50 protein-coding genes and 1 tRNA gene (1 of these 51 only partly in view) are annotated in these 57,671 nt (G+C 68.3%); 31 read left to right on the forward strand and 20 right to left on the reverse strand.

Annotated features, from left to right (window positions below; genetic code table 11):
* From FHX72_RS07715 to FHX72_RS07765, 11 genes are all read left to right on the forward strand, one after another.
* Nucleotides 1-555, forward strand: the final stretch of a protein-coding gene (locus FHX72_RS07715; protein ID WP_183624206.1) for an acetolactate synthase large subunit. It extends 1,248 nt beyond the left edge of the window; 555 of the gene's 1,803 nt are visible here — the last part of the coding sequence; its start codon lies off the left edge, out of view; its stop codon occupies nt 553-555.
* Between the two features lie 3 nt (nt 556-558).
* Nucleotides 559-1,065, forward strand: a complete 507-nt coding sequence (gene ilvN, locus FHX72_RS07720) for an acetolactate synthase small subunit (protein ID WP_068480690.1) — start codon at nt 559-561, stop codon at nt 1,063-1,065.
* Nucleotides 1,066-1,171: 106 nt separating this feature from the next.
* Entirely contained in the window at nt 1,172-2,197 is a 1,026-nt protein-coding gene (gene ilvC, locus FHX72_RS07725) for a ketol-acid reductoisomerase (RefSeq protein WP_068480687.1), read from the forward strand.
* A 183-nt stretch (nt 2,198-2,380) separates the two neighbouring features.
* Entirely contained in the window at nt 2,381-3,973 is a 1,593-nt protein-coding gene (gene serA, locus FHX72_RS07730; RefSeq protein ID WP_183624208.1) for a phosphoglycerate dehydrogenase, read from the forward strand.
* A gap of 484 nt (nt 3,974-4,457) precedes the next feature.
* Nucleotides 4,458-4,586 carry a lasso RiPP family leader peptide-containing protein gene (locus FHX72_RS07735; protein ID WP_156479740.1) on the forward strand — a complete coding sequence of 43 codons (129 nt, stop codon included), beginning with the start codon at nt 4,458-4,460 and terminating at the stop codon, nt 4,584-4,586.
* 143 nt (nt 4,587-4,729) lie between these two features.
* A complete protein-coding gene (locus FHX72_RS07740) occupies nt 4,730-6,163 on the forward strand; it encodes an asparagine synthase-related protein (RefSeq protein ID WP_244964135.1) in 1,434 nt (477 codons plus the stop codon).
* A gap of 278 nt (nt 6,164-6,441) precedes the next feature.
* A complete protein-coding gene (locus FHX72_RS07745) occupies nt 6,442-6,861 on the forward strand; it encodes a lasso peptide biosynthesis B2 protein (protein ID WP_068494233.1) in 420 nt (139 codons plus the stop codon).
* Complete coding sequence (locus FHX72_RS07750) at nt 6,858-7,652, forward strand: ABC transporter permease (protein ID WP_068480673.1); 795 nt, start codon at nt 6,858-6,860, stop codon at nt 7,650-7,652. The genes FHX72_RS07745 and FHX72_RS07750 overlap by 4 nt, the downstream gene beginning before the upstream one ends.
* Nucleotides 7,649-8,374: an ABC transporter ATP-binding protein gene (locus tag FHX72_RS07755; protein ID WP_068494235.1), complete on the forward strand. Its 726-nt coding sequence runs from the start codon at nt 7,649-7,651 to the stop codon at nt 8,372-8,374. Before FHX72_RS07750 ends, FHX72_RS07755 begins: the two co-directional genes overlap by 4 nt.
* Nucleotides 8,371-9,141: a hypothetical protein gene (locus tag FHX72_RS07760; RefSeq protein ID WP_183624210.1), complete on the forward strand. Its 771-nt coding sequence runs from the start codon at nt 8,371-8,373 to the stop codon at nt 9,139-9,141. Before FHX72_RS07755 ends, FHX72_RS07760 begins: the two co-directional genes overlap by 4 nt.
* A complete protein-coding gene (locus tag FHX72_RS07765; RefSeq protein WP_068480664.1) occupies nt 9,138-10,904 on the forward strand; it encodes an ABC transporter ATP-binding protein in 1,767 nt (588 codons plus the stop codon). The genes FHX72_RS07760 and FHX72_RS07765 overlap by 4 nt, the downstream gene beginning before the upstream one ends.
* A gap of 13 nt (nt 10,905-10,917) precedes the next feature.
* On the opposite strand, the gene FHX72_RS07770 is transcribed toward FHX72_RS07765, so the two are convergent.
* Nucleotides 10,918-11,451: a hypothetical protein gene (locus FHX72_RS07770; RefSeq protein WP_068480661.1), complete on the reverse strand. Its 534-nt coding sequence runs from the start codon at nt 11,449-11,451 to the stop codon at nt 10,918-10,920.
* Between the two features lie 73 nt (nt 11,452-11,524).
* On the opposite strand from FHX72_RS07770, the gene FHX72_RS07775 reads away from it, so the two are divergent.
* Genes FHX72_RS07775 through FHX72_RS07785 form a run of 3 tightly spaced genes read left to right on the forward strand, consistent with a single transcriptional unit; the run spans nt 11,525 to nt 14,152 of the window.
* Entirely contained in the window at nt 11,525-12,607 is a 1,083-nt protein-coding gene (locus FHX72_RS07775; protein ID WP_068480658.1) for a 3-isopropylmalate dehydrogenase, read from the forward strand.
* Nucleotides 12,604-13,749: a branched-chain amino acid aminotransferase gene (locus tag FHX72_RS07780; protein WP_183624211.1), complete on the forward strand. Its 1,146-nt coding sequence runs from the start codon at nt 12,604-12,606 to the stop codon at nt 13,747-13,749. Before FHX72_RS07775 ends, FHX72_RS07780 begins: the two co-directional genes overlap by 4 nt.
* Nucleotides 13,750-13,762: 13 nt before the next feature.
* Nucleotides 13,763-14,152 carry a hypothetical protein gene (locus tag FHX72_RS07785; protein ID WP_183624212.1) on the forward strand — a complete coding sequence of 130 codons (390 nt, stop codon included), beginning with the start codon at nt 13,763-13,765 and terminating at the stop codon, nt 14,150-14,152.
* A gap of 17 nt (nt 14,153-14,169) precedes the next feature.
* On the opposite strand, the gene FHX72_RS07790 is transcribed toward FHX72_RS07785, so the two are convergent.
* Both FHX72_RS07790 and FHX72_RS07795 read right to left on the reverse strand, forming a co-directional pair.
* Complete coding sequence (locus FHX72_RS07790) at nt 14,170-14,682, reverse strand: hypothetical protein (protein ID WP_068480649.1); 513 nt, start codon at nt 14,680-14,682, stop codon at nt 14,170-14,172.
* Between the two features lie 48 nt (nt 14,683-14,730).
* A complete protein-coding gene (locus FHX72_RS07795; RefSeq protein WP_068480645.1) occupies nt 14,731-16,185 on the reverse strand; it encodes a PucR family transcriptional regulator in 1,455 nt (484 codons plus the stop codon).
* A 138-nt stretch (nt 16,186-16,323) separates the two neighbouring features.
* On the opposite strand from FHX72_RS07795, the gene gabT reads away from it, so the two are divergent.
* Complete coding sequence (gene gabT / locus FHX72_RS07800) at nt 16,324-17,673, forward strand: 4-aminobutyrate--2-oxoglutarate transaminase (RefSeq protein ID WP_338110077.1); 1,350 nt, start codon at nt 16,324-16,326, stop codon at nt 17,671-17,673.
* Between the two features lie 171 nt (nt 17,674-17,844).
* Here gabT and FHX72_RS07805 read toward each other — a convergent pair whose 3' ends face one another.
* The 9 genes from FHX72_RS07805 to FHX72_RS07845 form a co-directional block, all read right to left on the reverse strand.
* Nucleotides 17,845-18,657, reverse strand: coding sequence for a sulfite exporter TauE/SafE family protein (locus tag FHX72_RS07805; RefSeq protein ID WP_068480642.1), 813 nt, complete (start codon nt 18,655-18,657; stop codon nt 17,845-17,847).
* Complete coding sequence (locus tag FHX72_RS07810; protein WP_338110078.1) at nt 18,654-20,033, reverse strand: Zn-dependent hydrolase; 1,380 nt, start codon at nt 20,031-20,033, stop codon at nt 18,654-18,656. Before FHX72_RS07810 ends, FHX72_RS07805 begins: the two co-directional genes overlap by 4 nt.
* Nucleotides 20,030-21,310: a pyridoxal-phosphate-dependent aminotransferase family protein gene (locus FHX72_RS07815; protein WP_068494247.1), complete on the reverse strand. Its 1,281-nt coding sequence runs from the start codon at nt 21,308-21,310 to the stop codon at nt 20,030-20,032. The genes FHX72_RS07810 and FHX72_RS07815 overlap by 4 nt, the downstream gene beginning before the upstream one ends.
* Before the next feature lie 20 nt (nt 21,311-21,330).
* The gene (locus tag FHX72_RS07820) at nt 21,331-22,968 is read right to left on the reverse strand and encodes an AtzH-like domain-containing protein (protein ID WP_183624214.1); all 1,638 of its coding nucleotides are present in this window, start codon (nt 22,966-22,968) and stop codon (nt 21,331-21,333) included.
* Nucleotides 22,965-24,194: an acetamidase/formamidase family protein gene (locus FHX72_RS07825; protein WP_183624216.1), complete on the reverse strand. Its 1,230-nt coding sequence runs from the start codon at nt 24,192-24,194 to the stop codon at nt 22,965-22,967. The genes FHX72_RS07820 and FHX72_RS07825 overlap by 4 nt, the downstream gene beginning before the upstream one ends.
* The gene (gene allB, locus FHX72_RS07830; RefSeq protein WP_183624218.1) at nt 24,191-25,561 is read right to left on the reverse strand and encodes an allantoinase AllB; all 1,371 of its coding nucleotides are present in this window, start codon (nt 25,559-25,561) and stop codon (nt 24,191-24,193) included. The genes FHX72_RS07825 and allB overlap by 4 nt, the downstream gene beginning before the upstream one ends.
* Nucleotides 25,558-26,313 carry an aspartate/glutamate racemase family protein gene (locus tag FHX72_RS07835; RefSeq protein ID WP_183624220.1) on the reverse strand — a complete coding sequence of 252 codons (756 nt, stop codon included), beginning with the start codon at nt 26,311-26,313 and terminating at the stop codon, nt 25,558-25,560. Before FHX72_RS07835 ends, allB begins: the two co-directional genes overlap by 4 nt.
* 4 nt (nt 26,314-26,317) lie before the next feature.
* Nucleotides 26,318-27,898 carry an NCS1 family nucleobase:cation symporter-1 gene (locus FHX72_RS07840; protein ID WP_183624222.1) on the reverse strand — a complete coding sequence of 527 codons (1,581 nt, stop codon included), beginning with the start codon at nt 27,896-27,898 and terminating at the stop codon, nt 26,318-26,320.
* Between the two features lie 122 nt (nt 27,899-28,020).
* On the reverse strand, nt 28,021-28,683 hold the full coding sequence (locus FHX72_RS07845; RefSeq protein WP_338110079.1) for a TetR/AcrR family transcriptional regulator: 663 nt from the start codon (nt 28,681-28,683) through the stop codon (nt 28,021-28,023).
* 180 nt (nt 28,684-28,863) lie between these two features.
* On the opposite strand from FHX72_RS07845, the gene FHX72_RS07850 reads away from it, so the two are divergent.
* From FHX72_RS07850 to FHX72_RS07890, 9 genes are all read left to right on the forward strand, one after another.
* The gene (locus FHX72_RS07850; protein WP_183624224.1) at nt 28,864-30,234 is read left to right on the forward strand and encodes a flavin monoamine oxidase family protein; all 1,371 of its coding nucleotides are present in this window, start codon (nt 28,864-28,866) and stop codon (nt 30,232-30,234) included.
* A gap of 52 nt (nt 30,235-30,286) precedes the next feature.
* Nucleotides 30,287-31,195, forward strand: a complete 909-nt coding sequence (locus tag FHX72_RS07855; protein ID WP_183624225.1) for a universal stress protein — start codon at nt 30,287-30,289, stop codon at nt 31,193-31,195.
* Nucleotides 31,192-32,772, forward strand: coding sequence for an APC family permease (locus FHX72_RS07860; RefSeq protein ID WP_183624227.1), 1,581 nt, complete (start codon nt 31,192-31,194; stop codon nt 32,770-32,772). The genes FHX72_RS07855 and FHX72_RS07860 overlap by 4 nt, the downstream gene beginning before the upstream one ends.
* A 182-nt stretch (nt 32,773-32,954) precedes the next feature.
* Nucleotides 32,955-34,556, forward strand: coding sequence for an APC family permease (locus FHX72_RS07865; protein WP_068480620.1), 1,602 nt, complete (start codon nt 32,955-32,957; stop codon nt 34,554-34,556).
* 195 nt (nt 34,557-34,751) lie between these two features.
* Nucleotides 34,752-35,522, forward strand: coding sequence for a fumarylacetoacetate hydrolase family protein (locus FHX72_RS07870; protein WP_183624229.1), 771 nt, complete (start codon nt 34,752-34,754; stop codon nt 35,520-35,522).
* A gap of 254 nt (nt 35,523-35,776) precedes the next feature.
* On the forward strand, nt 35,777-36,910 hold the full coding sequence (locus FHX72_RS07875; RefSeq protein ID WP_068480614.1) for a GNAT family N-acetyltransferase: 1,134 nt from the start codon (nt 35,777-35,779) through the stop codon (nt 36,908-36,910).
* A 41-nt stretch (nt 36,911-36,951) separates the two neighbouring features.
* Nucleotides 36,952-38,475, forward strand: a complete 1,524-nt coding sequence (gene gltX / locus FHX72_RS07880; RefSeq protein ID WP_104284870.1) for a glutamate--tRNA ligase — start codon at nt 36,952-36,954, stop codon at nt 38,473-38,475.
* A 218-nt stretch (nt 38,476-38,693) separates the two neighbouring features.
* The gene (locus FHX72_RS07885) at nt 38,694-39,779 is read left to right on the forward strand and encodes an NAD(P)/FAD-dependent oxidoreductase (protein ID WP_183624231.1); all 1,086 of its coding nucleotides are present in this window, start codon (nt 38,694-38,696) and stop codon (nt 39,777-39,779) included.
* 83 nt (nt 39,780-39,862) lie between these two features.
* Nucleotides 39,863-39,934 (forward strand) — tRNA-Gln (locus tag FHX72_RS07890).
* Between the two features lie 286 nt (nt 39,935-40,220).
* On the opposite strand, the gene FHX72_RS07895 is transcribed toward FHX72_RS07890, so the two are convergent.
* Nucleotides 40,221-41,378 carry an FAD-dependent oxidoreductase gene (locus FHX72_RS07895; protein WP_183624233.1) on the reverse strand — a complete coding sequence of 386 codons (1,158 nt, stop codon included), beginning with the start codon at nt 41,376-41,378 and terminating at the stop codon, nt 40,221-40,223.
* Nucleotides 41,379-41,556: 178 nt separating this feature from the next.
* Nucleotides 41,557-42,759 (reverse strand): hypothetical protein, encoded by a 1,203-nt coding sequence (locus FHX72_RS07900; RefSeq protein WP_183624235.1) that lies wholly within the window; start codon nt 42,757-42,759, stop codon nt 41,557-41,559.
* Nucleotides 42,760-42,938: 179 nt separating this feature from the next.
* Between FHX72_RS07900 and FHX72_RS07905 the strand changes: the two genes are divergently transcribed.
* Complete coding sequence (locus FHX72_RS07905) at nt 42,939-44,150, forward strand: ATP-grasp domain-containing protein (protein WP_183624237.1); 1,212 nt, start codon at nt 42,939-42,941, stop codon at nt 44,148-44,150.
* A 99-nt stretch (nt 44,151-44,249) separates the two neighbouring features.
* Here FHX72_RS07905 and FHX72_RS19645 read toward each other — a convergent pair whose 3' ends face one another.
* Complete coding sequence (locus FHX72_RS19645; RefSeq protein ID WP_183624239.1) at nt 44,250-45,173, reverse strand: phosphatase PAP2 family protein; 924 nt, start codon at nt 45,171-45,173, stop codon at nt 44,250-44,252.
* A gap of 55 nt (nt 45,174-45,228) precedes the next feature.
* Complete coding sequence (locus tag FHX72_RS07915) at nt 45,229-45,684, reverse strand: YbhB/YbcL family Raf kinase inhibitor-like protein (protein ID WP_183624241.1); 456 nt, start codon at nt 45,682-45,684, stop codon at nt 45,229-45,231.
* 245 nt (nt 45,685-45,929) lie between these two features.
* On the opposite strand from FHX72_RS07915, the gene FHX72_RS07920 reads away from it, so the two are divergent.
* Both FHX72_RS07920 and FHX72_RS07925 read left to right on the forward strand, forming a co-directional pair.
* Entirely contained in the window at nt 45,930-47,852 is a 1,923-nt protein-coding gene (locus FHX72_RS07920) for a BCCT family transporter (protein WP_338110081.1), read from the forward strand.
* Between the two features lie 108 nt (nt 47,853-47,960).
* Complete coding sequence (locus FHX72_RS07925; RefSeq protein WP_068480591.1) at nt 47,961-48,332, forward strand: RidA family protein; 372 nt, start codon at nt 47,961-47,963, stop codon at nt 48,330-48,332.
* Between the two features lie 227 nt (nt 48,333-48,559).
* Here the strand turns inward: FHX72_RS07925 and FHX72_RS07930 are convergent, their stop codons facing one another.
* Both FHX72_RS07930 and FHX72_RS07935 read right to left on the reverse strand, forming a co-directional pair.
* Nucleotides 48,560-49,750 carry an alpha/beta fold hydrolase gene (locus FHX72_RS07930; RefSeq protein WP_338110082.1) on the reverse strand — a complete coding sequence of 397 codons (1,191 nt, stop codon included), beginning with the start codon at nt 49,748-49,750 and terminating at the stop codon, nt 48,560-48,562.
* 55 nt (nt 49,751-49,805) lie between these two features.
* The gene (locus FHX72_RS07935; RefSeq protein WP_068493678.1) at nt 49,806-50,078 is read right to left on the reverse strand and encodes a hypothetical protein; all 273 of its coding nucleotides are present in this window, start codon (nt 50,076-50,078) and stop codon (nt 49,806-49,808) included.
* A gap of 211 nt (nt 50,079-50,289) precedes the next feature.
* Here FHX72_RS07935 and FHX72_RS07940 point away from each other — a divergent pair, with 211 nt between their 5' ends.
* On the forward strand, nt 50,290-51,174 hold the full coding sequence (locus FHX72_RS07940; protein WP_183624245.1) for an Ltp family lipoprotein: 885 nt from the start codon (nt 50,290-50,292) through the stop codon (nt 51,172-51,174).
* Nucleotides 51,175-51,247: 73 nt separating this feature from the next.
* Here the strand turns inward: FHX72_RS07940 and FHX72_RS07945 are convergent, their stop codons facing one another.
* Nucleotides 51,248-52,027 carry an SDR family oxidoreductase gene (locus FHX72_RS07945; RefSeq protein WP_068493676.1) on the reverse strand — a complete coding sequence of 260 codons (780 nt, stop codon included), beginning with the start codon at nt 52,025-52,027 and terminating at the stop codon, nt 51,248-51,250.
* Nucleotides 52,028-52,618: 591 nt separating this feature from the next.
* On the opposite strand from FHX72_RS07945, the gene FHX72_RS07950 reads away from it, so the two are divergent.
* The 3 genes from FHX72_RS07950 (at nt 52,619) to FHX72_RS07960 (ending at nt 55,481) form a co-directional block, all read left to right on the forward strand.
* Complete coding sequence (locus FHX72_RS07950) at nt 52,619-53,035, forward strand: DUF7882 family protein (RefSeq protein ID WP_183624247.1); 417 nt, start codon at nt 52,619-52,621, stop codon at nt 53,033-53,035.
* Entirely contained in the window at nt 53,032-53,376 is a 345-nt protein-coding gene (locus tag FHX72_RS07955; RefSeq protein WP_183624249.1) for an HlyD family secretion protein, read from the forward strand. Before FHX72_RS07950 ends, FHX72_RS07955 begins: the two co-directional genes overlap by 4 nt.
* Before the next feature lie 779 nt (nt 53,377-54,155).
* Complete coding sequence (locus tag FHX72_RS07960) at nt 54,156-55,481, forward strand: AAA family ATPase (protein ID WP_183624251.1); 1,326 nt, start codon at nt 54,156-54,158, stop codon at nt 55,479-55,481.
* A gap of 269 nt (nt 55,482-55,750) precedes the next feature.
* Here FHX72_RS07960 and FHX72_RS07965 read toward each other — a convergent pair whose 3' ends face one another.
* Entirely contained in the window at nt 55,751-57,247 is a 1,497-nt protein-coding gene (locus tag FHX72_RS07965; RefSeq protein ID WP_183624253.1) for a DUF222 domain-containing protein, read from the reverse strand.
* Between the last annotated feature and the right edge of the window lie 424 nt (nt 57,248-57,671).

The raw sequence follows: 57,671 nt of genomic DNA on the forward strand, positions 1-57,671 counted from the left end.
ATGTGGGCAGCCCAATTCGTCAAATACGAGCGGCCGAACGCCTGGCTCAACTCCGGTGGTGCAGGCACCATGGGCTACGCCATCCCGGCCGCCATGGGCGCCAAGGTCGCCGAGCCGCACCGCACGGTGTGGGCGATCGACGGCGACGGGTGCTTCCAGATGACCAATCAGGAGCTCGCGACCTGCGCGATCAACAACATCCCCATCAAGGTCGCCATCATCAACAACTCGTCGCTCGGCATGGTGCGACAGTGGCAGACGCTCTTCTACGACGGCCGCCACTCGAACACCGACTTGAACACGGGACACGAGACGGTTCGCATCCCTGACTTCGTGAAGCTCGCCGACGCCTACGGCGCGCTCGGCATCCGCGTCACGAAGGAAGAGGAGATCGACGCCGCCATCAAGCTCGCCCTCGAGACCAACGACCGCAGCGTCGTCATCGACTTCGTCGTGAGCGCAGACGCCATGGTGTGGCCGATGGTGCCGCAGGGTGTCTCGAACAGCTTCGTCCAGTACGCCAAGGAACACAGCCCGACCTTCGAGGGGGAGTAGAACATGTCGAAGCACGTACTTTCGCTCCTCGTCGAGGACAAGCCAGGTCTGCTGACACGCGTCGCCGGGCTCTTCGCCCGCCGAGGCTTCAACATCGACTCCCTCGCCGTCGGCGCGAGCGAGGTCGACGGGCTCTCCCGCATCACGGTCGTCGTGGACGTCGAGGAGTTCCCGCTCGAGCAGGTGACGAAGCAGCTCAACAAGCTCGTCAACGTCATCAAGATCGTCGAGCTCGAGTTCGACGCCTCCGTCCAGCGCGAACACCTGCTCGTGAAGGTCAAGGTCGACTCCGCGACTCGCTCGCAGGTCATCGAGGCTGTCAACCTCTTCCGCGCCCGCGTCGTCGACGTGGCCACGGACGCGCTTGTCATCGAAACCACAGGCGACACGGGCAAGGTGCAGGCGTTCCTGCGTGTCCTCGAGCCGTACGGCATCCGCGAGATCGTCCAGTCCGGCCTCGTCGCCGTCGGTCGCGGATCCAAGTCCATGACCGAGCGGGTCGCGCGCTGACCTCGCGTCGCGCACATCCACCCCGCTCAGGCTGACCAGCAGCTGCCTGTGCTGATCAGCACTCAAGAACCCACAAGCCAAACGCCAACAATCAAGGAGCACACACGTGGCTGAAATCCTCTACGACAACGACGCCGACCTGAGCATCATCCAGGGCAAGAAGGTAGCCGTCGTCGGCTACGGCTCGCAGGGCCACGCCCACGCACAGAACCTCCGCGACTCCGGTGTCGAGGTCAAGATCGGCCTCAAGGACGGCTCGAAGTCGGCCCCCAAGGCGCAGGAAGACGGCTTCGAGGTCCTGGGCGTTGCAGACGCAGCCGAGTGGGCCGACGTCATCATGATCCTCGCGCCGGACCAGCACCAGCGCTCGATCTACACGGACAGCGTCAAAGACAAGCTGACGGCAGGCAAGACGCTCGCCTTCGCGCACGGCTTCAACATCCGCTTCGGCTACATCGACGCTCCCGAGGGCGTCGACGTCATCCTCGTCGCCCCGAAGGCCCCCGGCCACACGGTGCGCCGCGAGTTCGTCGCAGGCCGTGGCATCCCGGACATCATCGCCGTCGAGAACGACGCATCCGGTACCGCATGGGCCACGGCGCTCTCCTACGCGGCCGCTATCGGCGGAACCCGCGCTGGCGTCATCAAGACGACTTTCACGGAAGAGACCGAGACCGACCTCTTCGGCGAGCAGGCAGTGCTCTGCGGTGGCACGTCGCAGCTCATCCAGTACGGCTTCGAGACGCTCACCGAGGCTGGCTACCAGCCCGAGATCGCCTACTTCGAGGTGCTCCACGAGCTCAAGCTCATCGTCGACCTCATCTGGGAGGGCGGCATCGCCAAGCAGCGTTGGTCGGTCTCCGACACGGCTGAGTTCGGCGACTACGTCTCCGGCCCGCGCGTCATCGACCCGCGCGTCAAGGAGAACATGCAGGCCGTTCTCGCCGACATCCAGTCGGGCGCGTTCGCGAAGCGCTTCATCGACGACCAGGACAACGGCGGCGTCGAGTTCGCTGAGTTCCGCAAGAAGGGCGAGTCGCACCCCATCGAGAAGACCGGCCAGGAGCTGCGCAAGCTCTTCGCCTGGAAGCAGACCGACAGCGACTACGTCGACGGACAGGTCGCGCGCTAAGCGTCACCATCCTTCAGCAGTTCTGAACTGCGTTGGGCCGGCCTCGAGCATCAGCTCGGGGCCGGCCCTTCTTCGTGCGCGTCGCTCGCTTGTTACGGCGACGTGGGGCGGATGCGCGTTCAGCGATAAGATCGGTTCGGCCTGCGCCCGCAGACTCCCTGTCTCCACTGGAGGATTCTTCACGTGTCAAAGCCCGTCGTTCTGCTTGCCGAGCAGCTTTCCCCCGCAACCGTGGATGCGCTCGGTCCCGACTTCGAAGTCCGCCAGGTCGACGGCACCGATCGTCCCGCGCTCCTCGAGGCGCTCGCCGAGGCCAACGCGATCCTCGTGCGCAGCGCGACCCAGGTCGACGCCGAGGCGATCGCCGCGGCCCCGAACCTGAAGATCATCGCCCGCGCCGGCGTCGGCCTCGACAACGTCGACACGCCCGCCGCCACGAAGGCAGGCGTCATGGTCGTCAACGCGCCGACCTCGAACATCACCTCGGCGGCCGAACTCGCCGTCGGCCACATCATCTCGCTCGCCCGCCACATCCCGAACGCCAACGCGTCGATGAAGGCCGGCGACTGGAAGCGCTCGAAGTACACGGGCGTCGAGCTGTTCGAGAAGACCGTCGGCATCGTCGGCCTCGGCCGCATCGGAACGCTCGTCGTCGACCGCCTCAAGGGCTTCGGCGTGAACCTCGTCGCCTACGACCCCTACGTGACGCCCGCCCGCGCCTCGCAGCTGGGCGTGCAGCTCCTCAGCCTGGAAGAGCTGATGGCGCAGTCCGACTTCATCACCATCCACATCCCGCGCACGCCGGAGACCACCGGTCTCATCGGCGAAGCCGAGTTCGCGCTCGCCAGGCCCGAGCTTCGCATCGTGAACTGCTCGCGCGGCGGCATCATCGACGAGAACGCGCTCCGCGACGCCCTCGAGTCCGGCAAGATCGCCGGCGCGGCCCTCGACGTGTTCGTCACCGAGCCGCCATCGAATCGCGACCTCCTCGACCAGCCGAACCTGCAGCTCACGCCGCACCTCGGCGCGTCCACCGACGAGGCGCAGGAGAAGGCCGGCGTCTCGGTCGCCCGCTCCGTGCGCCTCGCGCTCGCCGGCGAGCTCGTGCCGGACGCGGTCAACGTTGCAGGCGGCATCATCGACGAGTACGTGCGCCCCGGCATCCCGCTCATGGAGAAGCTCGGCCAGTTCCTGCAGGGCCTCATCGGCGCCTCTCCCGTCGCCCTCGACATCGAGGTGCACGGCGAGCTCGCCCGCTACGAGGTGAAGGCGCTGCGTCTCGCCGCGCTCAAGGGCTTCTTCACGAACATCGTCACCGAGCAGGTCTCCTACGTGAACGCGCCGCTCCTCGCGGAGGAGCGCGGCCTCGACGTGCGCATGAACGTCGACGAGGACAGCGACGAGTACCGCAACGTGCTCACGCTGCGAGCGACGCTCAGTGACGGCAAGACGGTCTCCGTCTCCGGAACGCTCACGGGCGTGAAGCAGATCGAGAAGCTCGTCGGCATCAACGGCTACAGCATCGAGGTGCCGCTCGCCGCGCACCACCTCGTCATGGTCTACAGCGACCGCCCCGGTGTCGTCGCCCTCTACGGAGCCGCACTCGGCGAGGCAGGCGTCAACATCGCCGGCATGCAGATCGCCCGCGACGAAGAGGGCGGCCAGGCCCTCTCCGTGCTCACGATCGACGAGCCAGCGAGCGACGAGCTGCTCGCGCGCCTCCGCGACGCGATCGGCGCCTCCGAGCTGCACGAGATCGACATCGTCGAGAGCTAGACGCCCAGCGTCACCCACACGAACGCTGCCTGCGTTCCCAACCGCGCGAGAGATCGCCGCGGTTGGAACGCAGGCAGCGTTGTTCTTTGGGCGCAGGGTGTGGGTGATCGGGTGTGTGCGGCTTCGGGGTGGGGAGCACCGTCGGCGCTGAGTTGGGATGGAACACGCATTGTCGCGTGGGATCAGGCTGAGCGTCCAAGGCTCGACCTTTCGAATGATGTTCCGTGAACCGCGATCGTGCAACGCTACCCACATGCACAGAACAGTCTGGCAGGAGAACAGGGGCGGTGAACTTCCCTAACCCCATTCTCGTTCCTTTCAAAACATGTGCAAAAGCGGTCCGAGAATGCTCACGCCACGGCGCAATACTGGAATTTGGAGACTTGTATGACGCATCATGGTAAAAGCTTGACGTAAAGTGCCTCCTTTTCCGGTTTAGAACGGCGGCCAATGAAGGCCGTGACTCACTATCAAGGGGGAAAAGATGTCCAATTACATTGCGCCGAAAATCGAGCAGGTCGGATCGTACCGGAAGCTCACGAACGGGGTCTGGTTCGGTCGCTGGCGCGACATCTTCGGCGGGCGCGCTTTCATCAAGGTGACGGTCGGCTGAGTCTCGACGTTCGAGCGAGGGGGCGGTGCGCTCATCGCGTGCATCGCTCCCTCGTGCCTCGAAGGGGAAAGGGGGTGAGGGGCATCTCAACGCTCAGTGCAGTCCGGTCGGCATTCTCGACGTCCACGCTCTGCTATTGGACGATGGAAGACGGGGTCGTTCGCACCAGTGCATCCCAGCTCGACCTGCGTGGCTCCGCTCCACTCGACCCCGATCGACTGTCGCTGGAGACCTGCCCCAACCTGCCGAGCGTCTTCCGCCTCCGCCCGTTCTGGGCGAACGTCCGGGTGGTCGCGCCAGGTCACGACCTGGTTGAGGCTGAGGGATGCGTGGGCGATCGACGCTGGTGGCAGGCGGGCGAGCACCAAGATGCGACCTTCGAGGAGGCGGCGGGCCGATTGCGGCACGCGCTCCGCACCGCGGTCGAGCGGCGCCTCGGCCCAGGCGGGCTCCTTGGGGCAGATCTCTCAGGGGGGATGGACTCCACGTCGCTCGCCTACCTGGCTGAGGCGGTCGGGGGCCAGGTTGCTCACTTCCACGCAGGCACTGCGGATGCACAGAACCAGGACTCGCACTTCGCGCGGCGGGCCGCGGCGGAGCTGCGCGGCGAGTTCATGGAGCTGCCGTCCTTCACATCGACGCTCGACGCGTTCGCCACGACAACGCGCAACGGGGAACGCTCCGGGCGCAGCGTCTCCGGGCCGCCGGCCTGGCGAGCCAATATGCCGCATCTGCAGATGCTGTTCGAGCAGGAGCGTGCACGAGATATTCGCACGCACATCAATGGGCTGGGCGGTGACGAGCTGTTCGCCCTGCAGCCGGCGGTCATGTCGTCGTTGGTGCAGTCCGGCGCCGTTGCTGTGGGGCTGCGATCCGCCGCTCGTCTGGCACGTGCGCAGCGGTGGCCGGTGCTGCGGACTCTTGCGGCTGTCTGCTCCACGCGCACCCTCGGGGCCGAATTGGTGGCGCGTGTCCATGCAGACGCGGGTCCGCACGCTGACGCGTTCGGTTGGGCCCCAGGGTTCGGGGTCTCGCGTTTCGCCTCTGCGCAGACACGGGCGAGGGTCGAGGCGCAGATCCGCGGTCAGGCAAGTGTCGGGATCGAGCCGCACTTCCCCGACAAGGCCCGGCACCAGATGGCCGAGTCGGTCATGTTCCAGGGCGAAGTCGTGCGCCAGGTCAACGAGGCGTTCGCAGACGAGGGGGTCCGCTGGGAAGCGCCCTTTCTGGATGACGAGATCCTGCGCCTCATGTTCGGTCTCTCCTCGTCGATATCAGTGGGTCAGCGGCATTCGAAGCCCCTGCTGGCGGCGAGCATGAAGGGGCTCGCGCCGGACTGGATATTCAGTCGTGAAGACAAGGGTGAGTACAGTGCGGATCTCTTCACTGCCTTCGCTTCCAGAATCGATGGCTTGAAATCGATGTTCCGCGAGAGTTTCCTTATCGATCTGGATGTCCTGAATCCGGACGCGATTCTCAATGCATTGGAGATGCCCATGTTGAAGACGCAAGACCTCTTCGAAATCGAGCAGCTCGCGACCCTTGAGCTCTGGGTGCGGGAGGTGGAAGGCGCATGAGCGGCCGAATGAGCGACGCCGATATCTATACCTTGTCGCCGACCTGCTCGTTTGAGCAGGAGGGGGAAGGGGTTGTGCTCTTCGATGCCGGTGGCGGAACGTACTGGCGCGGCAACGCGACCGCCCGGCGGGTGCTCGAGCTCACCGTCCACGGATGCACGCGGGGGGGAAGCGGTCGAACGGCTGGAGCGCGAATACGGCCACTCGCCAGGAATGCGAGACGACGTGCGAGACCTCCTGGCCGTCCTGGTCAGAGCGCGCATCGCGAAGCGCAACGCATGAGCCTTCCGCTGAGCGCCCAGCCTTCCATCACGACGAGAGGCCGTCGCGCCCTGACCGTGCGCTGCACGGTCTCGGTCGCGTTCCTGATCACCTACGCCAGGCCGCGGCGGATCAGGCGTCTGCTCGTCGAGCTGAGCCGGGGAGCCCGCCCGTCGACGCGTGAGCAGGCTGAAGCGGTGCGCGCGGAGGTGTGCGGCGTGAGTGAGCGCTGCGCTGGAGAGGGCTGTCTGCAGCGCTCCATCGCGACGGTCCTCCTCTGCCGCCTCGACGGCCACGCGCCGAATTGGTGCTCGGGCTACCGGACAGGTCCGTTCGTCGCGCATGCCTGGGTGGAGGCGGATGGCATGCCCGTGTCGGAACCCCCTGAGGTAGCCAGCTACAAGAGAGTCCTCACGACCGAACAGGGCCGGCCGTGACCGCGTTCCTCCGATCGCTCCGAGCGGAAGCGATCAAGTTCACCTCACTGCGTTCGTCGCGGATCGCGATCCTCGCAACCGTCGCGGTCGTGACCAGTGCCGCGTACGGCGTCACCGCGCTGACGCACCAGGCGATGATCTCCGGGGATGTCAGCGCTGCTGGCGGGCTCGAGCCTGAGTCGGCCTTCCTGATGGTGGTGCACTACGGACAGATCGGGGCGATCTTCCTGGGCGCGAGCGTCTTCGCGCAGGAGCGCGACAACGGTGCCGTGGCCTCCTCGCTGCTCGCCGTCCCCGACCGGCGCACCTTCTTCTTCGCGAAGGCGCTCTCCGCGCTCGCGTTCGGCTTCGCGGCCGCCATTCCCGCCGTTCTCGGGAGCTACGCAGCCCGCTGCGCTGTCCTCGACTGTCGCGCGGTCGGCAGCCTGACGAGCCTTCCCGGTGGAGACCTCCGCCTGCTCGCGGGGTACATCGTCTACTGGTCGCTCATCAGCCTGCTCTCGTTCCTGATCTCGTCGGCGTTCCGCAGCGGCATCGTCGGGCTCTGCGCCATGCTGGCGCTCACGCTCGCCATCTCGCCGTACCTGCTCGAGTTCACTTCGGCCGCCAGGTTCCTGCCCGACCAGGCTGGCGCTCAACTGCTGCTCCAGGACGCTCCGCTTACTGGGGACCTGGGGCCGATGCTCGGGCTGCTCGTGCTGCTGAGCTGGATCGGCGTCTTCGCCGTCGCTGGATTTCTCTCGGTCCGCTCCTGGGCCGTCAACCACGCAGAAAAGGGGGTGGGTTCATGATCGAAGTCGAGAACCTGACGAAGATCTACGGGAAGCGGACCGCGATAGAGTCCGTGACCTTCGAAGCCAGAGCAGGCAGGGTGACGGGACTGCTCGGTCCGAACGGGGCGGGGAAATCGACGACGATGCGCATCCTGCTCGGCCTCGACCGAGCGACGTCCGGGCGCGCCTCGGTGCTCGGCTCCGAGTACCGGACCCTGCGGCGTCCCCTGACCCGCGTCGGCGCGCAGTTCGACGGGTCGGGCGCCCATCGCGGACGCACGGCGAGAGCGCACCTCCGCTGGATGGCGGCGAGCAACGGGATCTCGCCCACGCGCATCCCGGAAACGCTGCAGCTCGTCGGGCTGTCGGACGTCGCTGACCGCCGCGTCGGGACCTTCTCTCTCGGCATGGGGCAGCGTCTGGGCATCGCGGCCGCGCTCCTCGGCGACCCGGAGGTCGTGATCCTGGACGAGCCGATGAACGGGCTCGACCCGGAGGGCATTCGCTGGATTCGGGATCTTGCGCGCTCGCTGGCGGGTTCCGGACGCACGGTGCTCATCTCGTCGCACCTCATGGGGGAGATGCAGTCCATGGCTGATGACCTCGTCGTGATGGCGCGCGGAACGGTCATCAGGGCAGGGGCAGCGACGAGCCTGGTCTCGGGGTACGACAGCCTCGAGCACGCGTACTTCGCCTGGACGCGGGGCCGCGCCGATCATGTTGCGGGTGATGCCGCGTGAAGATGGCGCTGGCGTCGGAGTCCTGGAAGCTCTTCACCCTCAGAGCGGTCCTCATCACGCTGGCCGTGAGCCTCGTCGTGCCGGTCCTGATGGCCGCCGTCACCGCCCCCTCTGTCGGCGAGGGACTGCGCGTCGACGACCCGATGCTCGCAGCGGGGACGACCCCTGAGGTCGTAGGCCTCGAATGGATCGCGCTCGGCCAGATCGGCGTCATCATCGTGGGGGTGCTCGCGGGAAGCGGTGAGTTCTCCGGCGGCCAGATCCAGACCTCGCTCGTCGCCGTGCCGAATCGGCTCAGGTTCGTCCTCGCGAAGATCTCGGTCCTCACCGTCACCGTGACGTTGCTCGGAGCGGTGACGATCCCGCTGCTCAGCATCTGCAGCCAGCTCGGTCTCGGATCGCTCAGCGTGCTCAGCGACGGCGTACCCGCCTCCCTCCTGGTGCGCTGGCTGGGCGGAGTCGTCTACTGGACGGGAATCGCGTTGATCGGGTTCAGCTTCGCTGTCCTGGTCCGTCAGGCCCTGGTGCCGTTGCTCGTGCTCATCGCGGTCTCGCAGATCTCGCTTGTCCTGGTCTTCCTGACGCCGTGGGCGAAGTTCCTGCCCACGATCGCCGGCGCGCAGCTGTTCGATGCGGCTGCCGTGACCGCGGCGAACCCGGCGGCATCGCTCGACCCCGGGAGCGCGTACGCGGTGTTCCTCCTCACGGTCGTGGCGCTGGTCTGCTCCGCAGCCGTCGCGTTCTGTCGACGGGATGTGCGCGCATGAGTCTCACGCGGGAGAAGCGGTCGGCGGCACTCGCCGGCTTGTTCCGCCACGTCTTCGTGCAGAAGTCGACGCTCGTCGTCATCGTGGTCCTCAGCATCTGCGGCTCGGGGGCGGCGCTCGCGCAACCGTGGCTCGTGGGCCAGATCATCGACCGTGTCGGCGCGAGGGAGTCGCTCGGGATGCTTCCGTGGCTGATCGTCGCCCTCCTCATCGTGGGCGGGCTGATCTCGGGCTTCCTGCAGTACCTCATCCAGAGGACGGCCGAGGTCGCCATCCGATCAGCTCGGGAGGGCCTCGTCGACCACATCCTGCGTCTTCCCATCGCGACCCTCGATCGTCACCGTGTCGGTGATCTGGTCTCCCGCGTGAACGCAGACACCTCGGTCATCCGCAGCATGCTTACGCAGGGGTTCGTGGAGTCGATCGCCGGCGTCGTGACCTTGATCGGCGCGCTCGCGGCGATGTGGCTGATAGACCCGCTGCTGCTCGTGGTCTCACTCGGCGTCGCACTCGTCGCCGTCTTCCTCGTCGTGATGATGACGTCGCGGATCGAGGAGGCCAGCTTGGGAGTGCAGCAGGCGGTCGGTCGCCTGTCCTCCTCGCTGGATCGGGCCATCCGTGCCGTGCGGACCGTGCGGGCGGCGAACATGACGGGCTCGGAGTCGCAGCGCGTGAAGGAGGACGTGGAAGCCAGCTGGGCCGCCGGCCTTCGGGTCGCACGGATCACCGCGACGCTCGCGCCAGTCTCGTCCGCCGCCATGCAGGCCACGTTCCTGGTGGTCCTCGGACTCGGCGGCTACCAGGTCGCGGCGGGTGCGCTGACCGTGTCCGACCTGGTCTCCTTCATCTTGTTCCTGTTCCTGATGATCATGCCGCTCGGGCAGATCTTCGGAACGATCAGCGCTGTCGGTGAGGCCGTGGGCGGGATGGTGCGCATCAGCGAGGTCATGGAGCTGCCGTTGGAGGCGGATGCCGGAGTTGCCACCGTTACCGCTCCTGCGACCGGTGGGAGCAATGTCCTGGAGTTCGAGGACGTCGCCTTCTCCTATCACGACGCTCCCGAGCGGGAATCCGAGGACCCCGCGACGCTCGCGGCGGTCAGCTTTGAGGTGCCGCGAGGTGAGCGCGTCGCCCTCGTCGGGCCGTCGGGGGCAGGGAAGAGCACGCTCCTGCAGCTCATCGCTCGCTTCTACGATGTGGACGGCGGGACGATCCGCTTCAACGGAGTCGATACCGCGGGCATCTCCCGGGAGGCCGTGCGGTCGCGGATCGCCTATGTCGAGCAGGAGGCGCCCGTTCCCGCGGGGACCCTGAGGGACGCGGTGACACTTGGCTCGGAGGCGCACACCGACACCGATATCCGCGAGCTGCTGGGCGAGCTGGACCTCGTGGGAGTGCTCGAGCGCTCTCCGCTCGGTCTCGACGCCGATCTGGGGGAAGGCGGCGTGCTGCTCTCAGGCGGTGAGCGTCAGCGCCTGGCGATCGCACGCGCGCTGCTCCTGAAGCCCGACCTGCTGCTGCTCGACGAGTCGACATCGCACCTCGACGGGGTGAACGAAGAGCGCGTGCAGGCGGCGATCGCTCGCAGGGCGGGACGGTACGCGATGCTGGTTGTGGCCCATCGGCTCGCCACGGTGCGATCTGCGGATCGGATCCTCGTGCTGGACGCGGGACGAATCGTCGATTCGGGACGCCACGACGAGCTCATGCAGACGTCGGAGCTCTACCGGGACCTGGCGCGCAACCAGCTTCTCCCGCTCTGAGCCGCTGGTGTCGTCAGTGCCCGAGGCTCGCCTTGAGCAGGGAGATGGCGACGCCGATGAGGGCGAGGCCGACGCCGGCGGCGAAGGTGCGGAACGAGGGCCGCTCGCCGCGGATGCGCTGCACCGTGAAGCCCATCGCAGCGAGTCGCACGATGATGACGATCTCCGCGACGAGCTGCGCCGTCTCGCCGTCGATGACGCCGAGTGCGGCCACTCCGAGGATCGCGGCCGGGATGGACGCAGCCGACGCGATCGGCACCGCATCCCGCAGCTCGTGCAGGAACTCGATGTGCGCCGTGCGCTCGCGGCGGTCACCGACCTCGGCCCTCGTGGAGTGGCCGACCGCGTCGGCGATGAGGTGCGCGAGGAGCGTCGTGCCCCCGGTCGCGAGGACCACGATCGCACCTTCGCTGGGATTCTCGCCCGCGTGCACGAGCCCGAGGAGCGTCGCGAGGATGATGATGTTGCCGTACACGTAGGCCGTGAGGCGGCTGGCGGCGCGCGCACGCGGCAGATCGTCCTTGCGGCGCAGGATCGCGGTGGTCATGACGACAGACGCTAGTCCGGCAGCGGCCTAAACTGGGGGAGCCGCGACCGCCGTCGGCAGGAAAGGACGCCTCGTGCCGGAACGTGCAGCGCCAGAGAAGCTCGACATCGCCGTCATCGCGGGCGACGGGATCGGCCCGGAGGTCACCGCGCAGGCACAGCGTGCGCTGCAAGCTGCGCTGCCAGAGGGCGTCGAGCTGACGCTCACCGAGTACCCGTTCGGCGCGGCCCGCTACCTGGAGACCGGCGAGATCATCTCGGATGCGGAGCTGCACGCGCTCGCGCAGCACGACGGCATCCTCCTCGGCGCCGTGGGTGGCGACCCGGCCGACGAGCGGCTGGCCGGGGGCATCATCGAGCGCGGCCTGCTGCTGAAGCTGCGCTTCGCGTTCGACCACTACATCAACCTGCGCCCTGGCGCGATCTCGCCCGGGGTGAAGACCCCGCTGAGCGACCCCGGCGAGGTCGACTTCGTCGTCGTGCGCGAGGGCACGGAGGGGCCGTACGTCGGCAACGGCGGCGTCGTCCGCGTCGGCACCCCGCAGGAGATCGCAACCGAGGTCTCCGTGAACACGGCCTACGGTGTCGAGCGCACCGTGCGCTACGCGTTCGAGAAGGCGAAGTCCCGCCCGCGCAAGCACCTCACGCTCGTGCACAAGAAGAACGTGCTCGTCAACGCGGGCGTGCTCTGGCAGCGCGTCGTCGACCGCGTCTCCGCCGACTACCCTGACGTCGCCGTCGAGTACCTGCACGTCGACGCTGCTACGATCTTCTTCGTCACGAACCCGTCGCGGTTCGACGTGATCGTCACCGATAACCTGTTCGGTGACATCGTGACCGACCTTGCCGCAGCCATCACCGGCGGCATCGGGCTGGCGGCCTCGGGCAATATCAATCCCGACGGCGAGTTTCCCAGCATGTTCGAGCCCGTCCACGGCTCGGCACCAGACATCGCGGGCCTCGGCAAAGCCGACCCGACGGCGGCGATCCTCTCCGTCGTTCTGCTGCTCGAGCACTTCGGACTCATCGACGCAGCCGCAGCCCTCGAGGCAGCCTGCCGCGCCGACCTCGCCTCGCGAGGCGGGGCATCCAGGAGCACGTCCGAGATCGGCGACGCCATCATCTCCCGACTGACCGCGCAAGGAACCAACGCATGAGCGACACCAGCAGCACCCACCCAGGCACGACGACCCAGCCCGAACGAACCGAGGGCGCGTCCCTCGAGTTCTCGATCGAGCGCAACCCGGCCCCCGCATCCGCCGAGGTGCGGGATGCGGTGCTCGCTGACCCCGGGTTCGGCAAGCACTTCACCGACCACATGGTGATCATCGACTGGACCGTCGCCGACGGCTGGCACGACGCCCGCGTCGTGCCGTACGGGCCGCTGCAGGTCGACCCCTCCTCGGCGGTGTTCCACTACGGCCAGGAGATCTTCGAGGGCCTCAAGGCGTACCGCCACGGCGGGCGAGAGGTGTTCGGGTTCCGGCCAGAGCGCAACGCGCAGCGCCTGCAGAACTCGGCGAAGCGCCTCGCGTTGCCTGAGCTGCCCGAGGAGCTCTTCCTCGAGTCGGTGCGCCAGCTCGTGCAGATCGACGAGCAGTGGGTTCCGGCGGCGGGCGAGGGCAAGACCCTGTACCTGCGCCCGTTCATGATCGCGTTCGAGAACTTCCTCGGCGTGCGGGCGGCGCAGACGGTGCGCTACATGGTCATCGCCTGCCCTGCTGGCTCGTACTTCTCCGACCCGACGCGCCCCGTCGACATCTGGCTCTCGCAGGAGTACTCGCGCGCCGGCGCCGGTGGCACGGGTGCGGCGAAGTGCGGCGGCAACTACGCGTCGTCGCTGCTCCCGCAGGAGGAGGCGTACGCGAACGGCTGCGAGCAGGTGCTGTTCCTCGACTCCTCCGAGAACAGGTACCTCGAGGAGCTCGGGGGCATGAACATCGTGCTCATCAAGTCCGACGGCACGATCCTGACCCCCCTGAGCGACTCCATCCTCCCCGGCATCACGCGCGACAGCGTGCTCGAGCTGTGCGAGCGGGCGGGTCGCAGGATCGAGCACCGGCGCATCACGATCGACGAGTGGCGCGAGGGCGTCGCCGATGGGTCGATCGTCGAGGCGTTCGCGTGCGGCACCGCGGCAGTCATCTCGCCCATCGGCAAGGTCAAGTCGCCCGACTTCACGATCGAGAACCCGGCGGTCACGGCGGACTCGGTGAGCATGCGCATCCGTGCCGAGCTGACCGGCATCCAGAACGGCGAGCTGCCCGACCTCATGGGCTGGACGCAGCGCCTGGCGTAGCTGCATCGTTCACATGGTCTACGGGTGGGCTGCCCGCAAGGGCGCCGAGTATCAGGAGCGGGCCATGGCTGCGCCGTCGAGGCGCGGCTTCGTGCTCCTGGCGGTCCTCGAGGTCGTCCTGGCGACCGCGTTCGCGGTGTTCCTCGCGCTCGCCGAGTTCTGGCTGGGACCTGTGGTGCTCGTGGTCGCCGCCCTCGCCGGGTGGGCGACCACGAGGTACCTCGTGCGCGTCCCGGGATGGCTGCGGCGGACTGCTGTGATCTCGGCGGTGCTCGGGATGCTCGCGCTCGGCGTGTTCGCAAGCCCTGTCGCCGCGATGGGGCTGGTCGCGCTCTTCGCCTACGCCGGAGGCTGGTTCCTGACGTTCGCCGTTGTCCCGTCGCGCGCGGTCCGCTGGCGATAGGTGACGCAGCGCCGCCGCTAGCTCTTGTAGTGCAGCGCCATGTAGGAGCCGCGGAGCAGCTGCACCTCCAGCACCAGCTGGCGGAACGTCCACGCGCGGGGCGGACGGCACGTGATGAGCGACATGGGGCCGTCACGCAGGTCGAGCAGCTCGACGCCCTCGATCTTCAGCGCGGTCTCGGGGCGGGCACGGGCGAGCAGGGCTCGCACGCCGTCCTCGTCCATGCCGGGGTCTCGGGGCGCGTCGAATTCGAACGTGAGCTCGTGGATGTCGACGAACAGCGAGTCGGTGTCGTCGAGCTCGTCACGTCGGCCGTCCTCGCGCTGCTCCTCGCGGTACACGTAGCCGAGCACGTCGTCGCCGGCGGGCATCGCCACGATGAGGCCAGCGGGTGGCTGCAGCTGCGGGCGCAGGGAGCGGCACACGTGCGCGAAGGCGAGGTCCTCCACGTCCAGGACGTCGACGGTGACGTCGACGGCGTTGCCTCGTTCGATCTCGACGCCGTTCGGGAGGGTCACGGAGGTGCGCATGCGCCAAGTCTGGCAGAGCTGACGGCCCGCAGGGTCCGCTCGCGCAGCTCAGTTGCGCATCCCACCGCTCGGGCTGAGGCGCCTGGCCGCGCCCGCGAGCCACAGCTGCACGCCCTCGGCCATGACGCGGGGGTCGAGTCCGGTGATGCTCGCGATCTGGTCGAGCCGGTAGCGCACCGTGTTGCGGTGCGTGCCGAGCTCCTCCGCGACCTGCGCGATCTGGCCGGAGTGTGAGAAGTACGCATCGAGGGTCGCGAGCAGCGTGGAGCCGTGCTCGGTGTCGTGCGTCTCGAGCGGACCGAGCACCTCCGCGGCCAGCTCGAGCACGGGCACGTCGCGGCTCGCGAGCAGCAGCGACGAGATGGAGAGGCGGGCCGAGGTGGCGACGTCGACGTCCTGCGGGGCGCCCTGCAGCGCATCCCGGGCCTCGAAGTAGCTCCAGCGCAGCGCGAGCGACGTCGGGTACAGGTCGCCGATGCCGACCCGGGCCGCGATGCCCGCCGACCGGGCCAGGCCGATGAGTGCCTCGGCCGCCGCGGGCATGCGGGTCCGCTCGGGCACGATCACCACGAGGCGGCCGTCGAACACCGCGGAGACCGACGACTGCAGCTCGGCGGGCAGGGGGAGCGCGGTGAGCTCCGCGGTGCGCCGCTCGTCGGTCTCGGCGACGAGGACGCGCGCGGCCTGCCCCGTCGCGACGCCGAGCGCGGTCAGTCGTCGCTCGGCGTCCTCGACCGAGAACTTCCCCTGCACCAGGTCGTGCAGCACGAGACCAGATGCGTCGCGGGCCGCACGCACGCGGCGCGCGTCCTGCATGAGCTGCAGGCTCAGCAGGGAGCGCGCGTAGTTCACGAGCCCCTCGTTGATGCGCGGGCTCGTGATGTGGAGCGTCGCACCGGCAGACTGGCCAGTGGAGATGGGGAGCGCATCCCAGCCGCTCACGGCCTCATCCTGCACGTCGAGGCTGCCAGCCAGGAGCTCACCGAGGCGCGTGACGGCGACGTGCGATCTCGTGAGCCTCCCGAGGCGCGCGGCGAGCCCGGTGACGCCGCCATCGGAGAGCAGCGCGGTGACGAGCTGCTGCTGCTGCCGATGCTCACCCTCGAGGCGCGAGTGCTGCGCGTCGGTGCTCGCCTGCGTGACGATCTTGGTGAGGGCTGCGAACGGCGTCTCGTAGGCCACCTCGAACAGGGGGAGGCCGGCCTGCTCGGCTGCGGCGACGAGGGCTTCCGGCACGCTCTCGTGCGTGAAGCCGGTGCCGACGCCGAGCGCCACGGTGTCGGCGGCGACGAGCGAGTCCACGAACGAGCGGTACGCGCGCGTGCCGCGCAGGCGCATCCCCGTCGTCAGCACCAGCTGGCCGCCCGTGAGGAAGGGCTGCGGGTTGAGCAGCTCGGTCGTCGCGACCCACTCGATGCCCGTCCGCCTTGTCGTGGGGGCTCCGGTGAGCAGGGTCAGGCCGAGGGAGCGGTCCGCGAGAAGCGTGTCGACGGTGGCAAGCATGCCCCGATTGTAGGCACGCCTAGACGGATGCACAGCCGCCGTAGGACAGGTCGTGCGCGTGCCCATTCGTCGCGCTGGGGAGAACCGCGTAGCCTTCAAGCCATACCAAGAGGTCGAACCCCGAGGAAGGGAAGCATCGTGACGGAGTTCCGCATTGCCCAGGAGCGCAAGCTCGAAGGCGCCATTCCAGGCCCCAAGTCCCAGGCCCTGACGGCCCGTCGTGAGGCGAGCGTCTCCGCATCGCTCGTTCCCGCAGTCCCCGTGTACGCGGCTGATGTCGATGGCGCCATCATCCGCGACGTCGACGGCAACCAGTTCGTCGACTTCGGCGCGGGCATCGCCGTCACCAACGTCGGCGCATCCCACCCCCGCGTCGTCGCCGCCGTGCAGGAAGCCGCGTCGCACTTCACGCACACCGCCTTCGGCATCACCCCGTACGAGGGCTACGTCGCCGTCGCCGAGAAGCTCATCGAGATCACGCCAGGCGACCACGCCAAGAAGGCCGTCCTCCTGAACTCGGGTGCGGAAGCCGTCGAGAACGCTGTCAAGATCGCCCGCCACTCGACCGGCCGCAACGCCGTCATCGCGTTCGACCACTCCTTCCACGGCCGCACGAACCTCACGATGGCCCTCACTGCGAAGAACATCCCGTACAAGGACGGCTTCGGGCCCTTCGCGCCAGAGGTCTACCGCGCGCCCATGAGCTACCCGTACCGTGACGGCCTGACTGGCGCAGAGGCGGCGGCTCGCACGATCGACGTCATCGAGAAGCAGGTCGGCGGCAAGAACGTCGCGGCCATCATCATCGAGCCCATCCAGGGCGAGGGTGGCTTCATCGTCCCCGCCGAGGGCTTCCTCCCCGCACTCGTCGAGTGGGCGAAGGCCAACGGCGTCGTCTTCATCGCCGACGAGGTGCAGGCCGGCATGTGCCGCACGGGCGCCTGGTTCGCCTCCGAGCACGAGGAGATCGTGCCCGACCTCGTCACGATCGCCAAGGGCGTCGCAGGCGGCATGCCGCTCTCGGCCGTCGTCGGCCGAGCCGAGATCATGGACAGCGTGCACGTCGGCGGACTCGGCGGCACCTACACGGGCAACCCGGTCGCCACGGCCGCCGCGCTCGCCACGATCAGCATCATGGAGGACGAGCAGCTCGCCGCCCGCGCCCTCGAGATCGAGACCATCGTGAAGACGCGCTTCGAGGCGCTCAGCGCCGAGCTCGGCGAGAACACGATCATCGGCGAGGTCCGTGGACGCGGTGCCATGCTGGCGTTCGAGTTCGTCGAGGCCGGCACGGCGACGACCACGAAGAAGCCGCACCCGGCAGCCGTGAATGCGATCGTCGCCGACGCGCTCAGCCAGGGCGTCGTGCTCCTCTCGTGCGGCACCTACGGCAACGTCGTGCGCCTCCTCCCGCCGCTCACCATCACGGACGAGCTGCTGAACGACGGCCTCGACGTGCTCGAAGCCGCCATCCGCGCGCAGGCGTAAGCCGCTCGCGCCCGCCACGGGCGCGCACCAGACCGCCGGGCGAGAGCCTCGGCACCAGAATCTCGACGCCCCGGCACATTCCGCGCCGCCGGGGCGTCGAGGTGTCTCTGCGCTCGCCTGGCGGCTGTCGCTGTCGCCGTCGGAGCAGCGGCTGTCGCAGCGCGTGGCGGGTCAGGCGGCGGGGGCCCGCTTGGCCGCGCGCTGCGCCTTGATGGTCTTGTAGGCGTTCTGCCCAGCGATGAAGAGCAGGTAGCCGCCGAAGAGGATGCTGCCGACCCACGGGTCGATGAGCACGGCGCACCACACGCCGAGGAGGCTCGTGAGGGCGGCCGTGAGCCCGATCGCGGCGGCCGCCTTGAGGTCGACGTTGCCGCGGCGGGAGTTGCCGATGGTGCCCGTGATGGTGGTCGGGATCATGACGAGCAGGCTCGTCCCCTTCGCTTCGAGGTCGCTCGATCCGAAGAGCAGCATGAGGGCCGGCACGAGGATGACGCCGCCGCCGACGCCGATGAGTCCGGAGATGATGCCGGTGACGAGCCCGAGGGCGACGAGCATGAGCGCGGTGAGTGCGGTGATGTCGACCTCGGCGTCACGGCTCGGGACGGCGAGGAAGAGCGAGATGGCGACGCCGAGCAGGAAGACGATGAACATCCACCGCAGCACGATGAGCGGCAGCTTGTTGAGTAGCCACGAGCCGATCCAGGCTCCGGCGATGGCGCCCGCGATGAGGATGAGCCCCGCGATCCAGTTCACAGACCCCGTCACGACGTAGCCGATGACGCCGACAATGGCTGGCGGGATGATCGCGGCGAGCGAGGTGCCTGCGGCGAGGCGCTGGTTGAAGGCGAGGAACCCGGTCAGCGCCGGCACGATGATGGTGCCGCCGCCGACGCCGAGGAAGCCGGAGAGGAAGCCTGCCGCGAGGCCGATCGCGATGAGCACGAACCAGTCGCGGCGGGTCCTGGTGGGGGCTGGCGTGGTCATGAAGCTCCTTGGGTGCTGCGGTGTTCGGCGCCGAGGTGGGCGACGGCTTCTGCGAGGGCGCGGATGCCGAGAGCGACGTCGCCGAGCGATACTGCCTCGGCGGGGTGGTGGCTGACGCCGTCGGGGTTCCGCATGAACAGCATCCCAACGTCGGTGATGGCCCCGATGGCCATGCCGTCGTGCCCGGCTGGGCTGAACAGGGTCGTGGGGTCTTCCGGCCTGCCCGAGCCGAGAATACTCCGGTCTGCGGCCCTTCCGGGCACGAGGCTCGAGCGGATGCCCTCGCTCACGACGTCCTGCAGCAGCGGCGCGCAGAACAGGGCGGGCGCGTTGTGCACCTCGCGGGTGTGCCAGCGCAGGCGGCGGCGCCCCATGATCTCGTCGAGCTCGCGGGAGATCTGGTCCCAGACCCTGTCGCGTTCACCGTCGAACTCTCCCCGCAGGTCGAGGCTGAAGCGCGCCTCGCCCGGCACGACGTTCATGGCGCCGGGGAATGCCTCGAATTGGCCGACCGTGCCGATGATGTGGTGCTGCGCCGAGCAGATGCGCTCGACGGCGAGAGTGGCCTCGCTCGCGCCGAGGAGCGCGTCGCGCCGCATGTCGTACGGGGTGCCGCCGGCGTGGCGGGCCTCGCCCTCGACAACAAGCTGGAAGCGGCGAGCGGATGCGATCGACGAGACGACGGCAAGCGATTCGCCGCGTGCGTGCAGCACTGGGCCCTGTTCGATGTGGGCTTCAAGGTAGCCGACGAGCTGGTCGGGGCGGCGGGCGGCACCGGCGATGCGGCCGGGGTCGAGGCCGAACTCGAGGGCGGCCTCGCGGAGGGTCGTGCCGTCGGCGTCTTCGAGCTCCCACCACGCCTCGTCCCACGTGCCTGCGACGGCGGAGGAGCCGAGGAGCGCCTTGCCGAAGCGTGCGCCTTCCTCGTCGGAGAACGCGGCGACTTCGAGGCTGAACTCGAACGGAGACTGCGCGGGCGCTTCCGCGTCACCTCGACGACCCGCCGAGTCGCCACGGCGCTGCAGCAGTCGCACGACCTCGATGGCCATGAGCACGCCCACGATGCCGTCGTAGCGGCCGGCGTTGACGACGGTGTCGAGGTGCGAGCCGAGCATGAGCACGGGCGCGTCCGGGTCTGCGGCGGAGAGGAGCCCGAGCTGGTTGCCCGCCGCATCCTGGCGAGTCTGCAGGCCGACCTCGCGCATCCACTCGGCGGCGAGCCTGTTGACGCGCGCGTGTTCGGGGGAGAGGTGCACGCGGGTGATGGCGCCAGGTGTTGACGTGATGCGCGCGAGCTCGTCGCAGCGCGCCATGACGCGGCGGGCTGCGAGCTCGAAGGTGGCGGGGTCGATCGTGCCCAGTCGGGTGGCGGTCACGCGGCAGCTCCCGCGGTATCAGCGGCTCCGGTGGCCCCTGGGGCATCACTCGCGCCGGCAGCTCGGAAGATATCGGCGGCGGCCTCGACCCCGCCGCCGATCGGCACGGACGCGCCGTGCCTGCGGAGCACGGCCTCGAGCGCGACGAGGGTCGTGAGGACGGCGTCCTTCCTCGCGTTGTAGCCCATCGTGCCGATGCGCCAGACCTTGCCGTGCAGGGGCCCGAAGGACGTGCCGATCTCGATGCCGAAGTCGTCGAGCATGTCCTGCCTGGCGGGGTCGCCCGCGACGCCCTCTGGGATGACGACGGCGACGACGTTGTTCATCTTGTGAGCGACGTCGCCGAAGACCTCGAGGCCGAGGGCCTGCACGCCGGCGAGCATCGCTGCACCTGCGAGCTTGTGGCGGTTGATGACGTTGTCGCGCCCCTCACGCAGCAGCACGGCCGCGCACTCTCTCGCCGCGTAGAGCATGGAGGTGGCCTCGGTGTGGTGATTGAGTCGGCGCGGGCCCCAGTAGTCGAGGATCATGCCGAGGTCGAAGTAGTTGGAGCGGATGAAGTCGCTCGCTGACTCGTCACCCGCCTCGCGGATGCCCGCCTCGACGCGCGTGCGGGAGCGGATGATCTCGACCGCGCGGTCCGAGAGGGTGATGGGGGCCGAGCCGCTCGGGCCACCGAGGCACTTCTGCAGGCCGGCCGTGGCGGCGTCGAGGCCCCACTCGTCGGCGAGGAACTCGTTGCCGGCGATGGATGCGGTGGCGTCGGCGTAGAAGAGCACCCCGTGCTTGGCGCAGACCGCGCCGATCTCGTCGAGCGGCTGGTTCATGGTGGTCGACGTGTCGCCCTGGACCAACGCGAGGAGGGTCGGCTTGACGCGCACGATGGCCTCCTCGATCTGCGAGACGGGTACGACTTGCCCCCACGGCACCTCGATGGTGTGCACCTCGGCGAGGGCGCGCTCTGCGATCTCGGCGAGGAGGTGCCCGAAGCGGCCGAAGACGGGCACGAGCACGCGGTCGCCTGGCCGGATGAGCGACACGAGCGCGGCTTCGATGCCGGAGCGTGAGGTGCCGTCGATGAGCATCGTCGCGTCGTTGTCGGTCGCCCACACCTGCCGGTATAGCTCCTGCGTCTCGTTCATGGCCTGCGTCATGAACGGGTCGTACTGGCCGACAAGCGTGCTCGACATGGCGCGCAGCACGCTCGGGTACGCCGAGATGGGGCCCGGCCCCATGAGGAGGCGCGCTGGTGGTTCGATCGGGGGAATCGCAGTCATCTGGATCAATCTCTCGTGGCTCACTCGCCTGTGGAGGCGGGCTGGGTGGATGCGGTAGCGGCGGCAGAGGCGGCAGAGGCGGCAGAGATCTCGCGGCCGAGCCGGACGAGGGCCAGGTCGGAGCCGGCCCGCGAGACAAAGCAGACGCCGACCGGGGCGTCCTGAGCGCCGGTTGCTGTCGGCACACGAAGCAGCGGCGCCGAAAGGGCGGGCAGCCCGGCGACCGCCGCCGGCGTGGTCATGCGCAGCGTGGCCGTGCGGATCGCGTCGATAGCGGTGGCGTCGGCGGTGCGGCTGGGTGCGGCCCCCGGCGCTGTCGGGAAGAGCAGCACGGCGTCGCCCACGAGACGCTCGAGGCGAGCTCTGAGCGGTGCGAGCGCGTCACGCGCCGCCTGCTCCTCCGCCTCAGTGATGCGCGATGCCGCCGCGAAGCGTTCGGCGACGGCGGGACCTGTGGCGCCCGGGTGCGCTTCCAGCCAGCGCCGGTTGTTGCGCCACGCCTCCGCGCCCTGCACGACCCGGAACGGCTCCTGGTAGCCCGCGAGCTCGCCGATCGAGACGCGCTCGATGGGTGCATCCACGACGCCTGCCGCGAGCAGCCCGAGCAGGAACGCCTCGAAGGCGTCGACGGTTTCCGGTGCGGCCGCGGCGAGGATCTCGGTCGGTACGACGAGGCGCGTGGGCAGCTTGGCGCCGCGCTGTCCCGCCGCGCTCGCGGTTGAGTCGGAGCTCTCGTACGACAGGCACCAATCGGCGACGGCCTGCAGCGTCTCGCCGTCTCGCGTGAGCCAGCCGACGGTGTCGAACGACTGCGCGAGCGGCAGCAGACCCTGCCGGGGGACGAGGTCGTGGGTCGTGCGCAGCCCCCAGAGCCCCTGGTAGGAGGCGGGGATGCGGACGGAGCCCGCGGTGTCGGTCGCGAGGCCGATGTCGGCCTGCCCGATCGCGACGGCGGACGCTGGCCCGCTCGACGAGCCGCCAGGCAGCGCGCCGGGCAGGGAAGCGTTCGGCGGTGTGCCGAAGTGGGCGTTGTCGCCGGCGATCGAGTACGCGAACTCGTCGGTGCGGGCGATGCCGCGCAGGGAGGCGCCGCCGCGCAGCAGATCCCGCACGGCGGGCGCCGTGCGCGTCTCGGCCTTCGCCGAGTCGAGGTAGGCCGGGTTGCCTGCGCCGATGCGGTAGCCGCGGATCGCGAAGAGGTCCTTCACGGCAACCGTCAGCCCCAGAAGCGGCCCCTCCCAGGCGCCCTGGAAGAGTGGGTCTCCGACGGTGCGCCAGATCGAGCGGTCGAAGGCGCGCGGCCTCGGCGTGACGTGCGCGGCGGTGATGCGCCAGCCATCCGCCAGGAGCTGCCACAGCTGCGTCTGGAGGCCCCGCCCGCCCGTCGCGAAGAGCGAGGTGGACACGAGCAGCGCGACCCCGTCCGCCAAGGGGCGGTACTCGATGTGCTCGATGGTGCGCTTCGCGACCCCGCCGCGCTGCGAACGGAAGTCGCTGATCTGGTCGTGTCCGACCAGGAGTCCGGCGTCGTCGCCGCGCATCGTCTCGGAGCCTGGCGCGAACCAGGCGTCGAGCTCGTCGAGGTCGTTCGCCTGCACGGCTCGCTCGTACGCCTCGAAGGCCGCGAGGAGCTCGGCTGGTGGTGTCGGTGCAGTCACGCGGCTGCTCCTGCCTGCGAGTCGTCGCCAGCGGGGACGTCGGCGAAGTCCGCTTCCCGGATGCGCGCGTGCACGCCGCAGACGACGTCGACGACCTGCGAGATGTCGAAGTCGGTTGCCGCCGAGAGGTACGCGTAGGCGAGGTGCTCTTCCATTCCCCACCGTGCGTGCAGCAGGTCGAGGGATGCTCGCACGCAGTGGCGCATGGCGACGTTCAGGTCTGGGTCGAGGCCGGTCGGCACGAGGTATTCGGGGGTGCGCACCAGTGGGCCGGTGATGACGCCGAACTCGCGGCGCGCATCCGCGGCCGGGACGACGTCGAACGTGAGCGTCGCGCGCAGGGAGGCCTCGAGCGCGGTCAGCGCGACCTCGCCGTCGCCCTGCGCGAAGTGCGGGTCGCCGACGTAGGCGAGCGCGCCGGCGACCTGGACAGGCAGGTAGAGCACGCTGCCCTCGGTCAGCAGCTTGATGTCGATGTTGCCGCCGTGGGGGCCCGGCGGCACCGAGTGCAGGCGGCCGCCCTCCGCCGGAGCGACGCCCATGGTGCCGAGGAACGGGGCGAGTGGGAAGGCCACGCTGCGGGTGCCGCCCTCGGTGAGCGGCATCGTGCCGACGAGGGTGCCGTCGCGCTCCTCGACGGGCGTGAAGACGCTCACGGTGGTGCCGCTCCTCGGCAGGGCGCCAGGCAGCGCGCCCTTGCCGTGGCGGTTCGAGACGACTCCGTATGGCACGCGAGGCTCGAGCTTGACGACCGTGACGCGCAGTAGGTCGCCCGGCTGCGCGCCGTGGACGGCGATGGGGCCCGTCACGACGTGCGGGCCGTCGTGCGCGGCGTCGCGAGCCGAGTCTCGGGCGATCTCGATGGCGTCGAGCAGCACGGCGTCTGGATGCACGCCGTGCTTCCCGAAGAAGGCGACAGGGTCCTGACCCTGGTCGGGGAGCAGGCCCTCGTGGCTCAAGGTGTCGATGACGACGGTGGCGCCTTGCTCGATCGTGAGCACGGGTGCGTCGTCCCGGCTGGGGAGCCGACCCCAGAGCGAGGTCGCCCGCCCGGAAGGCAGGTAGCTTGTGCGTTCTGGCAGGGAGGCGCCAGGCTGCAGGATCGGCGTCGGGGCGAAGGTCGGGGCGGCCGCGCCCACGCCGAAGACGTTCGCGTTCGCGTTTGCAACCGCGTTCGCACCTCCGTGCGCGATGCCTGCCGCGGCAGTTGTTCCGGTTGATGTCATGCGGCCCGCTCCTCCTTGAGTTCCAGCCCGGCTCTGTGTTCCAGCCCGGCCGCCGTCGGTGCGGCCGGCGCGAGCACCTCGCGCCCGCGTCGTGCGGAGAGCCCCTCGGCGCGAGTGTAGATCTGCTCACCGTGCAGGTACGTCGTGACGACGGCCCCGTGCATCCGCTGCCCATGCCACGGGCTGATCTTGGTGCGGTACTCGAGGTTGCCCTCTTCAAGGGTGTGCTCGAGCTCTGGCTCGAAGACCGCAAGATGCGCGGGCACGCCAATCGCGATGCGGCCGCGGTCAGCGAACCGGACGAGGCCGGCTGGCCCGGTCGTGAAGAGCGGGAGGATCGACTCGAGCGGGATGCCACGCCGCCGTGCCTCCGTCCAGACCGCGGAGAGCCCGGTCTGCAGGCCGGCGATTCCGCCCCATGCCGTGCCGAGGTCGGGCCCGGCCTTGAGCTCGAGCGTCGCGGGGGAGTGGTCGCTCACGATCGCGTCGATCGTGCCGTCGAGGACCCCCTCCCAGAGGGCGTCCTGGTTGGCGGTCCCGCGGATGGGTGGGCAGCACTTGAAGCGCCCGTCGCCGTCGGGCACCTCCTCGGCACGGAGGCTCAGGTAATGCGGGCACGTCTCGATCGTGATGCGCACGCCCTCCGCCTTTGCGTCGCGGATGACGTCGAGCGCCTCGGCGGCGGAGACGTGCACGATGTGCGCGCGGGTCCCCGTGTTCCTCGCGGCGTCGACGACCGCGCGGATCGCCTCGACCTCGGCGATGGGGGGCCTCGTGGCGACGAAGTCGGAGAAGACGGGGCCGGATGCCTCCCCGAGGTGATCCTCAAGCTCGGCGTGCGCGATGAGGAGGCCATCAACGTCTGCAAGCTCCGCGAGGGCCGCCTCGAGCTCGCCGAACGAGAGGTGTCCGAACTCGTCGATGCCGCTCGGCGCGAGGAAGCACTTCACACCGACGGCCCCGGCCGCCAGGAGGGGCCGCAGCGAGCTGAGGTTCTCGGGGACTGCGCCGCCCCAGTAGGCGAGGTCGACGGCGAGCTGGCCTGCGGCCGCGGCGCGCTTCGTCTCGAGCGCGTCGACGGTCGCCGTGACGGGGATCGAGTTGAGGGGCATGTCGACGACGGTCGTGACCCCGCCGGCGGCAGCGGCGGCGGTGCCGGTCGCGAAGCCCTCCCAGTGCGTGCGCCCCGGCTCGTTGAGATGCACGTGGGTGTCGACGAGGCCCGGCAGGAGCACCTGGGTCGAGGGAAGGACAACGTCAGCGCGGGGATCGAACGGCTCAAGTCGCGTGATGACGCCGTCTTCGGCGCACACCGTCGCGGGGGAGAAGGCGCCGTCGAGGAAGACCCGTTCGGCGGCGATCCTCACGCGATCACTACCGAGCGGTCCTGCACCTGAACCGCTGGCAGAGGCCGGGTCCTGCCCGGCCTCGCGTATTCGTCGCGCTTGCTCGTGCCGACGCCCATGCGCGACATCGCGGCGACGAGCCCGACCGAGGCGGCGACGCCGTCGACGACCGGCACCCCGACTCGCGCGGAGAGCCGGGCGCACAGGTCGGCCATGCCGGCGCATCCGAGCACGACCGCGTCCGCGCCGTCCTCGCGGACCACTCGCTCGCACCACGCGGCGATGTCCTCGAAGGCCGCGGACCCCGTCTCCTCGAGGGCCAGCACGGGAATGCCCGTGCCGTACGCCGCGACGCAGGCCCGCTCGAAGCCGTACCGCAGCACGAGGTCGTCGGCGCGTCCCAGGGTGCGGGAGAGGGTGGTCACGATGCCGAACGTGCGGCCCGTGAGCGCAGCGACGTGCATGGCCGCCTCGGCGATGCCGATGACGGGCACATCGACGAGCTCGTGGGCGGCGTCGAGCCCAGGATCTCCGAAGCAGGCGATGACGTAGCCGTCGCTGCCGCCGGCCGCGAGGTCACGCTCGATGAGCTCGACGACGACGGATGCAGCTCGCACCTCGTCGAAGTGGCTCTCGATGGCCTCGGGTCCCTCGCCGGGAGCTGGGCACACGGCCACGATCTCGACGCCGGGGCCCGCCACCTCCCTGGCGGCGGCGGCGACCTTGTCAGTCATCGCCACGGAGGTGTTCGGGTTGATGAGGGTGATGCGCACGGGGTCAGTCCTCCTCGATCGATCCGTCGGAGATGCCGGCCGTCTCGCCCTCGAACGTAGGCATGAGCGGGCGGCGTCGCTCGAAGAGGACAAACAGTGCGAAGCCCAGGCCGCAGCCGATGAACCAGCTGAAATCGGCGAGGTAGCTCAGGTCAAGGATGCCCGCCTCGGCGAGCGGACGTGTCAGCACCGCGATCCCGACGGTCGGCACCCCCGCGAGCACCATCGCCCAGACCGCGTTCGGGTTGAAGCCCCGCTTGTACCAATATGCGCCCGTCTCGCTCATCGTGAACATCTCGTCGACCTTGATGCGCTGCTTGCCGATCACGAAGTACCCGGCGATGAGGATGCCGAAGAGCGGGCCGATGAGCGCGCCGAGCACGCCCAGCGTGTTCTGGATAGCGGCGTCGTTGTTGTACCAGTTCCACGGGGTGAGGAGCACGGAGCCGACGGCGGCGATCATGCCGCCCATGCGCCAGCTGATCTTGTTCGGCGCGACGTTCGAGAAGTCGAAGGCAGGGGCGATGAAGTTCGCGACGATGTTGATGCCCACGGTCGCCGTGACAAACGTGAGGCCGCCGAGCAGGATCGCGAAGTGCGTGTCGATGCGCTCGACCGTGTGGATCGGGTCGGTGATGAGCTCGCCGAAGACGGGAACCGTCGCGCTCGCGGTGAGCACGGTCAGGATCGAGAAGAACAGGAAGTTGAGGGGCAGGCCCAGGAAGTTGCCCTTCTTGACGGCCTTGTAGCTCTTCGCGTACCGAGAGAAGTCGCCGAAGTTCAGCATCGGGCCGGAGAAGTACGAGACGACGATCGCGATGGCGGTGAACATGACCGGGATGGACGCCCAGAAGTCGAGCGGCTCACCTGCGGAGAGATTGAAGTCGATGTTCTCCCATCCCGCCTGGCTGACGAGGTAGATGGCGAGCACAATCATGACGACGTAGACGGCGGGGCCTGCCCAGTCGATGAAGCGGCGGATGGACTCCATCCCGCCCCAGAACAGCGCGGCCTGGGCGAACCAGAGGATGGCGTAGGAGATCCAGCCGAGCGCCGAGAGCCCGAGGAACGAGTAGTCGGTGCGGAGCACCTCGCTTGCCGGGATGAATTTGAGGAAGACGATGTTGAGCGACTCCGCGGCGAGGAACGTCTGCACGCCGTACCAGGCGATCGCGATGAGGCCGCGGATGATCGCGGGGATGTTCGCGCCCTTGACGCCGAAGATGGCGCGGTTCACGACGGGGTACGGCACGCCCGTCTTCTGGCTGGACTTGGCGACGAGGTTCGTGAAGAACTGCACGATGAGGATGCCCACGATGAGCGCGACCAGCACCTGCCAGCTCGCGATGCCGAGCGCGAAGAGGCTGCCGGCCGTGACGTAGCCGCCGACGCTGTGCACGTCCGACATCCAGAAGGCGAAGATGTTGTAGGAGCCCCAGCGCTGCTTGCGCAGGGGTGCGAGGTCCTCGTTGGCGAGCCGCGGGTCGTAGCTCGGCTTCATGTTGACGTCGCCCGCGGGGTGCGCCGCGGTGTCGGCGGCGCGCTCGCTGCTGGATGCGCCAGTCTGTGCCAGTTGATCGGTCATGCGTTGAAGTTATGACTTCACGCTTGTCCGCAGGTTTCTGCAATGTAACGCTCGTGTAAATCCACGAACGGCCCGACTGTTCAGTGAGCGCTTCACTCAGCGCGTGGAGGCGAGACGCGGGATCAGGCTCCCGATGCCGCGCCGAGTCCGCGGATGAGCGCCTCGAGGCCTCGCTCGAATGCTTGCTCACGCAGGACCTCGGGGGAGTGCGCCGCGACCGATGCCGCGAGCGTCGGTGCCGCATCCGCGTGCTCCCCGAGGTCGAAGATGTCGAGTGGGGCGTTGAGGTCGTACGCAGAGCCGTAGATGAACGACTCGATGGCGACGATCGCCGGCATGATGCTCGCGTCGGGCCAGCCCGCCTGGCGGAGCCCTGACGCGACGCTCTCGTACATCGCGAGCGTGTCGGTCGCGCCGGCGACCGGCATCTTGGCGATGGCCTCGACAAGCGAATCGTGCTCTTTCATGACAAGGCGGTAGCTGCGTGCCCACGCCGCCAGGGCCGCATCCCACGGCTCGGTCTCGAAGGCGGAGGCGTCGACGGCGGCCATGAGGCGGTCCTCGATCCAGCGGAGGATCTGCCGCTTCGAGTGCGCGTGGTTGTAGAGCGCGGCGGGGGTCACGTCGAGTGCCTTGGCGAGCTTCGCCATGGTCAGGGCGTCATAGCCGTCGTGGCTCGCGACCCGCATGGCGGCGTCGGTGATGCGCTTCTGCGTCAGGATGCGCGTGCGGGGTCGCCCAGCACGCCGTTGTCCGTCAGACTGCTCATGATCGCTGATGCTCACACGTCCTCCCGTCTCCCGACCATATCGCCTCGCAAATGCGGCTTGTTCGCGGACCCGGTCTGGACTAACGTAAATGAATCCTGTTTATTTGGGCGGCCCGGCCACAACCTGGCCACCGTCCCGACTCACTTCGACGGCGAAGCCAGGGCGCTTGGTGCTGTCACAACGGAAAGAGCGAAAATGCAGACCATCGAACGCGACGTCGTCATCATCGGAGCCGGGCCATCCGGCCTCACCGCAGCGCGGCGCCTCACGCAGGCAGGCAAGACCGTCGCAGTCCTCGAGGCGCGCGACCGAGTCGGCGGCCGTACCTGGAGCAACGTCATCGACGGCCAGTTCTTTGAGATCGGCGGCCAGTGGGTCTCGCCCGACCAGACGGCCCTGCTCGCCCTCCTCGAGGAGCTCGGCAAGGACACCTTCTCGCGGTACCGCGAGGGCAAGTCGGTCTACATCAGCCCCAAGGGCGAGCGCACCGTCTACGAGGGCGACACATTCCCCGTCAGCGAGCACACGGCCGCTGAGATGGACCGCACGATCGAGATCCTCGACGGCCTCGCCGCCGAGATCGGGCCGACCGAGCCGTGGGCGCACGCCAAGGCGCGCGAGCTCGACACCATCTCCTTCCACCACTGGCTGCGTCAGCAGTCCACCGACGAGGAAGCCTGCAACAACATCGGCCTGTTCGTCGCAGGCGGCATGCTCACGAAGCCGGCCTTCGCGTTCTCCGCCCTGCAGGCCGTGCTCATGGCCGCATCCGCTGGCTCGTTCTCCAACCTCGTCGACGAGAGCTTCATCCTGGACAAGCGCGTCGTCGGCGGCATGCAGTCGGTCAGCCAGCAGATGGCCGCAGAGCTCGGCGACGACGTCGTGTTCCTGAACAACGCGGTGCGCTTCCTCCACTGGGAAGACAACGGCGCAGGCAAGGCCGCGCCCGTCACCGCGGTCGCCGACCACGTCACCGTCAAGGCGCAGCACGCCATCATGGCCGTGCCGCCGAACCTCTACTCGCGCGTCTCGTTCGTGCCGGCCCTGCCGCGCAAGCAGATGATCGTGCACCAGCACATCTCCATGGGCCTCGTGATCAAGGTGCACGCCACCTACGCGACGCCCTTCTGGCGCGAAGACGGCCTCAGCGGCACGTCCTTCGGCGCTGGCCACCTCGTGCAGGAGGTCTACGACAACACCAACCACGAGGACGAGCGCGGAACGCTGGTCGGCTTCATCACCGACGAGGCAGCGGAAGCCATGTGGGCTTTGAGCGAGGACGAGCGCAAGGCCGCGATCCTCGGGGCCGTCGCCGAGTTCCTCGGGCCGAAGGCACTCGACCCCGAGGTCTTCTACCTCTCCGACTTCGGCGCAGAAGAGTGGACCCGCGGCGCCTACGCCACGAGCTACGACCTCGGTGGGCTCGCCCGCTGGGGCGCCATCCAGCACGACCCGGTCGGCCCCATCTTCTGGTCGAGCTCCGACCTCGCGGCCGAGGGCTACCAGCACGTTGACGGCGCCGTGCGGATGGGCGAAGCTACGGCGAAGCGCATCCTCGAGTCCTGAGCGCCCTCGACATCCCGAAATCGGCCAACACCTCAAAAATTGGAGTGGCAGCATGACGCAGCGTTTTGTAGTGGGCTACATCGCGAGCGACCGAGGGCATGACGCTCTCGCCCTCGCTTCCTTCCTGGCCAAGGGCACCGACACGGAACTCATCGTCGCGATGATCACCCCGGAGACGTCGCCGTACAGCGGCACGCACCCGCTGCCGCTCGACGACGCCGACAGCATCATCGGCAAGCAGATCGACACGTGGATGAGCGAAGCCCTCGCTCAGGTGCCTGCTGACATCGCCGCGAAGGGCGTTGTACGCAGCGCCTCCAGCGAGGCGCAGGGCCTCCTCGACGTGGCCTCGGAGTTCGGTGCCGTGGCGATCGCCATCGGAGCGGCCACGACGGCGCTGCTGCGTCAGTTCACGGTCGGGACGGTCGCGTCCACCCTCCTGCACGCCTCGCCGGTTCCCGTCGCGCTCGCGCCGGCCGGTTTCGCGGAGGAAGGGCCCGTCACGCGCATCACGACGCTGTTCGGGACGCGCTCGGGAGCGGCCGCGCTCATCGGCACGTCCGTCGAGAGCGCGCTCCAGCGTGACGTGCAGCTCCGTCTGCTCTCACTGGTGCAGCTCGACCGGGTGCCGCCGAGCCAGGTGCAGGAGGTCGAGGAGTTCGTGCGCGAGTTCGGCGGTGCGGTGCTCGCCGGCCGTGCCGAGGCGCTCCTCGAGTCGGGCAAGGCCACCGTCGAGACGGTTGAGGGCGAGAGCCTCGAAGCCGCCCTCGAGCGTGCCAACTGGAAGTCGGGCGACGTTGCGTTTGTCGGCTCCAGCCGTCTCGCCCAGGGAGGCCGCATCTTCCTCGGCGCTCGCGCTCAGCGTCTGCTGCGCGTGCTGACCGTGCCGATCATCGTCGTGCCGCGCGCGGCGCAGCCCGCAGAGCCTCCGAAGACTCCAGAACAGGCGACCCAGCAATGAGCACAACCAACAACGACACGGAGCGGGGCGGGCTCAGCGCCAAGGGCCTCTCCGCCGGCAAGGTCGGCGTCATCGGCGCCACCATCATCGGCATCTCCTGCATCGCCCCCGCCTACACGCTGACCTCGGGCCTCGGCCCGACCATCGCGCAGGTGGGCGTGCAGACGCCCGCGATCCTCTTCATCGGCTTCATCCCGATGGTGCTCGTCGTCTTCGGCTACCGGGAGCTGAACTCGGCGATGCCCGACTCCGGCACGACCTTCACGTGGGCGTCGCGCGCGTTCGGGCCGTGGATCGGGTGGATGGGCGGATGGGGGCTGATCGCGGCAACCGTCCTGGTGCTGTCGAACCTCGCCGCCGTCGCGGTGGACTTCCTCTTCATCCTCCTCGCGCAGGTCTTCCAGAACCCGGAGCTCGCCGACCTCACGAGGGTGCTGTGGATCAACATCCCCGTCACGATCCTCTTCACGGCGCTTGCCGCGTGGATCTCGTACCGGGGTGTCGAGGCGACCGAGAAGATCCAGGTCGGGCTCGTCGCGTTCCAGGTCATCGCGCTGGCCTGGTTCATCATCGCCGCGTTCATGCACCTGAGCAACAACACGGCCTTCGACCCGACTCCCGTCGAGCTGTCCTGGTTCAACCCGTTCGAGCTGGGGGACATGTCGTTGGTCGCCGCCGGCGTCTCGCTGTCGATCTTCCTCTTCTGGGGCTGGGACACGGTCATCACGATGAACGAGGAGGCGAAGGACCCGAAGAAGACCCCGGGCCGCGCCGCCATGCTCACGATCATCATCATCATGGTGATCTACCTGCTCACGACCCTCGCGGTGCTCGTCTTCGCGGGCATCGGCACCGAGGGACTCGGGGCGGGGAACCCGGACAACCAGGAGAGCATCTTCGCGGCGCTCGCCGGCCCGGTCATGGGTCCGTTCGCGCTGCTCATGTCCCTCGCCATCCTCTCCTCGTCGGCGGCGTCGCTGCAGTCGACGATGGTGTCGCCGTCGCGCACGATCCTCGCGATGGGGCACTACGGGGCGCTGCCGAAGCGCTTCGCGGACGTCAGCCCTCGCTTCAAGTCGCCGTCGGTCGCGACCCTGGCCTCGGCCATCGCCGCCGTCGTCTTCTACGTCGTCATGAGGCTGCTGTCCGAGAACGCGCTGTGGGACACGATCGCGGCCCTGGGCCTCATGATCTGCTTCTACTACGGCGTGACGGGCCTCGCCTGCGTCTGGTACTTCAGGCACAGCCTCTTCGCCTCCGCACGGAACTTCTTCTTCCGGTTCCTGTTCCCGCTGCTCGGCGGCATCGTGCTGCTCTACTTCTTCTACGAGACAGCAGTGGCGTCGCTCTCGCCGTCGTTCGGATCCGGCTCGGCGATCTTCGCGACCAGCTACGACGCGGACGGCATCGCCCAGGACGGCATCGGGCTCGTGTTCGTGCTCGGCATCGGCGTGCTGCTGCTCGGGGTTGTCATCATGGTCGTGCAGTCGATCAGGAACCCCGCGTTCTTCCGCGGCGAGACGATCCAGATCGGCAACGACCGCGACACGCAGTCGATCGAGGTGCTGAAGGACTGATTCCGGGGTCGTTCATTCGCTGAACTGCATGGCAGCGAACTGAACGGCGAGACGCAGAGAAGTGCGGTCATGGGTGCACGCCGAGAAGGTGCGCGCGCCCATGGCCGTTCTGTCGATTCGCGTATATTTCGGGGCCATTTCGGCCCATTGACGGGTCGCCGTCCATGGGTCATCATCACCAAATGACAACATCGGAAACCTCAGCCGCCACGAAGCTCAACGAGGAGCTCCACGGTGGGGGACTGAGCGCGAAGGGCCTCTCCGCTGGCAAGGTCGGCGTGCTCGGAGCCGCGGTCATCGGCGTCTCCTGCATCGCGCCCGCCTACGCGGTCACCTCCGGCCTCGGCCCCACCATCGCGGAGGTCGGCGTGTACACGCCGGCGATCATGCTGGTCGGCTTCATCCCGATGCTGCTCGTCGTCTTCGGCTACCGGGAGCTCAACACGGCGATGCCCGACTCCGGCACCTCGTTCACGTGGGCGACCCGCGCGTTCGGCCCGTGGATCGGGTGGATGGGCGGATGGGGGCTCATCGCCGCCACCGTGCTGGTGCTCTCCAACCTGGCGGCCGTCGCCGTCGACTTCTTCTTCATCATGCTGGCGCAGATCTTCCAGAACCCGGCGCTCGCCGACCTCACGCGCGTGCTCTGGATCAACATCCCGATGACCGTGATCTTCACGGCGCTCGCGGCGTGGATCTCGTATCGGGGCGTCGAGTCGACGAAGAAGGTGCAGTACGTGCTCGTCGTGGTGCAGCTCATCGCGATCGTCTGGTTCATCATCGCGGCGTTCGTGCACGTCGGGAACGGCACGGCGTTCGACGCGACGCCCATCGAGCTGTCGTGGTTCAACCCGTTCGAGGTCGGCTCGCTCGCCGCGATCTCCGCGGGCGTCTCGCTGTCGATCTTCCTCTTCTGGGGGTGGGACACGGTCATCACGATGAACGAGGAGGCGAAGGACCCGGAGAAGACGCCGGGCCGCGCATCCATGCTCACGATCTTCGTCATGGTCGCCATCTACGTGCTCATGACGCTCGCCGTGCTCGCCTACGCGGGGATCGGCGAGGAGGGGCTCGGCGCGGGCAACCCTGACAACCAGGAGAGCATCCTCGCCTCCCTCGCGGAGCCGATCATGGGCCCGTTCGCGCTGCTCATGACCGTCGCCGTCATGTTCAGCTCGGCCGCCTCGCTGCAGTCCACCATGGTGTCACCGTCGCGCACGCTGCTCGCGATGGGGCACTACGGGGCGCTGCCGAAGTCGTACGCGAGCGTCAGCCCGCGCTTCAAGTCGCCGTCGGTCGCGACGATCGCCTCGGCCGTTGCCGCCATCGCCTTCTACATCGTGCTGCGCCTCCTCTCCGAGAACGCCCTGTGGGACACGATCGCTGCCCTCGGCCTCATGGTCTGCTTCTACTACGGCGTCACCGGGCTCGCCTGCGTCTGGTACTTCCGTCGCTCCCTGTTCGCATCCACGCGCAACGTGTTCTTCCGGTTCCTGTTCCCGCTGCTCGGCGGCCTCGCGCTGCTCTACTTCTTCTTCGAGACCGCGAGGGCGTCGCTATCGCCGTCGTTCGGCTCCGGCTCGGCGATCTTCGCGACGCGCTACGACGCCGATGGGATCGCCCAGGACGGCATCGGGCTCGTGTTCGTGCTCGGCGTCGGCGTGCTGCTCCTCGGCGTTGTGCTCATGGTCGTGCAGTACTTCCGCAGCCCCGGCTTCTTCCGCGGCGAGACCATCAAGACTGGCGCCGACGGAGACGCCGAGCCGGCCCCCGCGCTGCAGTAGCGGCGGGTCGGTCTCCGGCGCCTGCTGCCTGCTGCCCGCCGCTTCCGGCCCGCGCCCGCCGCCAGTCTCGGGCCGCGCCCGCCGGTCTCGGGATGGGTTCCTCATCTCCGGATGGGTAGCAACCCATCCCAAGATGAGGAACCCATCCCGAAACGGGGTGGAGATCGGAACCCGGCACCGCTGTAGGCTGGCCCGGTGAAGATCGCGCGCTTCGAATACCAGGGTCAGCTCACTTTCGGCATCCTCGACGAGGAGGAGAAGGTCTACGTCAAGCTGGCGGGTGACCCCCTCTACCTCGGCTACGAGACGCTCGACGAACGCATCCCGATCGACCAGGTGCAGCTCCAGTCGCCGGTGCTGCCGCGCTCGAAGGTCATCGGCTTCGGACGTAACTACGCGGAGCACGCGAACGAGCTCGGCAACGAGGCCGCCGAGGCTCCCATGATGTTCCTCAAGCCGAACACCTCGGTCATCGGTCCGCGTCACCCCATCGTCCTGCCGCCGCAGTCGGAGCGCGTCGATCACGAGGCGGAGCTCGCCGTCGTCATCGGCCAGGTGGCCCGCAACGTGCCCGCGTCCGACGCCGGCCAGGTCATCTTCGGCTACACGATCGCCAACGACGTCACTGCCCGCGATCTGCAGAAGAGCGACGGCCAGTGGGCTCGCGCGAAGGGCTTCGACTCGTTCTGCCCGCTCGGGCCGATCATCGAGACCGACTTCGATCCGTCCAGCGGGCGGATCACGGCGGAGGTCAACGGGGAGCTGCGCCAGGAAGGCGACCTCTCGCAGATGATCACCTCGGTCGCCAAGCTCGTCGAATACGCCTCGAGCGTCTTCACGCTGTTGCCCGGCGACATCATCCTCACGGGCACGCCCGCGGGCGTCGGTCCCCTCGCGAAGGGCGACACCGTCACGTGCACGATCGAGGGCATCGGCTCGCTCTCGAACCCCGTCACCGCGCGCTAGCCGCCGCGCGAGCCTCACGCAGTTCGCCGGCGTCTCGCCAGCCCATCGCTGCCAGCCGTTTCCCCTCTAACGATGTTCGTAGAGGGGGAAACGGCTGGCAGCGATTTCGTGTCCCACGGTGAACGCGGTGCCGTGCGGGTGGATGCGCGGGGGCTTGCCGGTCGACACGCCGCCCCTTGAGGTGCGTGCTGGGCCTTCGATACCCTTGCCGGCTGCGATGTTGCAGCTTCACCGCGCCAACAGGAAGCCCTTCGATGTCGTCCGATACCACTGCCACCGACAGTTCTGCCACCGCCCGCACTGCCCCGGACGGGTTCACCGCCGAGCCCCTCCCGATTCCCGCGTCCCTCGACGACGCCTCGGCCGGGCCATTCCATGAGATGACCGCGCTGCGCAACGCCGTCGCGCGGGACACCTATGCCAGCGACGACTTCGTCCTGCCAGCTGAGGTGCTGCTGCCCGGCTACGAGCCGAGTGACTACGAACGCAGGGACGGGCGGCTCATCCGAGAGCACGGGCGGCTTGTCGGCCGCGTGCTCCTCGACCTCCCGCTGACCGAGGACGTCGAGATGGCGAAGGTCATGCTCGAGATACACCCGGATGCGCGGGGTCGCGGGTTCGGGTCCGCGGCCTATGAGGTGGGGGAGCGACTGGCGCGGGAGGCGGGTCGCACCGAGATCCGCACCTGGGTCGTGCATCGGGAGGTCGTGGGTCCGCGCATCCCGTCGCCCACCGGTGTCGGCGACGTGCCGGCTCTCGATGCGGCCGCGCAGATGCTCGTGCGGCGCGGCTTCCAGCTCGGTCAGGTCGAGCGGATGAGCGTGCTCGAGTTGGGTGAGGAGCACGACCCGGCGCTGCGGGCGCTCCGGGACGAGGCTCGCGAGGCGGTGGGCGACGACTACCGCTACGTGTCGTGGACCTACCCGACGCCAGACGAGTACGTCGACGACTACGCACAGTTGAAGGCCCGTATGAGTACCGATGCGCCGCAGGGGGACCTGGCCGAGGACGAGCAGCAGTGGGACGCCAAGCGGGTGCGCGACGAGCTCGAGGCGACGGCGCTCGCCCGAGGCGACCAGGTGCTTGTCGGCGCGATCGAGCATGTGCCAAGCGGGCAACTCGTGGCCTTCACGGAGCTGCAGCGCTTCGACGACGGCACGAAGCGCGCCGACCAGGAGGACACGCTCGTGTTGCGCGAACACAGGGGGCACCGGCTGGGGATGCTCGTCAAGGCCGAGAACCTGCTCGCGTGGCGCCTGCTGTCGCCAGCCACCGAGCGCGTCTACACCTACAACGCCGAGGAGAACCGCCCGATGCTCGACGTCAACGAGGCGCTCGGTTTCCGACTGTTCGTCAGCGAAGGCGCCTGGCGGAAGACACTGGACTGATCGCCCAGCGCCTGGCCGCGCCCCGGTAAGCTGGGGGCCTCATGACTGCATCCTCTTCTTCGCTCGTAACCACCGCAACGGGCAGCGATGTCCGCGTCCGCTTCTGCCCGTCTCCCACGGGCACCCCGCACGTCGGGCTCATCCGCACGGCCCTCTTCAACTGGGCCTACGCGAAGCACACGGGCGGCACGTTCGTGTTCCGCATCGAGGACACGGATGCGGAGCGCGACTCGGAGGAGAGCTACCAGCAGATCATCGACGGTCTCGGCTGGCTCGGCCTGGGCTGGGATGAGGGCGTCAACGTCGGCGGGCCGCACGAGCCGTACCGCCAGTCGCAGCGCACCGACATCTACCTCGACGTCATTCAGAAGCTCCGCGACGCCGGCCACCTGTACGAGTCGTTCGCGACTGGCGAGGAGATCGAGGCGCGCAACATCGCGGCCGGTCGCGATCCGAAGATGGGCTACGACAATTACGAGCGCGACCTGTCTGCCGACGAGATCGCACGCCTCAAGGAGGAGGGTCGCGAGCCGGCGCTGCGCCTGCGTGTGCCGGACACCGACCTCTCGTTCGACGACCTCGTGCGCGGCGAGATCACGTTCAAGGCGGGCTCGTTCCCCGACTTCGTGCTGGTCCGGCCGAACGGCAAGCCGCTGTACACGCTCGTGAACCCCGTCGACGACGCGCTCATGGGCATCACCCACGTGCTCCGCGGCGAGGACCTCCTCTCGTCGACGCCGCGCCAGATCGCGCTCTATCACGCGCTCATCGACGTGGGAGTCGCCGAGTTCATTCCGCGCTTCGGCCACCTGCCGTACGTCATGGGTGAGGGCAACAAGAAGCTCTCGAAGCGCGACCCTGAGTCGAACCTCTTCCACCACCGAGACCGCGGCTTCCTTCCGGAGGGCCTCCTCAACTACCTGTCGCTGCTCGGCTGGTCGATCGCCGCGGACCGTGACGTGTTCACGATGGACGAGATGGTCGTCGCGTTCGACGTCGAGGACGTCAACCCGAACCCGGCACGCTTCGACCTCACCAAGGCCGAGGCCATCAACGGCGAGCACATGCGCCTGCTCGCTGCCGACGACTTCGCGTCTCGCCTCGTCGCTCCGCTGCAGCTCGCCGGCGTGCTGTCGCTCGAGCCGACGGATGCGCAGCTCGAGCTCCTCGGGCGCGCGGCGCCCCTCGTGCAGGAGCGCATGCAGCTCCTCGGCGAGGCCCCCGAGATGCTGGGCTTCCTGTTTGTCGACGCCGCCGATCTCGAGGTCGAGGACACGGCGGTCGGTTCGCTCAAGGGCGACGTGACGGGTGTGCTCGACGCATCCATCACGGCACTCGACGCGCTCGACGCGCCGGATGCGTGGACCACCGAGCGGATCGAGGCTGCCCTCCGCGGCGCCCTCATCGACGGGCTCGGCCTCAAGCCGCGCGTCGCGTTCGGGCCGATCCGCGTCGCAGTCTCCGGCCGCAAGATCTCCCCGCCCCTCTTCGAGTCGCTCGAGCTGCTCGGCCGCGAGCAGTCGCTCGCACGTATCCGCTCGCTCGTCTCGCGTCTCGCGGCGTAGTTCGCGACGCGCATCCACCCCGAGACTTGTTTTCGGAGTGGCGGCATGGCGTGGCGGGGTGGGAGCGGTGGCGTCGTGGAGTCGCGCGCTCAGCGCGCCGGAGCCCTGCGTGAAACCGCCGCGACTCGCGCCGCCCTCGCACGTCGTGACGGGTGAGGCTAACCTCAGTGGATGCCCGTTCGGCCGAGCTGGCGGGCGCGAGACTCCGGGAGGACTGCATGACTGAGGCGTTGGGAACGCACTACGACGTCGTTGTCATCGGGGGCGGCCCCGCGGGGCTGCAGGCCGCGCTGATTCTCGCGCGCCACCGCTACTCGACGCTCGTGCTCGACGGCAACAGGCCACGGCATTCGGCGACGCTTGAGGCGCACGGCTTCCTCACCCGCGACCACACGGCCCCGAACGAGCTGCGGCGGCTCGGGCGGGAGGACGTCGTGGCCTATGAGGATGCGGAGATTCAGTTCGCCCAGGTGACACGGGTGCGTACCCTCAGCGACGGCGAGGCGGCGGGCGCCGGAGCCTCACAGGGGGCCGCGTTCGAGGGGTCGTTCGCGTTCGTGGCGGGTGGTGTGCCCGTCGCTGATGGGCAGAGCTTCAGCGCGGACCCGCGCGAGGTCGCGTCGCGTCGTCGGGACGGTGTGCGTGTGCCGTACCGGTTCGCCGTCGAGGCGAAGGGCGTGCGGGGCACCCCGGCCCGCGCCGTATTCGCCCGTTCAGTCATCCTGGCGACGGGCCTCACCGAGGTGCTTCCGGCCCTGCCCATGTTGCGCGCGTTCTACGGCACGAGCATCCACAGCTGCGTCGAGTGCGACGGCTGGACGCAGCGCGATCGCCGAGTCTCGGTCATCGCGGCGCCAGGGGTGACCGACCTGTACGAGCGTGCCGTCCAGCTCACGCGCTTCAGCGGTGCCCTCACGGTGTTCGCGGGGGAGAGGCAGCTGGGTGCGCTGCAGGAGCTGGACCTCCTGGAGCGTGGTGTTGTCGTCGAGACCCGCGAGGTCGTCGACGTCGAAGGCGGGCCGGGTGGGGTCACAGGCGTTGCGCTCGCCGACGGTGACGTCGTGACGGCCGAAGCGGTCTTCGTGCGCCCGAACTACGTCGCGAAGCTCGACTTCGCGAGCGAGCTCGGCATCGAGTTCGATGGGCTGGGCCTGGTGGCGGCGGATGCGCACGGCCGTACCAGCGTGCCCGGCATCTACGCGACGGGCGAGCTGACGGGTCCTGGCCCGCAGATGCTGATCGTCGCTGCAGGCAACGGGGCGCAGACCGGTATGGCCGTCGATAGGGATTTGCTCGGCCTGTAGGTCCGGCCCTGAGCGCCCCGCGCCACGCTGATTTGATCAGCCTCCGGGAGTGCGCTATGCTCTCTGAGGCGCTTCGGTGCCAGTGGGGTATGGTGTAATTGGCAACACGGAGGTTTCTGGTACCTTTGTTCTTGGTTCGAGTCCAGGTACCCCAGCAAGTTTGAACATCCCACAGTTCTTGAATTTCACGCAGTTCTTGAATTTCACGCTGTTCTGGAGTTCCAGACATTTTTTGGATTTCACGCAGTCCTGTACGACACGAAATGGCCCCGCCGAGCGGGGCCTTTCGCATTCCCGCCTCGAGCTCTGTTCCTGCCTCAAGCTCTGCGGAGTCGCTCGCGGAAAGGCATCAAATCCAGACCCGGACGCGGCCGCAGACCCGGACCCGGACCCGGCCCGAGACGCGCGGGCGCAGACATGGGTGCGGGCGCGGGCGCAGGCTCAGCGGAAGATTCCTGCGCGGGCGAGCGAGAAGTGCGGGGCCGCGTGTGCGCGTCCCCGCGCGAGGTTCGCGAGCACCTCGCCGACGGCCGGAGCGAACTTGAAGCCGTGGCCCGAGAAGCCGGCGCCGACGACGATTGGTCCCGAGCGGTCGAGGACAAACCCCGAGTCCGGGGTCGTCGTGTAGGTGCAGCTGATGTCGACGGCGGTTTCCGCATCCGCGCCGGGAACCCACTGCCGAACGTACTCGCGCAGCTGCTCGAGCTGGTCGGGGTCTGCGGTAAAGCTCCGCTGGTCGGGATCGGTGACGGGGCCGACCCCGTGCCAGCCGACTTTGATGCCCTCGCCCGGCGTGTGCATCCCGTAGATGCCGGATGGCCACCACTCGCCGCCGATCGCTGCGCTGCGGTGGTTGAAGGAGGGGAGGAGCTCGGCTGCTGCGGCGAACTCCGGTCGAACGCTGAAGTGCGCCGGCTGCTCCTGCGTGACGACGAGCGGTGGCAAGGGCAGGTGCGCGCCGAGGAGCTTCTGCGTCCAAGCCCCTGCTGCGACGATGACGCGGCGGGCCTTGATCGAGACGGCCTCGCCCTCCGCTCCGAGCGCCGAGACGCTCACCTCATGGTCGGCCCGCGGCGTGACGTCAGTGACGCGCAGACCGTGCCGGACGATTCCGCCGTGAGCCGCCGTCTGACGATGCAGAGCGTTCACGGTGCGGTCGGCGTAAAGGCGACCGCCGCGGGGGAAGAACCGAACGGCGTCGTCAAAGCGCAGCAGCGGCCAGCGCTCTTGGGCGACCGCGGCTGGCAGCTCCTCGGAGTCGAAGGTGCCCGCCCGGTCGTCGTCATTGCCGGGTGCCGCAGGCCGAGACCCGCGGTCGATGAAGCCGATCTCGTCGAGGAGCACGTCGCCTGAGTCGTCTTCGAGCTCCCGCCACAGCGTGTGGGCTCGGTTCAGGAGCTCGAGGTAGTGCGGTTCGGCGTAGACGGGGTTGAAGTTGCGGGTCGCGCCGTGGGATGCGCCGTGTCGATGGCCCGGCTCGTAGCGTTCGATGAGGGCCACGCTCACTCTGCGGCGCGCGAGGCTCCAGGCGGCGGATGCGCCCATCACCCCGCCACCCACGACAACGACTTCGACGTCGATCTGCTTAGTGAGTGACATGTCCGGCTCCCGTTCCGGCTGGCCCCGTGGCACGGGGAACATCGCCGGACGCTACCAACCCGAACGTCGTCGGGTCGTCGGGCTGCGTGCGGGAAGTCATCCGAGCACACGTGGCTTCAGAGTTCTAACTTCGGCTGCTTCTCCTTGATGTCGTGGGTCGTGAGTGGCGGATTCAGGACTACCTCGCGGCGGCAGTCGCAGCTTCGGCGGGCTCCGCGGGTGCGGAGACCACGACCGGGTCTTCCGTTGCCGTTGCATCCACGGCTGGTGCCGGCGCAGGTGACGCCTCCGGTGCAGGTGCTGCCGCTGCCGCTGCTTCTGGCGCTGGTGCTGGCGCCGCACCGTCGTCGATCGGCTCGGCCGCGGACGCCAGGTGCGCGTAGTCGCCGAACGCGTCGATCTTCGCGCCCTGCTCGTGGAGGAGGGCCGTGAACTGTTCGATCTGCTCAGCCGTGAGGGGGCGGCGCCTGGCACGTTCCCGCCGCACGAGGAGATCGAGGAACTGCGCCTCGTCGGAGATGACTGCCGAGCGGTCTGCGGACGGGGTGAGCGATGCTGCGTCCGTGAGGACCTTTGCGGCGGCGTTGGAGTAGAAGACGCAGGTGTCGACGGTGATCACCTCGCCGAGGGCTTCTTCGGTGAATTGGGCGAGCTGTGCCGCCTTGGTGAGTGCCTGCCTTCGCGGCGACGCGTCGCCGAGGTGGGTGATCACACGTAGGGTGCCGTCCGCAGGCTGGTTCGATTCGTCGGCGGAACCCGAGGCGCGGCTGCCGACGATCTGGAGGGCGAAGGGTGGGCGCAGTGCCGTGTCGTCGATGAGGTTCGCAAACGCGGGCTCGGCCTCGCCCGGACGCACGCCGTCGAAGATCACGCCGTCCCAGGTCCTGTGGTCGACGAGGAGCGCGCCGGCGTCAGTGAGCAGCACGTGGTCGAGCTGCACGACGTGACGGTTGGTGCTCATGCCCTGCTGGACGAGGATGAATGTGCGAGTCGCGAGAACACCGTTGAGCCCGAGCGTCGCGCTCGCCTGCAGGATGGCCTCGCGCGACACGAGCTCCGTCTCGACCGACCGCCTGGCTCGGTCCTTGAGGAAGTCGACGAGCATCCGGCGGTCTTGGAACGCAAGTTCATGTGCTGACGCGAGCTGCCCCAGCTTCGTCTCGGCTTCATCCAGCACCATCTGCTTCTGCTGTTGGAACTCCGAGTAGGCGCGCTCGGCCTCGGCGTTGAGCGCCTTCCGCTCGGCCTCCGCCGCGTTCTGGCGCTCCTCAAGCGTCGCCCGCCAGCGCTTGTTGGCGTGGCTCCGAAGTACGAGAGCGATGATGCCTGCGATTGCCGCCCCGAGCACAAAGCTCAGCGCAACCCACCCCTGAGTTTCCATGGTTTCAGTACAGCACCGGCCGCCGACATTTCACGTGACCGCCGTGCGGGGAGTCCGCCAAGGAGGCCGGATGCGGGGAGTTTCGCGGGGAGTTTCCTCATGAATGTCCGGGTCGAGGATGCGACGTCGACTTCACTAGGCTGGCGTGACCCCGCTTTTCCCCTCGAGAGGATTTCCTCGTGCGAGTACTTGTCACCAGTTCCCGGAACACGTTTGCGCTTGACATCATCCGCAAGCTCGGCAGCACTGGGCACACGGTGTTCGCAAGCGACACGTACGAGGGAGCGATCGGCAACCACTCGAGGTATCTTGCAGGGCACATCGTGACGAATTCGCCGCGATTCAACACCGATGAGTTCATCGCAGACCTCGTGAATATCGCGGAAGAGCACAAGATCGACGTCATCATCCCGACGTTCGAGGAGGCCTTCTACCTCGCGGCCCGCGGCCACGAGCTCCCGGACGGCACCAGCGTATTCACTGGCGGGTTCGAGCAGCTCGCACGCCTGCACGACAAGGCCAGCTTCAAGCGCCTCGCCATTGAGGCCGGCGTGCCCGTGCCGGAGACGATCGTGGCGAACAGCCCCGAGGAGCTGCAGTCGGCAATCGATAAGTACCCGAGGTTCTTCGCGCGCGCCGCGTTCTCGCGCGGCGGCGTGGGACTGCTCACGAACACCGGACCGCTTGCCGGCAAGATGTCAGTCGAGGACGCAGTGCCCACGCCCAACCAGCCTTGGCTCGTGCAGCCGTTCGTGGACGGACCGATGATCTGCACGTACAGCATCGTCGTCGATGGCCGCGTGACGGCGCACTGCACCTACCGCGCGCCCGAGCAGTGGGCGCACAGCACCGGCATCTCCTTCGAGGCAATCGACAGCACGGAAACGCTCGACTACACGCAGAAGCTCGTCGACACCCTCGACCCGAACTACACGGGCCAGCTCTCGTTCGACTTCGTCGACAACGACGGCGGGCTGTTCGCGATCGAGTGCAACCCGCGCCCCACAAGCGGCGTCATCCTGCTCGAGGCTGAAGAGGTCTCGGAGGCGTTCAAGGGCACCAACCCGGAGACGTTCGTGGTCGCGCCCGGCGTCGAGCGTCAGGTGAAGCTGGCCGTGCTCGCGGATGCGTTTGCCGAGCCCATCAAGCACCTCCCGAAGTCGCTCCACGACCTGCTGCACGTGCGCGACGTCGGCGCCGGCTGGCACGACGAGCTCGCCATGCTATGGAGCCCGGCGACGATCGTGCACGGGGCCCAGCTCTCGCCCGGCGAGCGCAAGGAGCTGCTCGCGGCCCTCGGCGCGGACATCGTCTGGAACGGCGAGCCCATCGACGGGATGCTCCCCGAGGACCGCGAAGCGCTCGAGGCAGTGCACGAGCAGCGCGTCTGAAACTGACCTCGAGCTCACCTGAAAACGACGGTGGCCCGCCTCTTCAAAGAGGCGGGCCACCGTCGTTTGTAGTCAGTCTGTGTCCCTGGGAGAGGAGCGCTACCTCTCGAGGTCCGTTTCCGTGCCGGTGCCGGTGCCGGTGCCAGCCCAGGTCGGTGCTGTGCCTGCTGATCCTGACGGTGCTGCCGCCCCCGACGCCGCCCTGACCTGCCGCGCGTGCCGGTGCTCGCGGATGGACAGGTAGAGCCGGTGCGCGAAGATCACGAACGCGAGCCACGCGGCGCCGATGACCCAGCCGGCGAGCACATCCGTGAACCAGTGGTGACCCAGGTATACGCGCGAGAGGCCGACGGTGAGCGCGAAGAGCGCGGCAGCGAGCGCGATGAGCACCCGCGCGCGTCTCGTCTGCCGTCTGAGGATAAGCAGGTAGGCGATGACGCCGACCACGGCGACCGCATTGAGGGTGTGTCCGCTCGGGAACGACGCCGAGGTCTCGAAGGGCGGCACAGCCTCCGACTGCTCGGGCCGCACTCTGCCGATGAAGTTCTTGCCGACAACGGTCATGAGGAGCGACCCGCCGCCCGCGGCGACGATGAGGATGACCGGGGTCCACGATCGGCGCCGGATGGAGAGCACAAGCAGTGTCGCGATCGCGATGATGGGCATGCCGATCTGACCTGCGATGTCGGTGTATCCGGTGATGACGGCGTCCGCGACGGGGGAGCGCAGGGTGATCGCGTAGTCAAGCAACGGCTGGTCGAGGCCGGCGACCCCGTCCCTGTCGGTCACGGCCTCGTAGATCTCGGCCGCGAGCACGCTGAGCCCGACCACGATCGCCAGCCCGATCACGAGCAGCAGGATCAGCGCGCTGTTGGGGCCGACCTTGTCGCCGACGACTTGCACGCTCTTCTCGACGGCACGCCCCGCCTTCGACCGGGGCGGCCGCGGGGCGCGGTTGTCGATGGTGGTGTCCTGGGCGAGCTCGCCTCGGACTCCCTGGGTGGGGTCATGGGGGTGGGTCACCGCACCAACTCTAGGCGGGGCGGCTGAGGGGAACGCCGGGGGTAGTGACGCCGCTTCAGTTGGAGTAGAGCCCCACGATGCGGTTCTGCTCCAGGATGGCGTGCGCGTAGCCCTCAAGGAACTCTTCGCGGGAGGGGATCCCCTCGACGTGGTGGTCGAGCGCGTAGACGGTGAAGAAGTAGTGGTGGTCGCCGTGGCCAGCCGGGGGTCGCGGGCCCATGTACTCGTTCTTGCCCGCGGTGTTCGCGCCGACGCGGACGTTCTCGCCGCCCACATCCACGGCGCCGTCGCGGGCCGGGTGGCCGTACACAACCCAGTGGGTGAAGCCGAGCGGAAGGGGCGCATCCGGGTCGTGCACGAGGAGCGCGAGCTCGACGGCCTCGGCCGGGACGCCGGTGATCTCGAGGCGCGGGGCGGCGTTCCCGCCGTCTGCGCTGAACTCGTCTGCGAGGCGGGTTCCGGGCTGGAAGTCGGGGCTGCTGATCTTGAGGTCGGCGATGTTGAGGGGCATGGGTGTCCTCTGCGTTCGGGGGAGGGATGGACGTGCGGCGGCAGCTGTTCTGGCCGCGAGAGCACGCGTATCTCCGCCAAGTCTGGCAAGCGGGCCTCCGAAGTTCCTCGACCCTTCGGGTAACGTTGCACCCCGTTTGCCTTCCCCCGAGAGAAACGGACGTTCCCCGCGCCATGAGCTCACGGGACACACCACCCTCCTCGCCCGGACCGCAGTCCCCGTCGTACGGACCGCAACGCAAGCCGGTGACGCGCATCATCCGGGAGGTGATCGACCCGGATCCGGTGCATCCCGCCCTCATCCCCGGCATCGGCGTTGAGGAGACGGGTCGCGCCTTCCGAACGAACTGGTGGGTGTTCGACGTCGCCGGTGCTGGCGTCGTCGCGGTCATCGGCTGGGCTCTCCTCGACCCGGCCAGCATCTCCGCGGTCGGCTCGGTGTCACTCGACTGGGTGACGGAGAACCTCGGCTGGCTCTTCTCGGCGCTGACCATCGTCGTGGCGATCTTCATGCTCGTCGTCGGCTACGGCCGCACGGGCGGGGTGCGACTCGGTGCCGACGACGAGAAGCCCGAGTTCTCGATGATGTCGTGGATCGCGATGCTCTTTTCCGCTGGCATCGGTATTGGGCTCCTCTTCTACGGACCGATGGAACCGCTCACCTACTTCCTCGCGCCGCCGCACGGTTTCAACGTGGAGCCGGGCAGTGTGGATGCGATGCACACGGCGATCGCCCAGACGGTGCTGCACTGGGGGCCGATGGCGTGGGCCTACTACGCGCTCGTAGGTGGCGCTATCGCGTACGCGGCCTCTCGGAGAGGCCGACCTCCGCTGATCTCGGCGCTCTTCGACTCCGTTTTCTCTCGGCGCACGCAGGGCTGGTTTGGGCCGATGGTCGACATCTTCGCCATTCTCGTGACGCTCTTCGGCACTGCCGTCTCTCTGGGGATCGGCGCGTTGCAGATCGCTTCGGGCGTCGAGATGGTGACGGGGCTCGGATCGCTCGGCAATGGTTTCATCATCGGGGCGATCGCTGTGCTCACGGCCCTCTTCATTCTGTCCGCCGTGTCGGGCGTGAAGCGGGGCATCCGGATCCTGTCGAACGTCAACATGGTCGTCGCGGGCGTCCTGGGTCTCTTCGTGCTCATCGCCGGTCCGACGCTGCTGCTCGCGAACATCATCCCCGCCGCGGGCGTCGCGTACTTCAGCGAGCTCGGGACAATGCTGATGCGCAATGCCTCGATGGGGGACGAGACGGAGGTCTTCATGCAGGCTTGGACCACGTACTACTGGGCGTGGTGGGTGTCGTGGACGCCGTTCGTGGGCCTGTTCATCGCGAAGATATCCCGTGGCCGCACGCTGCGCGAGTTCGTGACGGTTGTCATCGTCGTGCCGTCAGCGGTGTGCCTCGTCTGGTTCGGGGTCGTGGGCGGCACGACCATGTGGTTGGAGACGCAGGGGGCCGGCGTGAGCGGGGCCGGCTCGCCTGAGGCGCAGCTCTTCGCGCTGCTGGACGCGCTGCCGCTGGGGGCGATCACGAGTGTCGTCGCCCTGGTGTCGATCGTGATCTTCTTCGTCACTTCTGCCGACTCGGCCTCAATCGTGATGGGCTCGATGAGCCAGCAGGGTAAGGGCGAGCCGTCGCGCTGGGTCACCATCTTCTGGGGCCTCATGCTCGGCCTCATCGCCGCCTCGCTGCTGCTTGCGGGCGGGCGGGATGCGCTCTCGGGGCTGCAGGCGATCATGGTCGTCACGGCGTTGCCGTTCGCGTTTGTCGTGATGGGCATCATGTGGGCGTGGGCGAAGGACCTGCGCATGGACCCGTACATGATGCGTCGTCGCTACGCGAAGGAGGCCATCGACGAGGGCGTGCGTGCAGGCATCGCCGAGCACGGGGACGACTTCGTGTTCGGGGCGAGCGTCGTGGAGGCCGAGCACGGCGCCGGTGCGTGGCTCGACTCCGAGGACCCGGCGCTCACCGAGTGGTACACGGAAGCGACGACGGGGATGCTCGACGTCGTGAAGGCGGATGATGCGTCGGAGCGGGGTGCGTCGCCGAGCGAGTCGGAGGCGCAGGGTCGGATTGAGGCGCCGGCCGCGAGGGAGGCACTCGAGGCAGGTGAGACAGGACGAGATGCCGACGGCGATCCGGGCCGTGTCGAAGTCTGACGCGACCGCGTCCCGGATGCTCGGCGTCGTGGGATGCTCTCTTCTGGATATTGCCTGCCAGGACCCGCTCCCCGTGAGGAGCGTGCCTGCCCACATGAAGGAGCCCCCATGACCGAACGCATCAACATCTCCTCCGGCTCGCCCTACGAGGCGACCGTCGGCTACTCGCGGGCCGTGAAGGTCGGCAACCAGGTCTTCGTGGCCGGCACGACGGCACCCGGTGTCGACGCTGAGGAGCAGGCGCGGGAGATCTTCGAGCGCATCGGCGCCGCGCTCGAGCAGGCGGGCGGGAGCCTGGCTGACGTTGTGCGCACCCGGGTCTTCCTCGTCGACATCGAGCGCGACTTCGACGCCGTCGGCGCGGTGCACGGCGAGGTATTCGGCGAGATCCGCCCGGCGTGCGCGTTCATCGGCACGGCTGGCCTCGTCGCGAAGGACCTCCTGCTCGAGGTCGAGGTCGACGCAGTCATCAGCGCGTAGCGCGGGCGTGGCGCGGGCGTAGCGCGACGCGTTCCGTGTCGCGTTGGCGTCGGCGGCCTGGGCCCGAGCGTGGGCTCGGGCTCGGGCTCGTATCTTGACAATTTAAGGGCGAAGTGGTTCGTCGGTTCGATGAGGCCCTCGAAGTTCCGCGGATTCCCGGGCATGTTTTCGCGGGGCGAAGCGGGCGGAGTCCACTTCGCCCTTAAATTGACGAGAGGGTCACCGCGCTACGGCCGGATCGTGCTCTCGACGAGGGTCGCGGCGCCGAGGAGCTCCGGGATGCGCGCTGCGAGTCCTCGGCGCGGGAGACGGTTGAGCGCCGCCGCAGCCCCGGGGAGCGCGTGCTCTTGGCCGCGCACGAGCGCGCGGATCGCGTTGAGCAGCGCGAGCGGATGCGATTCGAGGGCTGAGTGGCCGTTCTCGATGTGCACGAGCACCGCATCCTGCGCGGTCGCGGCGATGCCTCGCGCGATGGGCGGCGGGGTGCGGAGGTCGCGCTTGCCGACAAGGAGTACCAGCGGCCACGGGAACTTCGGGGTCTCCGCCGCGAGGTTAAACGGTGCGCCCGCGAAGGCGGGGAAGAGGTCGGCGATCTCCGAGTAGGTGAGGGCGGGGTCGAGCGGCAGCCCGTCCGGGGTGCCGCCGTAGCCGAGCTCGCGGAAGCCGATGACGCCGGCGAGGTCGAACTCGTAGATGCCGGGGAAACGTGCGATGGAGCGGTCGCGGGTCGCGTACAGCTGCAGGGCACTCCAGGCGGCCGTGTGTGCGTGGTTGGCGCGCTGCCGCAGCACCGGCAGGAGCAGCTCGTCGCCGCCGAGCTCGTAGGCGGCGCGGGCGACGTCGAGCAGGATGCGCGAGTCGACGCCCTGGTCGATGAGCGCGTGAGTCGCCTCGGCCGCGGCGGTGTCGGCATGCCAGAAGAGCTCGCGCACCGTGTGGCGCTCCAGGTTGAGCGACTCCGCGGACTGCAGGGCCGAGTCGAGCAGCATGCCGGCGACGCGCTCCGGGTAGCGTGCGCCGAAGGCCGAAGCGAGGTAAGTGCCGTAGGAGGCGCCGACGATGTGCGCCTTCGGAATGCCCTCGTGGTCGAGGACGGCAGCGATGTCGTCGATGACGTCGCTGATGCGCATCGCGGAGGTCGGCAGGTCACGCCCAGACGCGTCCGCGCGCGAGAACCCGATGCCGCGGTGCTCGACCATGATCACGTCGAGTCCGCCCTGCGAGGCGCGCCTGCGGAAGCCGAGGTAGGGGAGCAGCGACCCGAGACCGGGGCCGCCGGGGAGCACGACGACGGGCGTGCATGCGCGAGGCCCCGTCCGCACGAACGTCAGGTCGAATTCGGGCGTCGACTCCGTGGCGGGGCGGCGCAGGCGACGCGCGTGCCGGTCGGCGAGCTGCGGGGGAATCTGCGGGGCCACGCGCTCAAGTTAGCAGGGGAGGGCCGCGCCGCTTCTGGGGTTCGTGTCCCTGCGCTCAGTCGTGAGGTCGCGTCTTGTGGCGGCGCGCCGCCAGCCAGCCGGTGAGGGCAGCCAAGGTCAGGGCGGCCAGCCAGGCCCACACGTGGGTTCGGTTGCCGGCTAGGGAGAGCGGGTAGCTCTCGCAGTAGGAGAGGGCAGGGTCGCTGTAGTTATCGACACAGATCGTGTAGTCGTGTGTTGGCGCCAGGACGAGCGAGATGAGGACCACGACGACGGTTGTCCAGAGCCAGATCCGCGCGGTGGATCGGGGCTCATTGAACGCGGGCATGAGTCATGTCTACCCGAAATGTGCCGCTCGAGTTCCTGTGCGCCAAAGAGCGAGTTCGTGCGAGGAGTGAGGTCGGCGGGGGAGAGCGCCGTTGCGTCCGGCGGAGGGCCCATTGTCCGGGTAAATGGGTGTGGGGTTGGGGGAATTAATCCCTCGTGGACCTGGGGTTCGGTGGTGTATTTGCATACGGTAATTCTGGCAAGATTGGCGAATGACTACCCCCTACTCGCCTGAGGGCTCCCCGTCGGGCGATTCGCCCCGATCACCTCAGCACTATTCGAATTCTCCTTCGGCGAATTCGGCGCCCACCTACGAGCCTCCAGCGCACTACCAGGCTGCCATTCCGAATGGCAGCACTCCCAGCGGATGGCAACCACCCAAGCCGGCTTCGGGCATCGCGCTCGCGGCGCTGATCGTCGGCATTGTCGCTTTTCTGATCGGCCTTGTCCCTGTCGCTGGCATTCTCGCGGGCTTGGCCGCGATCGTCCTCGGCATCTTCGCGCTCGTGAAGAAGCAGAAGAAACCCTTCGCGATCATCGGTCTCGTGCTTGGCGCGATCGCGCTGTTGTCATCGGTGATCACGACTTCCGCACTGGGTTCGATCGGGGGCGAAGTTGCCGGCGTTGTCGAGACCGCCGCTGCGACTGCGCCGGCCGAGCCCAGCGTCGAGGCGGCCGCTCCAGTCGAAACCACGGCTCCGGTTGCAGCGCCAGAGCCAGTTGTCACGCCTGAGCCTGTGGTGACGCCTGAACCTGAACCGGCACCCGTGGCACCCGCTGCGCCCGCGGTTCCCGTCGAGTACTCGTCGGCGCTGACCAAGGCGGACATCTACGCAAATCAGATGCACATGAGTAAGGCTGGACTCTACGACCAGTTGGTCTCCGAATACGGCGAACAGTTCTCGGCGGAGGCTGCTCAGTATGCGGTTGACAATGTGCAGACCGACTGGAATGCCAACGCTCTCGCGAAGGCCAAGACGTATCAAAACGAGATGGCGATGTCACCGGCTGCAATTCACGACCAGCTCACGAGCGAGTACGGCGAGCAGTTCACCGTCGAAGAGGCGGATTACGCGATCGCGAATTTGAACGCATAGCCAGCAATATTCGAGAGCGGGCCACCCGAATCGGGTGACCCGCTCTTTCCCGCTGAGCGGTCGAAGGGGTCGCCTACCCGAACTTGAACCCGCCGTTACTGGAGAGTACTTGCCCGTTGATCCAGGCGCCGGCGGGTGAGAACAGGAAGCGCACGAGGTTCGTCGTGTCCTCTGCCGTCCCGAGGCGACCAGCCGGGGTCGCCTCGGTGCACCAGGCGCGGGTCTTATCGTCCATCCACCCCGTATCGATGGGGCCGGGGTTGATGACGTTCGCGCGCACCCCGCGGTCTTTGAGCTCGACGGCGGCCGCCGTGACGATGCGGTCGAGGGCGCCCTTGCTCGCCCCGTACGGCAGGTTGTCGATGGTGTGATCGCTCGTGAGGGCAACGACGCTCGCCCGGGGCGTCCCAGGTTCGGACTTGAGGGGAAGCTGCTCTGCGAACGCCTTGATCAGCAGCCACGTCGCGCGGGCGTTGACGGCGAAGTGCCGGTCCCAACTGTCGAGGTCCGTGGTCAGGATGGAGCTGTCGACCGACTCTGCGTGCGACATGACGAGGCCAGCGAGCGGCCCGAGCGCCCGGGCCTGGTCGACGATTGCGGCCGGGGCGGCGGTGTCGCTCAGGTCTCCCTCGATGAGCTTGACGGATGCACCGAGCGAGCGGCACAGGTCGGCGACGGCGCGCGGGTCGTTGCCGATGCGCTCGAGGCCAACCCGGTCGTCGTATGGCGTCCAGTAGTTGAGTGCGAGGTCCCAGCCGTCTCGGGCGAGACCGATAGCCAGCGCGGCACCGATCGAGCGTCTGCGGCCGACGCCGGTGATGAGCGCGACTTTTTGTTCTCCTGCCTCAGTCATGCATCCACCGTACGAGTTCGCCGGCGGCCGGTGCGAGGGCGGTGGGACTTCCCTCCGCGGCAACTCGTCTTTCTGAATGTGAGGTCAGTAAGCGGCCGGTGTCGTCTGTCGAGACCTCCCCCCGGGGCTGGTTCGATCCGGACGGCCGAATTGGGGGCAACCAGTTCGGCTGTCCTGGATGCAGTTGGCTTCGGCAGGGCGACGAACCCGCCGCCGCGAGCTGCGGCGAGCAGGCCGGAGTGGCGGAGTCGGTCTTGCTCCCATCGGCGACGGAGTCGTTGCCGCTGATGCGCACGAGAATGTCCGTGGGCTCCTCGGGGTGTCCGCGGCATAGCATGGAGCGAAAGGCGCGAATCACTCAGCCACTCCTCATCGCGCTCGGGCAACGGCAGTGTCACGCGGCGGGTGTGTCTGGTATGCCGCGCGACGCGAGATCAGGTTCAGGCGCAGGGAATGCGGACCCCGCGTGCAACACTCAGAGGACTTCGGTTCCCCCTTGCCCCTCCTTCATTCGTCGGGGCGCACGCCGAGTGGTCGAGACGGGTACGTCGCCTTGGTTTCTCACAACCCAGAGGTGACCTCATGGGATTCATGTACTACGGCAGTCAGAGCCACGAACTCGAGATCGACGACCGGCCACTTGCTCACCTCAAGATTGCCTTGCTGAGCTTGCTGAGGGCGGGACACAGCGTCGCGTTCTCCACGTCGCGCCCCGCCGGTCAGGGCAGCGGACGGGAGACGCTTTGGATCAGTCCGGCCACGGACCTGCGGTTCCGCTTCGTCGACGGACGGCTGCCGGCAATCAACGACCAGTGGGTGCGCGCCATCATCGGCTCTGCCGATTCGGCCGCTGGCATGCGGATTTGCCCGGAGCCGGCCCACGCGAACCCGCTGGCCGCCGGACGCGACGGACGCACCGGACGCACCGGACGCACCGGACGCGAGCTTCCGTTCGCCGCGGCGTTAGGTCGTCCAAGCGCCGGGGAAGCTCTAGGCTCTGAGCTGTGAATGCGAGCGCGGACGAATCAGGCAAGCAGTCGGAGCTCATGCTCCGCGTCCGAGAGGCGTACCTGCGGACGAGGGAGCTGCGCTCACGCTTGGCCGCGCTCCGCAGCGAGGATCTGCACGCCCCAGGCTCCCAGTCGCTTTCCCAGTCGCTTTCCCAGTCTCTGTCGCTGCGGGCGCGCGCCGAGCGCCAGGCTGCCGACCGGGAGCGGCTCGAAGCGGAGCTGGCCACCAAGCTGGAGCTCGACGCCGCCGAGCGAGCGCTGAGCGACGCCGAGGCGGCCGTGCAGGACTCCCTAGACGGCAACGGCGACGAGTGGATGATCGGGGTCGGCTCGCGCTGACCTGTTCCCACCCAGCGTGCAGCGCTCGCGAGCACGCGCCCAGACTTGCGCGCTCAACTGCCCGGGTACCGGTTCGACGACATGAGGCTGAGTCGGCACGGCGGGCACTGCATGAGGAATGAGGGTCTACTGGAGTGCCGATGCTCCCGGGTCACGTGGCTTCCCGTGAGCTGCTGTAGGCGGAGCGTGACGGTGACGGCGGGTTCATGCTGGCTCACTGGGCTGTCTGCTCTCGCGGGGTCTGTCTGCTTTGATCGGGCTTGTCTGCAGTGATGGGGCTGTCTGCTTTGATGGGGCTTGTCTGCAGTGATGGGGGTGTCTGCTCTCGCGGGGTCTATCGGCTCTGACGGGGCTTGTCTCAGGCTGAGGTCTCTTGCTGGGTTGTCGTGCCTGGTCGGTCGTCTTGGGAGTGATTTACCCCGCGAGGATCGTCCGGCTTAATCCCTCTGTGGCGATTCTGGCCCGGTCCGTTAGGCTAGCGTCTGGAGTTATGTGAACGGCCAGCGCGGGTGTGGGCGCCTGGCCTTGTGTGCTGACCAGGCGTCGGCGGCGACGACGCGTGCTTCGCCTGGTCGGCACCTTGCGCCTTCGTGTCGGGTGCGAGCATCGAGGAAGATTCCAGCGGCAGGGCGGGGTTTCGAGATGAGCGGTGCAGTGTCGCGCCAGGCGGTTGCTGAGACGGAGCGGGCGGGGTCGGCGGTGCCGAGCGAGCGTGAGCAGGCCGTGCTGGCGCACTGGCGTTTGGTGGTCGAGGGGATCCCGGGTCATTGTCGAGGAGATTGGCCTTCGAGCGTCTCGTGCCCGTGCACCGGGGCAGCGTCCTGGCGAGTTACGTGAATGGTGCGCCGATCCTTCGCCGCGAGCATCCGCATCCTCGCCTCTTCCCGTTTCCGTTCAACCTGAGCCAGCGGCAGGCAGTTGAGCATGCCCTGACAGCACAGGTCTCGGTCGTCGAGGGTGGCGCCGGGATGGGGAAGGCACAGGTGATCGTGAACGTCGTCGCGAACCTGCTTGCACGCCCTGGGGCTCACGTCGCGGTCGTGGCGGCGGAGGATGCCGGCCTGGACGATGTGCGTGAGCGTCTCGACGATGCAGGTGTCGCCTTCGCGATTGCGGGGCTCGGCACCGTGGCCCGCCGGGAAGCGTTTTTCGCGGGTCAGGCTGCGGGGAACGCGGCGCTTGGCGCGTTCCTGGCTGCGGCGGGTCGGCACGCATCGTCGGAGGTTCCGGAGGCGGCTCGGCTCGGTACGGTCGACGAGATGCTGGCTGTCGCGCAGGGAGCGGAGCGTCGTCGGTCGGAGCTGCACGGTGAGCTGACGGCGTGCGAGCGTGAGCGGGAGCGGTTCCACGAGTTTGTCGCAGCCGGGATCGAGCCCGATCTCGGGGAGTTGCCGCTGCTCGCCGTCGCCGCTCCGGCGCTCGCTGAGGCGGCCGCGGTGGTTGAGGTGAAGGCGAAAACTGCCGCCCTGTTCTCGGCGATTCCGCTGTTCAACCGCGATTCGGTGTCGGTGACGATGGACGCGTCGAAGGCGAGCGCGAAGGAGCGCGGTCCGCAGCTGATCCGTTTGCAGGTTGAGTTCTACCAGCGGAGGCTGCAGGAGCTTGGGCAGCAGGTCTCGGAGGCCGCGCATGCCGTGGAGCAGATGCGGGCTCCGGAGCTTGTCGATGAGCATCAGGCGCTGTCGGCCGAGGCGTTCGAGTCGGCCCTGCGGCGGCGCTTCGCTGGGGCCCCGCGGAGTGAGTACGCGAGCACCACGTATTGGAAGGATTTCGAGGGGTTCGTGCGCGACTATCCGGTCGTTTTGAGTCGGAGCGTGTCCCTTTCTGAGAGTTTGAGCCGGGGAGTCATGCTCGACTCGGTGGTCATCGATGGTGCTTCCCAGCTTGATCTCGTGACGGCTGCCACGCTGCTTGCGTGCACGAAGCACGTTGTTGTCGTTGGCGATGGCGAACCGTTCGCGCCGGCCGCTGACGAGGCGGCTGCCTATGCGGCGGCGCCGCAGGTGAACGTCGGAGCGTACGACTTCAGCAGGTTCAGTTTGCTGTCGTCGCTCGTGGAGCTCTACGGGGCTGCACTGCCGAGGGTTGTGTTGCGCGCCGACTAGCGGATGGTGGCCAACTCCCGCGGTGGAGGCCGCGCACGCCCCGAGGTGAAGGTGGATAAGTGCCGTCGGTGGGTGAGGGCCGTCGGTGGCTGAGAGTCATCGGTGGATAAGTGCCGTCGGTGGGTGAGGGCCGTCGGTGGCTGAGAGTCATCGGTGGATAAGTGCCGTCGGTGCGTGAGGGCCGTCCGTGGATGAGGGCCGTCCGTGGCTTAACATCGTCGGTGGATCAGGGTCGCCGGTCGGAGTGGCTGTTCCTCCTGCCTGTGGTTTCAGGGTCTTCGGTTGATCTGCGGGCGTGAGGCTTGGACGGTGTTGCTCGTGTAGCGGCGGCGGCGGGCTGTTCTGCGGGGGACGTGGTGTCCGAGGGCTGGCACGACGTGCCAGCGTCCGCTGCTGCCTTTGATGACGACGAGCCGTCCACGGTGGACTTCGTGGTGGTGGAAGGAACACAGCAGGATGCCGTGTTTCACGTCCGTGGGTCCGCCCTCACTCCACGGTTTGGTGTGGTGCACTTCGCACCAGCGGACTGGTGCGTTGCACCCGGGCGCTCGGCACTGGCGGTCTCGGGTCGCGATGGCTCGACGTTGGGCGGTGGTGAAAAGGCGCTGTTTGCGGCCGAGGTCGAGAATCTCCCCGGCGCGGCTGCGCGTCGCGACGCGGATGAAGCTGTCGCACATCATCTGCGCGGCGACACTGGGCGGGATCGCTTCCCCGGTGCGCTCCAGGTGGGGAACGTCCTCGGGGCGTACTGCTGTTCCAGTGATGCCGGCCTGGGTGGTCACGATGACGACAGTGGGGGCTTCCCCTCCCGTCCTGGGCGCGTCGGGTGACTCGGCGTAGGCGCGCACGACCATCGTGAGCGCGTCGATGCGCTGCTGCTCGATCGAGCGTGGGTCCACCAGTGGAACCTCAACATCGTCGCTGTCTTCGTCGAGCGGGTGCTCGTCGGCGCCGAGCGCTGGTGCCATTGGCTCCCCGCACTCGGACGTTGCCGGGAACTCAACCCTGCGCCGCGGCGAGAGTAACGCGTCGAACACCGACATCAATTGCTCGCCCTGCTCGGGCGTTGCAGTGAACTTCCCAACCACCGCGCCGTCGCTGCGGCGGGAGATCCAGAGGCCGCGCTCTTCCGCGATCTTGTCCGCCCGCGGCTCGGCGCCGTCCGGGTCGAGGTAGGACACCCACGTCGCTGCTTGAGCCTCGAGCACCTTCGGCACCGCCGGCTGCTCGTCCTCCGGGTTCACCCCGCAGGCCGACGCGACCAGCTCCAATTCAGCCCGCTCGAGCTCGTCGACATTCACGCGGTTCCCGGTGTGATCGAGGCCCTTCGTGATAGCTGACGCTTGCGCGATCGACATGACCGCCGACCCGACTGCCTTCGAAACGGCCGGATACTTCGCCGGGATCGACTCGCCCGTGACGCTCATCCGCTCCCGCGTCGCCGCGGCCACCCGCACCAGCGTGCTCGCTTCGAACGGCCGCACGGCGAGAACCTGCTCCACCATGGCCGTCAGGTTCCGGAACCCCGACTTTCGTGCCACAGACTCCGCCCGCGGCGACTCATCCTCGCGCCGCAGCAACTCGCCCGCGACCTCCACCAACGCGGCATCCAACACGCGCCGACGAGCCGCCAATTCCCGCAGCGCGATCACGATCTCCGCATCCGGAAGGCCTGCCAGCTGGCACCGCGCCTCGAGCAGCGCATCTACCACAGCCGTCTCCATCGACGACTGGCGATACGCCTCCTGCTCCGACTGTGATGCCACGATAATCTCCCCCAAGATCACCGCCAGCCTAACGGCAAGGCCTTAATTAATTCAGTTGTCAACAGGGCTTTTCTGAGTCAATTCGTTTATAGTTACGAAGGGTGCCCTTAGTGTCGGGCAAGTCTGGCGGCGCACAGGTGGCTGCGAAGTCTTGAGCTGTTCGCCAATGCGGTGCGCTGTGGCTGAGCCGACTTCCTTCTCCCCCTCCAGCAGAGCACGGACCACCGACGCTGCGCACCACGGCACCACGGCACCAAGGCGCCGCGGCACTTCGATCCGAGTTGCTCGCACCTGTCACCGGGGCGAGTTGTCGCATCACGAGTCGTGCCGAGGTGCGCTGTGTCGGTCTGTCGATAGCGACGGCCGCCGCTCGGGAGTGGCGCTTGCGCCAGCGTGTCGCGCCGCCGCTCGTGTCCCGTGCTCC

This window comes from Pseudoclavibacter helvolus (assembly GCF_014191305.1).
GTDB lineage: Bacteria > Actinomycetota > Actinomycetes > Actinomycetales > Microbacteriaceae > Pseudoclavibacter > Pseudoclavibacter helvolus.

What these genes read in the sequence shown, in the direction of transcription:
- ilvN (WP_068480690.1), top strand. Translation starts at nt 559, where the DNA reads ATGTCGAAGCACGTACTTTCGCTCCTCGTCGAGGACAAGCCAGGTCTG.
- FHX72_RS07735 (WP_156479740.1), top strand. Translation starts at nt 4,458, where the DNA reads ATGTCCAATTACATTGCGCCGAAAATCGAGCAGGTCGGATCGTACCGG.
- FHX72_RS07740 (WP_244964135.1), top strand. Translation starts at nt 4,730, where the DNA reads ATGGAAGACGGGGTCGTTCGCACCAGTGCATCCCAGCTCGACCTGCGT.
- FHX72_RS07745 (WP_068494233.1), top strand. Translation starts at nt 6,442, where the DNA reads ATGAGCCTTCCGCTGAGCGCCCAGCCTTCCATCACGACGAGAGGCCGT.
- FHX72_RS07755 (WP_068494235.1), top strand. Translation starts at nt 7,649, where the DNA reads ATGATCGAAGTCGAGAACCTGACGAAGATCTACGGGAAGCGGACCGCG.
- FHX72_RS07765 (WP_068480664.1), top strand. Translation starts at nt 9,138, where the DNA reads ATGAGTCTCACGCGGGAGAAGCGGTCGGCGGCACTCGCCGGCTTGTTC.
- FHX72_RS07770 (WP_068480661.1), bottom strand. Translation starts at nt 11,451, where the DNA reads ATGACCACCGCGATCCTGCGCCGCAAGGACGATCTGCCGCGTGCGCGC.
- FHX72_RS07780 (WP_183624211.1), top strand. Translation starts at nt 12,604, where the DNA reads ATGAGCGACACCAGCAGCACCCACCCAGGCACGACGACCCAGCCCGAA.
- FHX72_RS07785 (WP_183624212.1), top strand. Translation starts at nt 13,763, where the DNA reads ATGGTCTACGGGTGGGCTGCCCGCAAGGGCGCCGAGTATCAGGAGCGG.
- FHX72_RS07790 (WP_068480649.1), bottom strand. Translation starts at nt 14,682, where the DNA reads ATGCGCACCTCCGTGACCCTCCCGAACGGCGTCGAGATCGAACGAGGC.
- FHX72_RS07795 (WP_068480645.1), bottom strand. Translation starts at nt 16,185, where the DNA reads ATGCTTGCCACCGTCGACACGCTTCTCGCGGACCGCTCCCTCGGCCTG.
- FHX72_RS07805 (WP_068480642.1), bottom strand. Translation starts at nt 18,657, where the DNA reads ATGACCACGCCAGCCCCCACCAGGACCCGCCGCGACTGGTTCGTGCTC.
- FHX72_RS07815 (WP_068494247.1), bottom strand. Translation starts at nt 21,310, where the DNA reads ATGACTGCGATTCCCCCGATCGAACCACCAGCGCGCCTCCTCATGGGG.
- FHX72_RS07825 (WP_183624216.1), bottom strand. Translation starts at nt 24,194, where the DNA reads ATGACATCAACCGGAACAACTGCCGCGGCAGGCATCGCGCACGGAGGT.
- FHX72_RS07840 (WP_183624222.1), bottom strand. Translation starts at nt 27,898, where the DNA reads ATGACCGATCAACTGGCACAGACTGGCGCATCCAGCAGCGAGCGCGCC.
- FHX72_RS07850 (WP_183624224.1), top strand. Translation starts at nt 28,864, where the DNA reads ATGCAGACCATCGAACGCGACGTCGTCATCATCGGAGCCGGGCCATCC.
- FHX72_RS07855 (WP_183624225.1), top strand. Translation starts at nt 30,287, where the DNA reads ATGACGCAGCGTTTTGTAGTGGGCTACATCGCGAGCGACCGAGGGCAT.
- FHX72_RS07860 (WP_183624227.1), top strand. Translation starts at nt 31,192, where the DNA reads ATGAGCACAACCAACAACGACACGGAGCGGGGCGGGCTCAGCGCCAAG.
- FHX72_RS07865 (WP_068480620.1), top strand. Translation starts at nt 32,955, where the DNA reads ATGACAACATCGGAAACCTCAGCCGCCACGAAGCTCAACGAGGAGCTC.
- FHX72_RS07875 (WP_068480614.1), top strand. Translation starts at nt 35,777, where the DNA reads ATGTCGTCCGATACCACTGCCACCGACAGTTCTGCCACCGCCCGCACT.
- gltX (WP_104284870.1), top strand. Translation starts at nt 36,952, where the DNA reads ATGACTGCATCCTCTTCTTCGCTCGTAACCACCGCAACGGGCAGCGAT.
- FHX72_RS07885 (WP_183624231.1), top strand. Translation starts at nt 38,694, where the DNA reads ATGACTGAGGCGTTGGGAACGCACTACGACGTCGTTGTCATCGGGGGC.
- FHX72_RS07895 (WP_183624233.1), bottom strand. Translation starts at nt 41,378, where the DNA reads ATGTCACTCACTAAGCAGATCGACGTCGAAGTCGTTGTCGTGGGTGGC.
- FHX72_RS07900 (WP_183624235.1), bottom strand. Translation starts at nt 42,759, where the DNA reads ATGGAAACTCAGGGGTGGGTTGCGCTGAGCTTTGTGCTCGGGGCGGCA.
- FHX72_RS07915 (WP_183624241.1), bottom strand. Translation starts at nt 45,684, where the DNA reads ATGCCCCTCAACATCGCCGACCTCAAGATCAGCAGCCCCGACTTCCAG.
- FHX72_RS07925 (WP_068480591.1), top strand. Translation starts at nt 47,961, where the DNA reads ATGACCGAACGCATCAACATCTCCTCCGGCTCGCCCTACGAGGCGACC.
- FHX72_RS07935 (WP_068493678.1), bottom strand. Translation starts at nt 50,078, where the DNA reads ATGCCCGCGTTCAATGAGCCCCGATCCACCGCGCGGATCTGGCTCTGG.
- FHX72_RS07940 (WP_183624245.1), top strand. Translation starts at nt 50,290, where the DNA reads ATGACTACCCCCTACTCGCCTGAGGGCTCCCCGTCGGGCGATTCGCCC.
- FHX72_RS07945 (WP_068493676.1), bottom strand. Translation starts at nt 52,027, where the DNA reads ATGACTGAGGCAGGAGAACAAAAAGTCGCGCTCATCACCGGCGTCGGC.
- FHX72_RS07950 (WP_183624247.1), top strand. Translation starts at nt 52,619, where the DNA reads ATGTACTACGGCAGTCAGAGCCACGAACTCGAGATCGACGACCGGCCA.